Origin of the sequence: Roseivivax halodurans JCM 10272 (assembly GCF_000521785.1) — a bacterium.
GTDB classification, from domain to species: Bacteria; Pseudomonadota; Alphaproteobacteria; order Rhodobacterales; family Rhodobacteraceae; genus Roseivivax; species Roseivivax halodurans.
Window position 1 is genome coordinate 1 of record NZ_JALZ01000015.1, and the last position, 56,617, is coordinate 56,617.

The 56,617-nt window shown below is 68.7% G+C and carries 49 protein-coding genes and 1 tRNA gene (1 of these 50 cut by a window edge); 18 read left to right on the top strand and 32 right to left on the bottom strand.

Annotation, left to right across the window (positions count from 1 at the left end; genetic code table 11):
* Positions 1–131: 131 nt before the first annotated feature.
* Positions 132–776, bottom strand: a complete 645-nt coding sequence (locus tag OCH239_RS13620) for a hypothetical protein (protein WP_051489474.1) — start codon at positions 774–776, stop codon at positions 132–134.
* A gap of 131 nt (positions 777–907) precedes the next feature.
* Between OCH239_RS13620 and OCH239_RS13625 the strand changes: the two genes are divergently transcribed.
* Positions 908–2,269, top strand: a complete 1,362-nt coding sequence (locus OCH239_RS13625; RefSeq protein WP_051489483.1) for a cytochrome P450 — start codon at positions 908–910, stop codon at positions 2,267–2,269.
* On the opposite strand, the gene OCH239_RS13630 is transcribed toward OCH239_RS13625, so the two are convergent.
* The 4 genes from OCH239_RS13630 to OCH239_RS22705 form a co-directional block, all read right to left on the bottom strand.
* Positions 2,266–2,838: a cob(I)yrinic acid a,c-diamide adenosyltransferase gene (locus tag OCH239_RS13630; protein ID WP_037263724.1), complete on the bottom strand. Its 573-nt coding sequence runs from the start codon at positions 2,836–2,838 to the stop codon at positions 2,266–2,268. The two genes, OCH239_RS13625 and OCH239_RS13630, sit on opposite strands and share 4 nt — an antisense overlap.
* 4 nt (positions 2,839–2,842) lie before the next feature.
* Positions 2,843–3,046 (bottom strand): twin transmembrane helix small protein, encoded by a 204-nt coding sequence (locus tag OCH239_RS13635; protein WP_037263727.1) that lies wholly within the window; start codon positions 3,044–3,046, stop codon positions 2,843–2,845.
* A 70-nt stretch (positions 3,047–3,116) separates the two neighbouring features.
* The gene (locus tag OCH239_RS13640) at positions 3,117–3,941 is read right to left on the bottom strand and encodes an SDR family NAD(P)-dependent oxidoreductase (protein WP_037263730.1); all 825 of its coding nucleotides are present in this window, start codon (positions 3,939–3,941) and stop codon (positions 3,117–3,119) included.
* 37 nt (positions 3,942–3,978) lie between these two features.
* Complete coding sequence (locus OCH239_RS22705; RefSeq protein WP_037263733.1) at positions 3,979–4,578, bottom strand: SH3 domain-containing protein; 600 nt, start codon at positions 4,576–4,578, stop codon at positions 3,979–3,981.
* 159 nt (positions 4,579–4,737) lie between these two features.
* Between OCH239_RS22705 and OCH239_RS13650 the strand changes: the two genes are divergently transcribed.
* The 3 genes from OCH239_RS13650 to OCH239_RS13660 all read left to right on the top strand — a co-directional run bounded on the left by OCH239_RS13650 (position 4,738) and on the right by OCH239_RS13660 (position 8,985).
* Positions 4,738–7,056, top strand: coding sequence for a DNA topoisomerase IV subunit A (locus OCH239_RS13650; protein WP_037263736.1), 2,319 nt, complete (start codon positions 4,738–4,740; stop codon positions 7,054–7,056).
* A 244-nt stretch (positions 7,057–7,300) separates the two neighbouring features.
* Positions 7,301–8,059, top strand: a complete 759-nt coding sequence (locus tag OCH239_RS13655; RefSeq protein WP_037263739.1) for an electron transfer flavoprotein subunit beta/FixA family protein — start codon at positions 7,301–7,303, stop codon at positions 8,057–8,059.
* Complete coding sequence (locus OCH239_RS13660; RefSeq protein ID WP_037263742.1) at positions 8,059–8,985, top strand: electron transfer flavoprotein subunit alpha/FixB family protein; 927 nt, start codon at positions 8,059–8,061, stop codon at positions 8,983–8,985. Before OCH239_RS13655 ends, OCH239_RS13660 begins: the two co-directional genes overlap by 1 nt.
* A gap of 16 nt (positions 8,986–9,001) precedes the next feature.
* On the opposite strand, the gene OCH239_RS13665 is transcribed toward OCH239_RS13660, so the two are convergent.
* The gene (locus OCH239_RS13665) at positions 9,002–9,892 is read right to left on the bottom strand and encodes a DUF6473 family protein (protein WP_051489475.1); all 891 of its coding nucleotides are present in this window, start codon (positions 9,890–9,892) and stop codon (positions 9,002–9,004) included.
* 162 nt (positions 9,893–10,054) lie between these two features.
* On the opposite strand from OCH239_RS13665, the gene OCH239_RS13670 reads away from it, so the two are divergent.
* Positions 10,055–10,930 carry a 3-hydroxybutyryl-CoA dehydrogenase gene (locus tag OCH239_RS13670; protein ID WP_037263745.1) on the top strand — a complete coding sequence of 292 codons (876 nt, stop codon included), beginning with the start codon at positions 10,055–10,057 and terminating at the stop codon, positions 10,928–10,930.
* Positions 10,931–10,933: 3 nt separating this feature from the next.
* Here the strand turns inward: OCH239_RS13670 and OCH239_RS13675 are convergent, their stop codons facing one another.
* The 7 genes from OCH239_RS13675 to OCH239_RS13705 are packed head-to-tail and all read right to left on the bottom strand — an operon-like array spanning position 10,934 to position 16,401.
* Positions 10,934–11,854 (bottom strand): lysophospholipid acyltransferase family protein, encoded by a 921-nt coding sequence (locus OCH239_RS13675; protein ID WP_084782460.1) that lies wholly within the window; start codon positions 11,852–11,854, stop codon positions 10,934–10,936.
* Positions 11,848–12,126 (bottom strand): HPr family phosphocarrier protein, encoded by a 279-nt coding sequence (locus tag OCH239_RS13680; RefSeq protein WP_037263748.1) that lies wholly within the window; start codon positions 12,124–12,126, stop codon positions 11,848–11,850. The genes OCH239_RS13675 and OCH239_RS13680 overlap by 7 nt, the downstream gene beginning before the upstream one ends.
* A gap of 54 nt (positions 12,127–12,180) precedes the next feature.
* Positions 12,181–12,606 carry a PTS sugar transporter subunit IIA gene (locus tag OCH239_RS13685; RefSeq protein WP_037263750.1) on the bottom strand — a complete coding sequence of 142 codons (426 nt, stop codon included), beginning with the start codon at positions 12,604–12,606 and terminating at the stop codon, positions 12,181–12,183.
* Entirely contained in the window at positions 12,603–13,532 is a 930-nt protein-coding gene (rapZ, locus tag OCH239_RS23290) for an RNase adapter RapZ (protein ID WP_037263755.1), read from the bottom strand. The genes OCH239_RS13685 and rapZ overlap by 4 nt, the downstream gene beginning before the upstream one ends.
* 7 nt (positions 13,533–13,539) lie before the next feature.
* Complete coding sequence (locus tag OCH239_RS23295) at positions 13,540–13,962, bottom strand: HPr kinase/phosphorylase (RefSeq protein WP_037263758.1); 423 nt, start codon at positions 13,960–13,962, stop codon at positions 13,540–13,542.
* A 4-nt stretch (positions 13,963–13,966) separates the two neighbouring features.
* Positions 13,967–15,697, bottom strand: coding sequence for an ATP-binding protein (locus tag OCH239_RS13700; RefSeq protein WP_037263761.1), 1,731 nt, complete (start codon positions 15,695–15,697; stop codon positions 13,967–13,969).
* A gap of 2 nt (positions 15,698–15,699) precedes the next feature.
* Positions 15,700–16,401: a response regulator transcription factor gene (locus tag OCH239_RS13705; RefSeq protein ID WP_037263764.1), complete on the bottom strand. Its 702-nt coding sequence runs from the start codon at positions 16,399–16,401 to the stop codon at positions 15,700–15,702.
* A gap of 359 nt (positions 16,402–16,760) precedes the next feature.
* Here OCH239_RS13705 and OCH239_RS13710 point away from each other — a divergent pair, with 359 nt between their 5' ends.
* Positions 16,761–18,359 (top strand): phosphoenolpyruvate carboxykinase, encoded by a 1,599-nt coding sequence (locus OCH239_RS13710; RefSeq protein WP_037263767.1) that lies wholly within the window; start codon positions 16,761–16,763, stop codon positions 18,357–18,359.
* 105 nt (positions 18,360–18,464) lie between these two features.
* The gene (locus OCH239_RS13715; RefSeq protein WP_051489476.1) at positions 18,465–18,992 is read left to right on the top strand and encodes a DUF3859 domain-containing protein; all 528 of its coding nucleotides are present in this window, start codon (positions 18,465–18,467) and stop codon (positions 18,990–18,992) included.
* 108 nt (positions 18,993–19,100) lie between these two features.
* Here OCH239_RS13715 and OCH239_RS13720 read toward each other — a convergent pair whose 3' ends face one another.
* Complete coding sequence (locus tag OCH239_RS13720) at positions 19,101–19,871, bottom strand: sulfite exporter TauE/SafE family protein (protein ID WP_037263770.1); 771 nt, start codon at positions 19,869–19,871, stop codon at positions 19,101–19,103.
* Between the two features lie 148 nt (positions 19,872–20,019).
* On the opposite strand from OCH239_RS13720, the gene OCH239_RS13725 reads away from it, so the two are divergent.
* Positions 20,020–21,708, top strand: coding sequence for an acyl-CoA dehydrogenase family protein (locus OCH239_RS13725; protein WP_037263772.1), 1,689 nt, complete (start codon positions 20,020–20,022; stop codon positions 21,706–21,708).
* A gap of 358 nt (positions 21,709–22,066) precedes the next feature.
* Here the strand turns inward: OCH239_RS13725 and OCH239_RS13730 are convergent, their stop codons facing one another.
* The 4 genes from OCH239_RS13730 to OCH239_RS21710 form a co-directional block, all read right to left on the bottom strand.
* Positions 22,067–22,660 (bottom strand): hypothetical protein, encoded by a 594-nt coding sequence (locus tag OCH239_RS13730; RefSeq protein WP_037263774.1) that lies wholly within the window; start codon positions 22,658–22,660, stop codon positions 22,067–22,069.
* Complete coding sequence (locus tag OCH239_RS13735) at positions 22,661–24,817, bottom strand: xanthine dehydrogenase family protein molybdopterin-binding subunit (RefSeq protein ID WP_037263776.1); 2,157 nt, start codon at positions 24,815–24,817, stop codon at positions 22,661–22,663. It abuts the gene before it with no gap.
* A gap of 4 nt (positions 24,818–24,821) precedes the next feature.
* Positions 24,822–25,280: a (2Fe-2S)-binding protein gene (locus OCH239_RS13740; RefSeq protein WP_037263778.1), complete on the bottom strand. Its 459-nt coding sequence runs from the start codon at positions 25,278–25,280 to the stop codon at positions 24,822–24,824.
* Between the two features lie 171 nt (positions 25,281–25,451).
* Positions 25,452–26,108 carry a TetR/AcrR family transcriptional regulator gene (locus tag OCH239_RS21710; RefSeq protein WP_051489477.1) on the bottom strand — a complete coding sequence of 219 codons (657 nt, stop codon included), beginning with the start codon at positions 26,106–26,108 and terminating at the stop codon, positions 25,452–25,454.
* A 346-nt stretch (positions 26,109–26,454) separates the two neighbouring features.
* Here OCH239_RS21710 and OCH239_RS13750 point away from each other — a divergent pair, with 346 nt between their 5' ends.
* A complete protein-coding gene (locus tag OCH239_RS13750) occupies positions 26,455–28,266 on the top strand; it encodes an autotransporter assembly complex protein TamA (RefSeq protein WP_037263780.1) in 1,812 nt (603 codons plus the stop codon).
* Positions 28,263–33,584, top strand: a complete 5,322-nt coding sequence (locus OCH239_RS21715) for a translocation/assembly module TamB domain-containing protein (RefSeq protein ID WP_051489478.1) — start codon at positions 28,263–28,265, stop codon at positions 33,582–33,584. The genes OCH239_RS13750 and OCH239_RS21715 overlap by 4 nt, the downstream gene beginning before the upstream one ends.
* Positions 33,585–33,661: 77 nt before the next feature.
* Here the strand turns inward: OCH239_RS21715 and OCH239_RS13760 are convergent, their stop codons facing one another.
* Positions 33,662–34,213, bottom strand: a complete 552-nt coding sequence (locus OCH239_RS13760) for a MarR family winged helix-turn-helix transcriptional regulator (RefSeq protein ID WP_084782463.1) — start codon at positions 34,211–34,213, stop codon at positions 33,662–33,664.
* 356 nt (positions 34,214–34,569) lie between these two features.
* On the opposite strand from OCH239_RS13760, the gene ectA reads away from it, so the two are divergent.
* The 4 genes from ectA to OCH239_RS13780 are packed head-to-tail and all read left to right on the top strand — an operon-like array spanning position 34,570 to position 38,283.
* Positions 34,570–35,100: a diaminobutyrate acetyltransferase gene (gene ectA, locus OCH239_RS13765; protein WP_084782465.1), complete on the top strand. Its 531-nt coding sequence runs from the start codon at positions 34,570–34,572 to the stop codon at positions 35,098–35,100.
* 56 nt (positions 35,101–35,156) lie between these two features.
* Complete coding sequence (gene ectB / locus OCH239_RS13770; protein ID WP_037263782.1) at positions 35,157–36,440, top strand: diaminobutyrate--2-oxoglutarate transaminase; 1,284 nt, start codon at positions 35,157–35,159, stop codon at positions 36,438–36,440.
* 6 nt (positions 36,441–36,446) lie between these two features.
* A complete protein-coding gene (locus OCH239_RS13775) occupies positions 36,447–36,839 on the top strand; it encodes an ectoine synthase (protein ID WP_037263784.1) in 393 nt (130 codons plus the stop codon).
* Between the two features lie 13 nt (positions 36,840–36,852).
* The gene (locus tag OCH239_RS13780; RefSeq protein WP_037263786.1) at positions 36,853–38,283 is read left to right on the top strand and encodes an aspartate kinase; all 1,431 of its coding nucleotides are present in this window, start codon (positions 36,853–36,855) and stop codon (positions 38,281–38,283) included.
* A gap of 111 nt (positions 38,284–38,394) precedes the next feature.
* On the opposite strand, the gene OCH239_RS13785 is transcribed toward OCH239_RS13780, so the two are convergent.
* Positions 38,395–39,207, bottom strand: a complete 813-nt coding sequence (locus OCH239_RS13785) for a GH25 family lysozyme (protein ID WP_037263891.1) — start codon at positions 39,205–39,207, stop codon at positions 38,395–38,397.
* Positions 39,208–39,458: 251 nt separating this feature from the next.
* Between OCH239_RS13785 and OCH239_RS13790 the strand changes: the two genes are divergently transcribed.
* Positions 39,459–39,977, top strand: coding sequence for a hypothetical protein (locus OCH239_RS13790; RefSeq protein WP_037263788.1), 519 nt, complete (start codon positions 39,459–39,461; stop codon positions 39,975–39,977).
* A 61-nt stretch (positions 39,978–40,038) separates the two neighbouring features.
* Here the strand turns inward: OCH239_RS13790 and OCH239_RS13795 are convergent, their stop codons facing one another.
* From OCH239_RS13795 to OCH239_RS13805, 3 genes are read right to left on the bottom strand one after another with little or no spacing between them, the layout of a single operon-like run.
* A complete protein-coding gene (locus OCH239_RS13795; protein WP_037263790.1) occupies positions 40,039–40,497 on the bottom strand; it encodes a GNAT family N-acetyltransferase in 459 nt (152 codons plus the stop codon).
* A gap of 60 nt (positions 40,498–40,557) precedes the next feature.
* The gene (locus OCH239_RS13800) at positions 40,558–42,039 is read right to left on the bottom strand and encodes a UdgX family uracil-DNA binding protein (protein ID WP_037263792.1); all 1,482 of its coding nucleotides are present in this window, start codon (positions 42,037–42,039) and stop codon (positions 40,558–40,560) included.
* Positions 42,039–43,271, bottom strand: a complete 1,233-nt coding sequence (locus OCH239_RS13805; protein WP_037263794.1) for a putative DNA modification/repair radical SAM protein — start codon at positions 43,269–43,271, stop codon at positions 42,039–42,041. Before OCH239_RS13805 ends, OCH239_RS13800 begins: the two co-directional genes overlap by 1 nt.
* Before the next feature lie 163 nt (positions 43,272–43,434).
* Between OCH239_RS13805 and OCH239_RS13810 the strand changes: the two genes are divergently transcribed.
* Positions 43,435–45,879: a mechanosensitive ion channel domain-containing protein gene (locus OCH239_RS13810; RefSeq protein ID WP_084782467.1), complete on the top strand. Its 2,445-nt coding sequence runs from the start codon at positions 43,435–43,437 to the stop codon at positions 45,877–45,879.
* An 83-nt stretch (positions 45,880–45,962) separates the two neighbouring features.
* On the top strand, positions 45,963–46,493 hold the full coding sequence (locus OCH239_RS13815; RefSeq protein ID WP_037263796.1) for a dihydrofolate reductase family protein: 531 nt from the start codon (positions 45,963–45,965) through the stop codon (positions 46,491–46,493).
* 15 nt (positions 46,494–46,508) lie between these two features.
* Here the strand turns inward: OCH239_RS13815 and OCH239_RS13820 are convergent, their stop codons facing one another.
* From OCH239_RS13820 to OCH239_RS13845, 6 genes are all read right to left on the bottom strand, one after another.
* On the bottom strand, positions 46,509–47,210 hold the full coding sequence (locus tag OCH239_RS13820) for an ABC transporter ATP-binding protein (RefSeq protein WP_037263897.1): 702 nt from the start codon (positions 47,208–47,210) through the stop codon (positions 46,509–46,511).
* A 4-nt stretch (positions 47,211–47,214) separates the two neighbouring features.
* Entirely contained in the window at positions 47,215–47,988 is a 774-nt protein-coding gene (locus OCH239_RS13825; RefSeq protein ID WP_037263798.1) for an ABC transporter ATP-binding protein, read from the bottom strand.
* Positions 47,989–48,082: 94 nt separating this feature from the next.
* A complete protein-coding gene (locus OCH239_RS13830; protein ID WP_037263800.1) occupies positions 48,083–49,930 on the bottom strand; it encodes an ABC transporter permease in 1,848 nt (615 codons plus the stop codon).
* 52 nt (positions 49,931–49,982) lie between these two features.
* Entirely contained in the window at positions 49,983–51,182 is a 1,200-nt protein-coding gene (locus OCH239_RS13835) for an ABC transporter substrate-binding protein (protein WP_037263802.1), read from the bottom strand.
* An 81-nt stretch (positions 51,183–51,263) separates the two neighbouring features.
* Positions 51,264–53,063: an ABC transporter transmembrane domain-containing protein gene (locus tag OCH239_RS13840; RefSeq protein WP_037263804.1), complete on the bottom strand. Its 1,800-nt coding sequence runs from the start codon at positions 53,061–53,063 to the stop codon at positions 51,264–51,266.
* A 105-nt stretch (positions 53,064–53,168) separates the two neighbouring features.
* Positions 53,169–53,242, bottom strand: a tRNA-Gly gene (locus OCH239_RS13845).
* A 143-nt stretch (positions 53,243–53,385) separates the two neighbouring features.
* On the opposite strand from OCH239_RS13845, the gene OCH239_RS13850 reads away from it, so the two are divergent.
* Complete coding sequence (locus OCH239_RS13850; RefSeq protein ID WP_051489479.1) at positions 53,386–53,739, top strand: hypothetical protein; 354 nt, start codon at positions 53,386–53,388, stop codon at positions 53,737–53,739.
* A 9-nt stretch (positions 53,740–53,748) separates the two neighbouring features.
* Here the strand turns inward: OCH239_RS13850 and OCH239_RS13855 are convergent, their stop codons facing one another.
* From OCH239_RS13855 to OCH239_RS13865, 3 genes are all read right to left on the bottom strand, one after another.
* Positions 53,749–54,366: an SOS response-associated peptidase gene (locus OCH239_RS13855; RefSeq protein ID WP_037263806.1), complete on the bottom strand. Its 618-nt coding sequence runs from the start codon at positions 54,364–54,366 to the stop codon at positions 53,749–53,751.
* Positions 54,367–54,381: 15 nt separating this feature from the next.
* Positions 54,382–55,578 carry a class I SAM-dependent methyltransferase gene (locus tag OCH239_RS13860; RefSeq protein ID WP_037263808.1) on the bottom strand — a complete coding sequence of 399 codons (1,197 nt, stop codon included), beginning with the start codon at positions 55,576–55,578 and terminating at the stop codon, positions 54,382–54,384.
* Between the two features lie 88 nt (positions 55,579–55,666).
* On the bottom strand, positions 55,667–56,617 hold the 3' portion of the coding sequence (locus tag OCH239_RS13865; RefSeq protein WP_037263809.1) for a bifunctional metallophosphatase/5'-nucleotidase. 612 nt of this gene lie beyond the right edge of the window; 951 of the gene's 1,563 nt are visible here — the last part of the coding sequence; its start codon lies beyond the right edge, outside the window; the stop codon is at positions 55,667–55,669.

Consider the following 56,617-nt stretch of genomic DNA (forward strand, 5'->3'; position numbering starts at 1 on the left):
GTTCGAACTTTTCCTTTGCCATCTCTCACAGACGCCTTTGTTGAGGGTTCTTGGACCGATGAGGCCCGGCTTACATCGCGGGGCACATATTGGGATCAGGGGGGAAAATCAAGCGGGGTTTCGGGGCCGCGTCACCCCTCCCGCGCCGCCCTCCGCGGGATGGCCGGATCTTCCGCAACGTCACCTTCCGCGTCGCCCGTCGCCTCGGCCGCAACCGCGTCCGCACCGCCGAACCAGCCGTCCTCGTGGGCGCGGCGGCGCATCCACTTCTCGATCTGAAGCGCGGCGTTGCGGCTGAGATTGTCCATCTGCTCGCGTTTCGTCTGGGTCACGCCCGATCCGACGAGCGTGTCCGCCGAGGGCGCCTCGAGCGTGGTGATCTCCTCGGCCTCGGGATGGAGGCGCGCCTCGGCCGCGGTCTCGTATTCCCCGTCGCGCAGCACGGAGACCCGCACGATCAGCACCGAGTTAGGGTTGAAGACCAGCGGAATGCCGGGGCGGGCGAGCACGTAGCCCTCGACGCTCACCCCGAGATGGTAGAGCTGGTCGCCCTCGTAGCGGCGGAAGCGCTCCTCGAGCGCGGCGTCCATCGCGGCGATCCACTCCTCCTCGCTCGCCTTCCGCGACGCCGGGCCCTGCACGAGGTTCGGCGCCACGACCACCGCGTGACCGAGCCGGAAATCGCCCATCGGCTCCAGCGGCTGCCTGAGCTCGCGCGCGCCGTCGGCGCAGGCGGCAATAAGGAGGACGGCTAGGAGCGAGGCGAGGCGGCGCATGGTAAGGGGGTCTCCCGCAGGAAGCTTCGGGTCCGGCCGGGATAGACCAGCCGACGGTAGCGCGCAATCGCGGGTTTCCCGCCACAATCCCGCCCGGTTATACTCGGATGACGCCATCGGGAGACATGGACATGCCCCTCGACCGCCCAGCGCCGCCCGTCTCGGTGCCGCTCCTCACGCGCGAGATCGGCATCCTCGAGACGCTGTCACTCGCGCGGAGGAACGCGCTGTCGATCGTGCCCGAGGCCGCCCTCACCGAACCCGCGCTTTCGGGCAAGGCCGGGCGCCGCTGGCACATGCTGATGGATCCCGAGGCGCTGAAGCTCGTGCTGAAGGACCGGCTCGACAATTACCCCAAGTCGGTGGTGACCAAGCAGCTCCTGCGCCCGGGGCTCGGCGAGTCGCTCTTCATCTCCGAGGGCAGCCACTGGCGCTGGCAGCGGCGGACGGCCGCCCCCGCCTTCGCGCCGCGCCCCGTGGAGGCGATGGGCGAGGTCATGACAGAAGGCGCCGAGCGCGTCTGCGATCGCCTCGACGCGCGTATAGGCGCCCCCGCGAACCTCTACGACGAGATGGTGACGGTGACGCTCGAGGTGATCACGGCGGTGACCTTCTCGGGCGATGCGGGCTTCGACCGCGACCGCATGCACCGGGCGATCAACGCCTATCTCGACCAGGTCGGGCGGATCAGCCTTCTCGACGTGCTTGGCGCGCCCGACTGGGTGCCGCGCCCGGGCCGCCTCCTGCGCGGCGGGCAGCTGCGCGAGATGAAGGCGCAGGCGGACGAGGCGGTGGAGCTGCGGCGCGCGCGCGGCGCAAAGGACGGCGCGCCGGACCTGCTGGACCTCCTGCTCGCCGCGGAGGATCCCGAGACCGAACGGCGCATGACCACCAGGGAGCTGCGCGACAACCTCATCACCTTCGTGGTGGCAGGCCACGAGACGACGGCTCTGGCGCTTTCCTGGGCCCTCTACCTCATCGGCCGGGACCCCGAGCGTCAGGCCAGGGCGCGCGAGGAGGCGCGGGACGTGCTTGGCGCGCGCGCGGCGACGGCCGGGGACCTAGACCGGCTGCCCTATATCCATGCCGTGATCGACGAGGCGATGCGGCTCTATCCGTCCGCGAGCCTCGTGTCGCGCAACGCGGTCGAGGCCGACCGGCTGCCGAACGCCGACGTGGCCGCGGGCGACATCGTCATGATGCCGATCTACGCGCTTCACCGGCACCACGACCTCTGGTCCGACCCGCACGAGTTCCGCCCCGAGCGCTGGCTCGACTGGCCGCGTCCCGACCGCTACGCCTACCTGCCCTTCATCGACGGCCCCCGGATCTGCATCGGCGCGCGCTTCGCCATGCAGGAGGCGATGATCGTGCTCGCGACCCTGCTCGCCCGCTACCGCTTCACGCCCGTCCCGGGGCGGGAGCCCGATCCGGTCATGGTGATCACCCTGCGGCCCCAGGGCGGGGTCTGGCTGGTGCCCGAGCGGATCTAGCGGTTCGCGCCCGGCACCCAGAGAACGTCGGCCCGCCCGTCGTCGTTGGCGATGCGGGCCGCGACGAAGAACCAGTCCGAGAGGCGGTTGAGATACTTGATCGCCGCCTCGTTCACGCCTTCCATGGTGGAGAGCTCGATCGTGTTGCGCTCGGCCCGCCGCGACACCGTGCGGCAATGATGCAGATGTGCGGCGAGCGCCGAGCCCCCGGGCAGGATGAAGCTGCGCAGCGGCTCGAGCCGCTTGTTCATGGCGTCGATCTCGCGCTCGAGCCGGTCGGTCTGCGACGGCACCATGCGCAGCGGCTCGTATTCCGCCTCGCCGTCACGATGCATGTCGGGCCGGCAGAGATCCGCGCCGAGGTCGAAGAGGTCGTTCTGGATGCGCGAGAGCTGCTCGTCGAGCTCGGGCCCCGCATGCAGACGCGCTATGCCGACGACGGAATTGAGCTCGTCCGTCGTGCCGTAGGCGCGCACCCGCAGCGAGTGCTTGGCGACCCGCGTGCCGTCGCCGAGCGCGGTCTCCCCGGCATCGCCGGTCCGCGTGTAGATCTTGTTCAGAACGACCATGTGTTCAGCCTCCCCGGCGTACCCATACGAACAGAAGGATCAGCAAGACCGCCACGAATTGCGCCGCGATGCGCCAGCGCATCAGCTTGTTGGCGTATTTGCGGTTGAACTCGCCGCCCTTCGCAAAGCCGCCGATGCCGGTCATCAGGATCAGCACCACGACGATCATCACGCCGGCCATCACGAGAAAGAGCGGATCACTGGCCATCTCGGGGCTCCCTTACCTGTCTCATCTGCGGAGTCTGCGACCTAGACCGCCCCAAACGCAAGGCGAACGCTCAGGCCTTCGCCAAAAGGCGGTCGAGCGCTCGTGTCGGCAGGATCCGCGCCGCGAGCGCGCCGAGATGGGCGGGCCGCGTCACCGTGTAGCGCGCCTTCGGCCGTTTCGCCTCGAGCGCCCGGATGACGACCCTGGTGGCCTCCCCGACCGGCCAGTTCCGACCCGAGCCGTGGTAGAGCTGATCGAGCAGCGAGGCGCGGTATTCGTCCGCCCGCGCGCTCTTTTCCCAGTCGATCCAGCGCTCGAACTCGGCCACCGCGTTCTGGCGGAACTTCGTCGCGATCGGGCCCGGCTCGATCAGAACGATCTCGATCCCGGTGCCCTCCATCTCCATCCGCAGCGTGTCCGACCAGCCCTCGACCGCGAACTTCGTGGCGACATAGGCCCCGCGCCATTTTGCCGCGACGAGACCGAGGATCGAGGAGTTGTTGAGGATGCGCCCTCCCCCGTTCGCCCGCATCAGCGGAATCACCCGGATGGTGAGGTCGTGCCATCCGAAGAAGTTCCCCTCGAAGGCCGCGCGCATCGCGTCGGTCGACACGTCCTCGAGCGGTCCGGGGATCGCCGCCGCGCCGTTGTTGAAGAGCGCGTCCAGCGTTCCGCCGGTCGCCTCCGCCACATCCGCGACCGCCGTGGCGATGCTGGCGGGGTCCGCCAGGTCGAGCTGCAGCGCCTCCAGCCCCTCGGCCTCTAGGCGCGCGCGATCTTCTTCGCGGCGGGCGGATGCGAAAACGCGCCAGCCGCGGACGGCCAGCGCGTGGGCGGTGTCGTGGCCGATCCCGGAGGAACAGCCGGTGATGAGAATGGTCCGGGGCGATGTCATGGCGCGAGTTACACGCGGGCCCGCCCCGAGCGCAACGTCACTCCGCGGACGCCGTCACGAGGTAGTTCGCCATCCAGCCGATCTTCTGGGTGTCGCTGACCCGCAGCTTGAGCCAGTCGCCCTCCGAACGGAGCACCTCGACCTCGTCGCCGCGGCTGAGCTGGTCGACCACCGAATACTTCGTTCCCGGCCCGGTGCGCATGTTGACGACGCTGCCGTCGACCCGGCGCAGATCCAGCGTCGGCTCGGACTTCATGTCGTCCGTGCGGATCACCTTGGCCGAGGTGAGCGCGCGGGCCGCAGGGGTCTCGGTGTCGCGCTTCGTCAGCAGGATCTCGTTCACCCGCGCGGTCAGCTCCTCGGTCGGCATCGGTGCCTCGACTGCGGGCTCAACGTCCTCGGGCGCCACCGTGTCGGCCGCTGCGGGCGAGCCGACGACCTGCGAGAGCAACCCGCCGGTATCGGCGCGGGCGACCTGTTCCTCCTCGGCCGCGTCCGCCTCCGGCGCCGCGGCGTCGGCCTCGGCCCGCTCGGCGCGGGCTTCCATCACGGCGCCCGGCTCGAAGTCGGAACCGCCCGACATTTCGTAGAACCCCCAGAACAGGAAGGCGAACGTGCAAACGATGAACTTTTTCATGGTCGTTACCCCTTTGGCGCGACCGCCGGACACAACACACCGGCGAGATCTTGCTTACAGCCTTCCAACGACGCCGTGGGGTAAATTGTTTCGAAATCGTTGAACTTCGCACTTGGCCCGTGCTTTACGAGGGTTCGCCCCAAAGGTATCACACGATCTATGGACGACCTCTCCGACGACCCCAACATGAACCCCCGCAATCTCGCCGAGCCGCTGCGCCGCGCGATCGGGGAGCGCTACCTGACCTACGCGCTCTCGACGATCATGAACCGCGCGCTGCCCGATGCGCGGGACGGGCTGAAGCCGGTGCACCGCCGAATCCTCTTCGCGATGCGAGAACTCAGGCTGGCCTCGAACGGCGGTTTCCGGAAGTCGGCCAAGATCTCGGGCGACGTGATGGGCAACTACCACCCGCACGGCGACGCCGCGATCTACGACGCGATGGCCCGCCTCGCGCAGGATTTCGTGATCCGCTACCCGCTGGTCGACGGTCAGGGCAACTTCGGAAACATCGACGGCGACAACCCGGCGGCCTCCCGCTACACCGAGGCGCGCATGTCCTCGGCCGCCGAGGCGCTGCTCGAGGGGCTGAACGAGAACGCGGTCGATTTCCGCGCCAATTACGACGGCACGCTCGAGGAACCGGTGGTGCTGCCGGCCTCCTTCCCGAACCTTCTCGCGAACGGGTCGAGCGGCATCGCCGTCGGCATGGCGACGAATATCCCGCCGCACAATATCGGCGAGCTGATCGATGCGTGCCTCCAGATGATCAAGCGCCCGGGAATCGAGGACGACACGCTCGTCAACTACATCCCCGGCCCCGACTTCCCCACGGGCGGCGTGCTCGTCGAGGGGCGCGACCAGATCCTGCAGGCCTACCGCACGGGCCGCGGCGCGTTCCGGCTGCGCTGCAAGTGGCACATCGAAGAGCTCGGCCGCGGCACCTGGCAGATCGTCGTGACCGAGATCCCCTACCAGGTGCAGAAGTCCAAGCTGGTCGAACGGCTCGCCGAGCTGATCCAGACCAAGAAGGTGCCGATCCTCGCCGACATCCGCGACGAGAGCGCCGAGGACGTCCGCATGATCCTCGAGCCGCGCTCGAAGAACATCGATCCCGACGTCATGATGCAGACGCTGTTCCGGAACTCGGACCTCGAGATCCGCTTCTCGCTCAACATGAACGTGCTGATCGACGGCGTGACGCCCAAGGTCTGCTCGCTGAAGGAGGTGCTGCGCGCCTTCCTCGACTTCCGCCGCGAGGTGCTGGTCCGCCGCTCGCGTCACCGGATGGAGAAGATCGACCACCGGCTCGAGGTGCTCGAGGGCCTGATCGTCGCCTTCCTCAACCTCGACCGGGTGATCGACATCATCCGCTACGACGAGAATCCCAAGGCCGCGCTGATGCGCGAGGATTGGGGAAAGGACCACGTCCGCGCCACGAACGAGCGCGACTACGTCTCCCCGCCACGGGTGGCCGAGGACGCGATGAGCCTGACGGAAGTGCAGGCCGATGCCATCCTCAACATGCGCCTGCGCAGTCTGCGGCGGCTCGAGGAGATGGAGCTCGTCGCCGAGCGCGACCGCCTGATGGAGGAACGCGCTGGCATCGAGGACCTGCTCGCCAGCGAAGAGCTGCAATGGTCCGGCATCTCGGACGAGCTCAAGGCGACCAAGAAGGCCTTCACCAAGGACCATCCCCGCGGCCAGCGCCTGACGCTGATCGACGAGGCGGGCGAGGTCGAGGAGGTCCCGCTCGAGGCGATGATCGAACGCGAGCCGGTCACCGTCGTCTGCTCCGAACGCGGCTGGATCCGCGCCATGACCGGCCATATCGATCTCGGCCGCGAGCTGAAGTTCAAGGACGGCGACGGCCCGCGTTTCACCTTCCATGCCGAGACCACCGACAAGCTGCTGGTCTTCGCCTCGAACGGCCGCTTCTACACCGTCTCGGCCTCGAACCTGCCCGGCGGGCGCGGCATGGGCGAGCCGCTGCGGCTCATGGTCGACCTGCCCAACGAGGCCGAGATCGTCGACATCCTCGTGCACAAGCCCGGCCGCAAGCTGCTGCTCGCCTCGAGCGCCGGTGACGGCTTCATCGTCACCGAGGACGAGGTCGTCGCCCAGACACGCGCCGGCAAGCAGGTGCTGACCGTGCGCGGCGACGTGCGAGCGGCCCTCGTCAAACCGACCTCGGGCGATTCCGTCGCCGTCGTCGGCCAGAACCGCAAGCTTCTGGTCTTCGACCTCGACGAGCTGCCCGAGATGGCCAAGGGCAAGGGCGTGCGCCTCCAGCGCTACAAGGACGGCGGGATGTCGGACGCCACAACCTTCCTGCGCGAGGCGGGCCTGACCTGGAAGGACCCCGCCGGCCGCGTCCGCACCGTACAGAGCCCCGAGCTCGACGAATGGGTCGCAAAGCGCGCCACCGCCGGCCGCATGGCCCCGCGCGGCTTCCCGCGGGACAACACGTTCACCTGATCCCGCGCCGTTCGGCGTATCTCCCGGGGCCCGGCTCGCGGCCCCGGGACTGTTCCGCTCTGCGGTCTACATCTCTGGTAACGCGCCGTCTCCGGCGAAAAACGCGACGTTGCCGAGCGCTAACAGGCCGGTTTTGCCCTGTTGTCCCCACCTGCGGGCCGTTATCACCCTCGGGACGCGACTTGTCCGAGACGCGGGTGCCGCGCGCCGTCGCCCGCCGAACCTGAAGAGGAGGCTGAACAGGATGAAGGTTCTCGTACCCGTCAAACGGGTCATCGACTACAACGTGAAGGTCCGCGTGAAGGCGGACGGCAGCGGTGTCGACCTCGCGAACGTCAAGATGTCGATGAATCCCTTCGACGAGATCGCCGTCGAGGAGGCCATCCGCCTGAAGGAAGCCGGCAAGGCCGAAGAGGTCATCGCCGTCTCCATCGGCGTGAAGCAGGCGCAGGAGACGCTGCGCACCGCCCTCGCCATGGGCGCCGACCGCGCGATCCTCATCGTCGCCGCCGACGACGTCCACCAGGACATCGAGCCGCTGGCCGTCGCCAAGCTGCTGAAGGCCGTGATCGACGAGGAGCAGCCGGGTCTGGTGATCGCCGGCAAGCAGGCGATCGACAACGACCTCAACGCCACCGGCCAGATGCTGGCGGCGCTCACCGGCTGGTCCCAGGCGACCAATGCCAACACGCTCGACATCGACGGCGATCACGCCACCGTCGCGCGCGAGGTGGACGGCGGCCTTCAGACCATCAAGGTCAAGATGCCGGCCATCGTCACCACCGACCTGCGCCTCAACGAGCCGCGCTACGCCTCGCTGCCGAACATCATGAAGGCGAAGAAGAAGCCGCTCGAGGAGAAGACGCCCTCGGATTACGGCGTCGACGTGAGCCCGCGCCTCGAGGTCGTGAAGACCACCGAGCCGCCGGAGCGCGAAGCGGGCGAGATCGTGCCCGACGTCGACACGCTTGTCGCCAAGCTCAAAGAGAAGGGGGTGGTGTGATGGCCGTTCTTCTGATGGCGGAAATCAACGACGGGCACCTGTCGATGGACGCGACGGCCAAGGCCGTCACCGCGGTGAAATCGCTCGGCGACGTGACGATCCTCGCGGCTGGCGCCTCGGCGACCGAGGCCGCCAACGAGGCCGCCACGATCGACGGCGTCGCCAAGGTCATCGTGGCCGAGGACGCGCGCTACGGGCACCGTCTCGCCGAGCCCACCGCCGCGCTGGTCGCCAAGCTCGCCGAGGGGTACGACCACATCTGCGCGCCGGCGACCACGGATGCCAAGAACATCCTGCCGCGCGTCGCGGCGATGCTCGACGTGATGATCCTTACGGACGTCACCAACGTGGTCGACGAAGGCACCTTCGAGCGCCCGATCTACGCCGGCAACGCCGTGCAGACGGTGAAGTCGAAGGACGCCAAGAAGGTGTTCACGATCCGCACCTCGACCTTCGACGCGGCCGGCACCGGCGGCAGCGCCTCGGTCGAGAGCGTGGACGCGGCCGACGATCCGGCCCTGTCGGAATGGGTCGAGGACAAGCTCGCCGCGAGCGACCGCCCCGAGCTCACCTCCGCGGGAATCGTCGTCTCGGGCGGCCGCGGCATCGGCTCCGAAGAGAACTTCGCGATCGTCGAAAAGCTCGCCGACAAGCTCGGCGCGGCGGTCGGCGCGTCCCGCGCGGCGGTCGATTCGGGCTTCGCCCCGAACGACTGGCAGGTCGGCCAGACCGGCAAGGTCGTGGCGCCGGACCTCTACATCGCCGTCGGCATCTCGGGCGCGATCCAGCACCTTGCGGGCATGAAGGACAGCAAGGTCATCGTCGCGATCAACAAGGACGAGGAGGCGCCGATCTTCCAGGTGGCCGATTACGGCCTCGTCGGCGACCTCTTCGAGCTGGTGCCGGAGCTAACCGAAAAGCTCTGAAGGCACGCTCTTTGGATCAGGGGGAAAGGCCGGTGCCCGCGCGCCGGCCTTTTTCCATGCTGCCTCCCGCGGCCAAGTCCTGCGCGACCCTCTCCGCCAGAAGCTCCGCGATCTCCGCATGGGCGGGCGCCCCGAGAAGCTGCTCCGCCGCGCCCTCGTCATGGTCCGAGAAGACCATGCCCTCCATCGCCGTGAAGGCCGCCATGTTCGAGCGCACATAGGTCACGACCTGCCCGACCCGCGCTTCGAGCGCCTCGAGCATCGCTCTCGTCACGAAGAGAGGATCGCTCCCGAGCGTGGCTCCCTCCTCGTAGGACACTCGCTCGGGCGGCGTGAAGGAGGCCGCCCAGAGCAGGATCGGCGTGCCGCCGAGATCGCTCAGCAGCGACCTCATCCGTGCCAGCCATGCGGCCTGCAGTTCCTCCACGACCAGCGGAAACCGGTCCGGCCCGGCCTCGAGCAGCGCCTGGAGCATGCCGCGCGTGAAGGCGTGCTCGGTGAAATCGATCTCGGGATAGAGCGCGGCGAGCGCGTCCGAGGCGCGCAGGAACCGGTCGTTGCGCCGCGGATGCACCGTGTAGAACCGGTTCGACATATTCTGCGCGCCCATCACCTGCAGCACGCAGGCCTCGGCCCCCGCCGCCAGGGCGAGGATCGTGCTGTCGCAGAGAAACGCGTCGAGGCCGGCGTTAACCACTCCGAAATTCACGCAAGGTATGCCGATCGCTGTCTCGAGCTGCGCGCAATAGGGCTCGGGAACGAAGCGCCCGTAGGTCTCCGTCCCGCCGAGGCAGGCGACATAGCGCCCCTCGCAGGATTGCCGCGGCCCGCGGAACGCGATGCGCGAATTGCCATATCGGCAGGGGAAATACTCCAGCCTGCCCCGATCGCCGGAAGCCCACGTCATCTCACACCCATGTCGTTCTCACCCACGGGCCAGATGACCAGATTCGAATTGCCAAAAGCCTAACGGGCAAAAAGCGGCGGCGGCGGGCCGGCCCTGCCCTTGTGCCCGGCTTTTCCCCGTGCCTATGTTCCGCCCGGATCACGCAAGGCAACGAGGCAGGACATGGACATCAGGACCGTCGGGGTTGTCGGCGCCGGGCAGATGGGCAACGGCATCGCGCATGTGATGGCGCTCGCAGGCTACGAGGTTCTGCTCAACGACGTCGATGCCGATGCGCTCGAGAACGCCGTCGCGCTGATCGAGAAGAACCTCGACCGTCAGGTCTCGCGCGGCAAGGTCGAGGCGGCCGACCGCGACGCAGCACTCGCGCGCATCAGCACGACGATGGAGCTGACCGATCTCGGCCAGTCCGACCTCGTGGTCGAGGCCGCGACCGAGCGCGAGGAGGTCAAGACCAAGATCTTCGAGACGCTCGTGCCCGCCTGCAAGCCCGAAACGATCCTGACGACCAACACCTCGTCGATCTCGATCACCCGCCTCGCCTCGCGCACCGACCGTCCCGAGAAGTTCATGGGCTTCCACTTCATGAACCCGGTGCCTGTCATGAGCCTCGTCGAGCTCATCCGCGGCATCGCCACCGATCAGGAGACCTACGAGGCCTGCCTCGCGGTGGTGGAAAATCTCGGCAAGGTCGCCGCCTCGGCCGAGGATTTCCCGGCTTTCATCGTCAACCGCATCCTCATGCCGATGATCAACGAGGCCTGCTACACCCTGCTCGAGGGCGTCGGCAACGTGCGCTCGATCGACGAGGCGATGAAGCGCGGCGCGAACCACCCGATGGGCCCGCTCGAGCTGGCCGACTTCATCGGCCTCGACACCTGCCTTGCGATCATGAACGTGCTGCATGACGGGCTCGGCGACACCAAGTACCGCCCCTGCCCGCTCCTGTCGAAATATGTCGAGGCGGGCTGGCTCGGCCGCAAGACGAACCGCGGCTTCTACGATTACCGCGGCGAGACCCCGGTGCCGACCCGCTGACGCTCAGGCCCGGTCGAGCCCGCAGGTCCGCCGGCGCAGCCAGTTCACCAGATCGCGGCCCGATCCGTCGAAGGCGGCGATCTCCTCGGGGGTGATCGGCCTCCCGATCACCGGCGCCTGCGGCCGGCGGCACGAATGGACCACCTCGTGCAGCAGAAGCCCCTGGCGCAGCGTCGCCGAGAGCTTGTTGGCGATCTGGTAGGCGCGGCTGTTCTGCCCCGGAAAGCGGATCGGCACCACCGTCGCGCCCGAGCGCTGGATGAGGTTCGCGGTGAAGGGGTTCCACGGGGCCTCGAGTGCGGGCCCGAACCAGCGCTCCGACGCCGCCACCACCCCCGACGGGAACAGCGCGACCACACCCCCGTCCGACAGATGCGCCATCGCGCGGCGGCGCATCTCGAGCCCCTGCGCCTTGGCGTCCTCCTCGTGCGGGAACGGCACAGGGATCATGAAGCGCTCGACCTCGCGCACGCCCGTCAGCAGCGAGCGGGTCAGGATCCGGTAGTCGCGGCGCACGCGCCCGATGAGTTCGGCCATCACCATCCCGTCGACCAGCCCGTGCGGATGATTGGCGACGATCACAACGGGGCCCTCGCGCGGGATCCGCGCGATCTCGTCCTCTGGCGTCTCGAGGGTGATGCCCATGATCGACAGCGCCTGCGCCCAGAACGCCTGCCCCTCGGCGGGACCGATGCGCTCGAACCGGCGCACCATGCGCAGGAGCGTCAGCTTGCCGGTCGCCCATTCCATCGTCCGGATCGTGCCGCGCTTCCACGGGCTCTCGAACGTGCCGGCATAGCTGAGCTTGCGCTTGTCGTAGGGCGCTTGCTCCGGTGGCTGGACCGTGAAGCGCTGCGGCACCTCGCGGCGCGGCGCCAGTCGCCGCTGCGGCTCGCCGCGCGGCGCGGGATCCGGCGTCAGCATGACTCGCCGAACCGGTTGGCGATGAGCGCATCGATGGCGTCCGCAAGCGCCTCGGCGTCGGGCCCGGTCACCTCGACGTCGATGGTCGATCCCTTCGAGGCGGCGAGCATCAAGAGCCCCATGATGCTGTCGCCGGACGCGCTCATGCCGTCGCGGCTGACCTCGGCCGAGGCGTCGAACCCTTCGACCACCTCGACCAGCTTGGCCGAGGCGCGGGCGTGCAGCCCCTTCTCGTTCACGATCTCAAATTGTCGGCGGACGGTGGTGCTCATTCGGGCCTTGAAGTTGTCTCGGATCGTCGGGCGAAGCGGGCGCGACGGGCCCTGTCAGGACGCCGTCTTGACGGGTCCATCCGCACCTAGATCCGGCTTAATGTTCTGGCTGTCAATGTATTTCCGCCCGGCCTCGAGCGCGCCGCGCACCGCGTCGGCCACGGTTTTCTGGCGCGATTTCGCGAGCTTGATCAGCATCGGAAGGTTGGCGCCGTAGAGGATGCGGCGGTTGTCGGGCTGACACGCCCGCAGGCTGAGATTGGAGGGCGAGCCGCCGAACATGTCCACCACGATCACCACGCCCTGCCCGGTATCGACCGCATCGGCCGCGGTGCAGATCTCGGTCTGTTTCGAGGCGCGGTTGCATTCGGGATGGATCGAGATGGCGCGGATGCCGGACTGGACGCCCACGACATGCTCCACCGCCGCGAGGTATTCCCGCGCCAGTCCGCCGTGAGCCACGATGACGATCCCGATCACGCGCTGCTGTCTCCCGTCTCCAGAACCCCTGCCGGGGCCGGATGGCGCGTCGCCCCTGCCAACCCCTGACGTTCCAGTTCGCGGTGCCGTATAGACACGCGCCAGCCCTCCTGTGCAAGGGCGTCGGAGGCGCGTTCCGCCGCCGTGACCGAGCGATGACGCCCCCCGGTACACCCGAAGGCGATCGAGAAATGCGACTTTCCCTCGTCGCGGTAAGCGGGCAGCAGGAACCGCATCAGGTCCAGCACGCGGTCCTCGAACCCGCCCCAGCGCGCGTCCTGCGTCACGTGCGCAACGACGGCCGGATCGAGGCCCGTCATCGGGCGCAGCTCCGGCTCCCAGTGCGGATTGTCGAGAAAGCGGCAGTCGAACACGGTGTCCGCCCCCTGAGGCAACCCGCGCTTGTACGAGAACGAGCTGATCGTCACCGACAGCGCCCGCGTCTCGTCGAGCCCGAACTGCCGCGACAGCACCGCCCGCAGATCGTGCGGGCTGAACTCCGTCGTGTCGATCAGCGTGTCCGAGACGTGCCTCACCGGCTCGAGCAGCGCGCGCTCCTGCTCGATGCCCTCGGTGGGCGACGCGTCCGGGGCGAGCGGATGGCGGCGGCGCGTCTCGGAATAGCGCCGCACGAGCACGCCGATGCTGCAATCGAGGTAGAGAAGCTCCATCTCCACCCCGGCCTTGCCTGCGAAACGCGTGGTGAGGTCCACCACACCCTCGACCGTGAAGTCGCGGTTCCGCACGTCGAGGCCGAGCGCCATTGGCCGATCGGGCCCCGGCCCGTCGAGCAGCCTCGGGATCAGGGTCAGAGGCATGTTGTCGATCGCCTCGTAACCGAAATCCTCGAGCGCGTTGATCGCGGTCGTCCGGCCGGCACCCGACGGGCCGGTGACGAGGATCACGCGTTGCGCACTCTGGACCATGGTTACCCTACTCCTTCCGTCCGCCCTTCAGATATTGAACAAGCGCAGCTGCGAAATGGGGTTGCGCCATTTTGTGAATGAGCGGGACCTGCCGTGACAAGACACAAACCTCCTTCGGATCCGGAAGCCGCGCGGTTTCCTCCCGCGATAGGTCAACCACGACACACAGAAGGGCCTTGTCGGTCACGTCTGCGTGAAGAATCCCCATTCCCCGCGCCTCGATCAGGCCCCTGATCGCGCCGGGCGCGGTCAGCGCGATTCCGTCCGGGCCGTCCTCGAGGATCACCCGGTCGTCCGAAACGAGCGCCGCACCCGCCGCCATCATCTCGAGGGCCAGAGCGGACTTTCCGCTGCCCGACGGGCCGCGGATCAGCGCGCCTCTCGTGCCGATGGCGACGGCGGTGGCGTGGAGGATCAGCGGACCGGCCACGCCGTCAGAGCGGCAGGCCCACGACGAAGCGGGCGCCCAGCGGTTCGGAGGTGACGTCGGCCTCGGTCGGGCGGATGTTCTCGACCCAGATGACGCCGCCATGGGCCTCCACGATCTGCTTGGAGATGGCGAGGCCAAGCCCCGAATTGTTGCCGAAATCGCTCTCCGGCCGTTGCGAGTAGAACCGCTTGAAGATCTTGGTCAGCGCCTCGTTGGGAATGCCGGGGCCGGTATCCTCGACCACCACCAGCACGCGGTTGTCGCGGCGCCGGGCCCAGACCCGGATCGCGTCGCCGTCCTCGCAGAACGAGATCGCGTTGGTGATGAGATTGACGAAGACCTGCGCGAGCCGCGCCTCGAGTCCCTGGATGCGGATCGGCTGCGGCGGCAGGTCGGTGATGAATTCGACACCCTTCTTCTTGGCGTCCTCGCCGAGGAACTGGGCGAGATTGTCGATCATCCCGAGCAGGTCGAACTCCTGTTCCTCCTCCTTGACGAGCTCGCTGTCGAGCCGGGAGGCGTTCGAGATGTCCGACACGAGGCGGTCGAGCCGGCGCACGTCGTGCTCGATCACGTCGAGCAATTTCTGCCGGTGGTCCTCCTTGCGGACCATGCGCAGGCTGCCCACCGCCGAGCGCAGGGAAGCCAGCGGATTCTTGATCTCGTGGGCGACATCGGCCGCGAACTGCTCGTTGCCGTCGATCCTGTCGTAGAGCGCCGCCACCATGCCACGGATCGCGCCCGAGAGACGCCCGATCTCGTCCGGCCGCGCGGTCAGGTCGGGGATCCGGATCCGGCCCTTGTGCGCCCGTGAGCGGTTGCGGTCGCGCCCGATCTCCGCCGCCTCGGCCAGGTCCGAGATCGGATGCGCGATGGTCGAGGCCAGAACGAGGCTGAAGCCGATCGAGGCCAGCGTCGCGATCATGAACATCTGCAGCACCCGCTCGCGCTCGAGCCGGACGGCGGCGTCGACCTCGGCGGCGGACGCGACCGACGCGACGATGCCGAGGACCCGGCCCTCCTGCATGATCGGGCTCAGAGCGGTGAAGGCGGTCTCGCCCTCCCGCGTGGCCGACCGGACCACCCGGGTCTCGGCCGGATCGCCCTCCTCGATCAGGCGAAGCACGCGCTCTTCGCGGGTCGGCGGCGCGCCCCGCGAGAGGATATCGAGGCTCCCCGACACCGCGTGCCAAGCCCCGGAGACGAGGTCCGAGATCACCGTCGGCTGCGCCTCTTCCCCGGCACCGGGCCCTTCCGCCGGATGCATCTGGCCGGTCTTCTCTCCGACAAGCGCGCTTCTTGCATCGAAGACGAAGAGCTCGGTGCCGTCGCGCAGGTTGATCCCCCCGAGTATCGCGTCGAGGTCGAGCCCCTCGCCCGGCGCGAGACCCACCTCGGCCCCTGGCGGGATCCGCGCCTCGATCACGTCCGCGACGAGTTCGATTTCGGCCTGGGCGGCATTGATGCGCTCGACCTCCAGCATCCCGCGGGAGCCGTTGAGGAACAGGATCCCCACGACCATGATGTTGAGCGCGATCAGGTTGAAGGTGATGATCTTGCGGGTCAGCGGCGAGCGGTTGAGCGAAAAGAGCCCGCGACGCTCGCGGCTGTCGCGCAGCTCCTGCTCGACATTCGCGTGGGGCGCGATCCAGTCGTCGCCGAGCACCACGTCGCTCTCGCGGCGGCCGTCCTCGTCCTGATCCCGAGACTCGTCGATGCGCGCGGCCAGAGCCATGCTCACTCTTCGTTGTAGCGGTAGCCGATGCCGTACAGGGTCTCGATCGCGGAGAATTCCTCGTCCACGGAGCGCATCTTCTTGCGCAGACGCTTGATGTGGCTGTCGATGGTCCGGTCGTCGACATAGACCTGATCGTCGTAGGCGACGTCCATGAGCTGATCGCGCGACTTGACGAAGCCCGGCCGCTGCGCGAGCGCCTGCAGCAGCAGGAACTCGGTCACGGTGAGCGAGACGTCCATGTTCTTCCAGGACACCGAATGGCGCAGCGGATCCATCGAGAGCGATCCGCGCACGATCATCTTGGTGTCCTCGGTGTCGCCCACGGCACCGGTCTCGACCGCCTCCTGCCGGCGCAGCAGCGCCCGGATGCGCTCGACCAGGAGCCGCTGCGAGAACGGCTTCTTCACGTAGTCGTCGGCACCCATGCGCAGCCCGAGGACCTCGTCGATCTCGTCGTCCTTCGAGGTCAGGAAGATGACCGGCATCTTCGATTTCTGGCGCACCCTCTGGAGCAGGTCCATGCCGTCCATGCGGGGCATCTTGATGTCGAAGACCGCCATGTCCGGCATGCGCTTGTTGAAGGCGTCGAGCGCCTGCTGGCCGTCATGGTAGGTCTCGACCTCGAACCCTTCGGCCTCGAGCGTCATGGCGACCGACGTCAGGATGTTCCGGTCGTCATCGACGAGAGCGATCTTGGACATTGGCGAGATCCTCGTTTCTGTACTGGGCCATCTTAACCCAAGCATATGAGCGGTTTTGCGTTTACCATCAAACGGTATTTGCGAATCACTGCCGCCCCGCGACGGCATGAGATACCACGACCACTGACCAATGACTTAACCGCACACTTTCGCATCGCGAGGCGTCGCGCGCGGCAGATCCGCCGGAACCCGCGAAACATGATTGCGCTAAACTGGGCCTGGTTGCGCTAAACTGTCCCGGCCACCCTATCGACCCCGGAAAACGACATGCTAGAGGAAACCTGTCGCCGGTGTGTCGCCGGCGGTGACGAGTGACAGGACCGCCTTCGGGGGCGGGGCGACGAGGAGCGCAAGGACCGATGACGACCGGACGGGTGAACCCGCAGTTCAAGCTCGAGGATCAGGGCATCGATGGGCTCGGCGATGTCCATTACAATCTCATGGAACCGGCGCTCATCGAGCATGCCCTGAAGCGCGGCGAAGGCCGGCTCGGCCGCGGAGGCGCCTTTCTCGTGACGACCGGCGCCTTCACCGGGCGCTCGCCGAAGGACAAGCACGTCGTCCGGACCCCGGCGGTCGAGGACACGATCTGGTGGGAGAACAACGCCGAGATGTCGCCCGAGGGCTTCGATGCGCTCTATGCCGACATGACCGAGCACATGAAGGGCAACGACTACTTCGTCGAGGACCTCGTCGGCGGCGCCGATCCCGCCCATGCCATCAACGTCCGCGTCGTCACCGAGCTCGCCTGGCACGGCCTCTTCATCCGCCACATGCTGCGCCGCCCCGACCGCGAGGATCTCGACAGCTTCGAGGCCGACTTCACGATCATCAACTGCCCGAGCTTCAAGGCCGACCCCGAAAAGCACGGCTGCCGCTCCGAGACGGTCATCGCGCTCAACTTCGACCGCAAGCTGATCCTGATCGCCAACACCGAGTACGCGGGCGAGAACAAGAAGTCGGTCTTCACCCTCCTCAACTACCTGCTGCCCGCGAAGGGCGTGATGCCGATGCACTGCTCGGCCAACCACGCCGTCGGCAACCCGATCGACACCGCGATCTTCTTCGGCCTCTCGGGCACCGGCAAGACCACCCTCTCGGCCGATCCCGGGCGCGTCCTCATCGGCGACGACGAGCACGGCTGGTCCGACCGCGGAACCTTCAACTTCGAGGGCGGCTGCTACGCCAAGACGATCAACCTCTCCCGCGAGGCCGAGCCCGAGATCTACGACACCACGCAGAAGTTCGGCACGGTCATCGAGAACATGGTATTCGACCCCGACACGTTCGAGCTCGATTTCGACGACGATTCGCTCACCGCGAACATGCGCTGCGCTTACCCGCTCGACTACATCTCGAACGCGTCGAAGACCGCGCTCGGCGGCCACCCCAAGAACATCATCATGCTGACCTGCGACGCTTTCGGCGTGCTGCCCCCGATCGCGCGGCTGACCCCGGCGCAGGCGATGTACCACTTCCTGTCGGGCTTCACCGCCAAGGTCGCCGGGACCGAGCGCGGCGTGACGGAACCGCAGCCGACCTTCTCGACCTGCTTCGGCGCGCCCTTCATGCCGCGCCGCCCCGAGGTCTACGGGAACCTCCTGCGCGACAAGATCGCCAAGCACGGCGCGACCTGCTGGCTCGTGAACACCGGCTGGACCGGCGGCGCCTACGGCCAGGGCTCGCGCATGCCGATCCGCGCCACCCGCTCGCTCCTGACCGCGGCGCTCGACGGCAGCCTCGCTGGCGCGCAGTTCCGCAAGGACCCGAACTTCGGCTTCGAGGTGCCGGTCAAGGTCGAGGGTGTCGCCGAGCTGCTGCTCGATCCGCGCCGCACCTGGGACGACAAGGCCGCCTACGACCGGCAGGCCGCGAAGCTGGTGCAGATGTTCGCCGACAACTTCGCCCAGTACGCGCCCTATATCGACGAGGACGTGAAGGCCGCAGCGATCGGCTGATCCGCGCCTGCCTCATGGCGATGCGGCGCGTCCGGCCCCGGGCGCGCCGCTTTTCGTGACGCGCCCCCGCTTGTACGCGCCCCCGCGCGCCGCCATGGTCCCCCCATGTTGCGCAGCGTTCTCGCCCTCCTCCTCGTCTCCGGCCCGGCCCTCGCCGAGACGGCGCAGTACGATCCGGACCGCTTCGAGGTCACGCAGGGCGTCTTCTGCGAGGTGCCGTCCTCGGGCCGGATCGAGGCCCCGGGCACCGTCGCGGGCCATATCGAGCTCTTCGCCGAATCCCCCGAATTCGAGTGGCTGACCAACGTCGTGCCCGCCGTGAACGGTCTCAGCTTCGGGGTGAAGACCGAGGCGCTCGACGGCATGGTCTACGACGGCGTCGTGCTGACCCTCACCCACCCGCAATTCGCCGAATCGGGTGCAACGGCCCAGAGCTACGTGACGATGCTCGGCGGCGCCTCGAGTTCGATCAACGCCTATACGTTCGACACGAAAGAGGAACTCGCGACCGGCACCTGGTCCTTCACCGCGACCCGCAACGGTGACATTCTCTACTCGGCGCTCTTCGAAGTTGTCCCACCCGAAGCCGCGCCCGAGATCGCCTCCGCCTGCGGCGGCCTGCCGATCAGCTGACGCAGGCCCTCGCCGCATCGCGAGCCCCCTTCTTCTTGGCGAAAATATCCCGGGAGCGCGAGGGCAGCGCCCTCGCTCCTGCCCGCGGAACCCGAGACCCGGAAAAGATCAGCCGAGCAGCGCCCGCCGCACGAGGTTCAGCCCCGCGATCAGCAGCACCGCGAGCGTCGCCCGCCGGAACGCCTGCTGGTCGATCCGGTCCTGCGCCAGCCCGCCGAGCCACATGCCGAAGACCGCCGTCGGCACCAGCGCCAGCGACAGCCAGACGGTGTTGCCGTTCAGCACCCCCGAGCCCACATGCGCCGCCGTCAGCAGCACCGCGCCGAGCCCGTAGATCACCCCCTGCACCCGCATCTGCTCGCGCTTCTCGGTGCCGATCATCGTGAGGTACGCGACCGTAGGCGGACCCCAGACCCCCGACATGCCGCCGATGAACCCGGCAAAGGCCGCGATCGCGACCTCGACGGCGCGCCCGCCGCCGCCCGGCAGATCGCCCTTCCAACCGAGCAGCTGCGCCGCCGCGAAAAGCGTGATCGGCACCCCGATCGCGAGGTAGAGCACCTGCGCCGGCAGCACCGAGACCAGCTGCGCCGAGAGAAGCAGCACCGCGCCCCCGACGATCAGGAACACCCGGAACCGCTTGACCGAGCCCCAGGCCGCGCGCGGTCCCTGCCGCAGCGCCTGCATCCCGTTGGAGAAGAGCGTCGGCAGGATCAGCCCCGCGAGCGCCAGTTCCGGAGACAGGATCGAGCTCATGCCCGAGATCATGATCATCGGCATGGCGAAGCCCACCATGCCCTTCACCACGCCCGAAACGAGCGCGATCCAGAGGCAGAGTGCCAGCCCCGCGGGGCCGATCAGGGAGAAAAGTGCATCCATGCGCGCCTCTTAGCAGGCTCCCCGGAGAGGCACAGCCACAAACGAGCGAGAAACATAAGAACGGATCGCGACGCCGCTTGGTATTTTTGTTGCGCTGCACCTGCGAAAGACCTATTTCGTGCTCGACACGGGATAGAGGACATCTGCAATGGCTCACGACGGTCAGGACCTGACGCTTGGCGGCAGCGCGCTGCTGCCGGACCTTCTCGCCCTCACCGGCGCGGCGATCGCGCCCGCAGAGGAAGTGCTCGAGATCGCGAAGGCCCGCGTGCGCGGCCTCGTCGAGGAGGACGGCCGCGTCTCGGGCCGGCGCGTCGAAGAGCACCAGACCGCCGCCCACGGCCTTGCCTGGCTCGCGACGTATGTCGAAGCGCTGCGCCAGATGCACGCCTGGGCGGAAAAGCTCGAGGCGACCGGCGACTTCACCGAGGTCGAGCAGCTGATCCTGCAGATCGCCTTCGGCGAATACCTCGCCCAGATCCGCGGCGGCATCCAGATGAACCAGGGCGAGGTGGTGCGCCTTCAGGATCTCGGCCTCACCGCCGGGGACGAGGACAGGCTCGCGGCGGATCCGGTCAGAACGCTCCTTGGATCCGGCAACAGCCAGGCCGCGCGCCTGCGCCTCGTCGCGCTCATGCAGGAGCGCTCCGCCGAGATCACCGTCGGCAAGTCCGGCCTCGAGGACGAGCTCGAGATGATCCGCGAGCAGTTCCGCCGCTACTCGGTCGAGAAGGTCCTGCCCCACGCCCACGACTGGCACCTCAAGGACGAGCTGATCCCGATGGAGGTCATCGAGGAGCTCGCGGAGATGGGCGTCTTCGGCCTCACCATCCCCGAGGAGCATGGCGGCCTCGGCCTCTCCAAGGCCTCGATGTGCGTCGTCTCCGAGGAGCTCTCCCGCGGCTATATCGGCGTCGGCTCGCTCGGCACCCGGTCCGAGATCGCCGCCGAGCTGATCCTCGCCGGCGGCACCGAGGCGCAGAAGGAAAAGTGGCTGCCGCGCCTCGCCAGCGGCGAGACGCTGCCGACCGCGGTCTTCACCGAGCCCAACACCGGCTCCGATCTCGGGTCCCTGCGTACGAAAGCGCGCAAGGACGAGAGCGGCGACTGGATCCTCACCGGCAACAAGACCTGGATCACCCACGCCGCCCGCACGCATGTCATGACCGTGCTCGCCCGCACCGCTCCCGGCACCGAGGATTACAAGGGCCTGTCGATGTTTCTCGCCGAGAAGACCCCCGGCACGGACGAGGCGCCCTTCCCCGACGACGGGCTCTCGGGCGGCGAGATCGAGGTGCTCGGCTACCGCGGCATGAAGGAATACACGGTCAATTTCGACGACTTCAGGGTCGACGGAGAGAACCTCCTCGGCGGCGAGGAAGGCCGCGGCTTCAAGCAGCTCATGGAGACCTTCGAGAGCGCCCGCATCCAGACCGCGGCCCGAGCGGTGGGCGTCGCGGCCTCGGCGCTCGACGTCGGCATGGCGTACGCGCAGGACCGCAAGCAGTTCGGCAAGCCGCTCATCGCCTTCCCCCGCGTCGCCTCCAAGCTCGCGATGATGGCCGTCGAGATCATGGTGGCGCGCCAGCTCACCTATTTCTCTGCGCTCGAGAAGGATCGCGGCCACCGCTGCGACCTCGAGGCGGGCATGGCCAAGCTCCTCGGCGCGCGGATCGCGTGGTCGGCGGCCGACAACGCCCTCCAGATCCACGGCGGCAACGGCTTCGCCCTCGAATACGCAGTCAGCCGCATCCTCTGCGACGCCCGCATCCTCAACATCTTCGAGGGTGCCGCCGAGATCCAGGCGCAGGTCATCGCGAGGCGCCTGCTCGCCTGAAGATGTCAGCGGGCCTCCGGGGGAGGCCCGCGGAGGCGGTACGCCGAGATCCAGGTTCAGGTCATAGCGCGGCGCCTGCTGGCCTGACGCTAGCGATCGCCCTTCCGGGCGATGCGAGAGGCTCTGCCTCTCGCGCTCTCCGGAGTATTTTTGCCAAGAAGAAGCAGGACGACGATCTCCGCGCAGGGCATCGAATGGCCCCTCGCAGGTGAAGGACGGCCCGGTCCAAAGGGCCTCTCGACAGCCGGCTGGTCTGAGAAGGCGGTACACCCTCGCCGAAAAGCACCCCGCCACGCGAGGCGCGACGGGGTGGGTGGGCGGGCGGCGCGCCTCGCGTGGCGGCGCGCAGCGGGCGCGGTCAGCCCGCGGGGCAGGCCGCGCCGGTGTCGATCCAGGCCTTCACCAGCTCGCCGAAGACCTCCTGCGTTCCGGGCACCGGCTCGCGCCCCTCGCCCGGATGCCAGCCCCAGCCGACGAGCCCGTCCTCGGCCATGTGCTCGTGGATCTCGGCGAGATCGCGGTCGCCGTTGCGCTCGGGGTCCTTGAGCTGGGCGCAGATCTCCGCCCCCGAAAGCCCGACCCAGGCCATCGATTCGGGCGCGAGCTGCCACGGCTCGTGCCCCGGGATCGATCCGTCACCGGTGACGAAGGCGACGTTCTCGGCGCCGTGGCAGGTGGTACAGTTCATGCCCGGGGCGCCGAAATCGGCCGCGCCGCGCACCACCGGGGGCTGGTGCACCTCCATCGCGTCGCCCTGAAGCGGCGAGTCGCCCTTCGGGTGGCAATTGAGGCAGCGCGGATGTTCCACCACCTTCAGCACCTCCTCGAAGAGCGCCACGGAGCGGTCCTCGCCCTCCATCCCGTCGAATTCCTCGACGGTCCGAAGGCCGTTCACGGTCTCGGCCGAGAGCGGCGCCGCGAGAAGCGCGAGGATCAGTGTCAGTCGTCTCATTCATGCACCTGCCTGGGCGAAGGGAAGCTTGCGCGGGGCGGTGCCGGTCAGGGCCCGCCACGCATTGGCGACCGCCGGGGCGATCGGCGGCGTGCCGGGCTCGCCGATCCCCGTCGGATCCGCCTCGCTCTCGATGATCGCGACCTCGACCTCCGGCATCTCGCTGATGCGAAGCATGCGGTAGGTGTCGAAGTTCTTCTGCAGCACCTCGCCGCCCGGCCCGAGCACCAGCTCGTTGAAGAGCGCGGTGCCGAGACCGTAGCCGACCCCGCCCTCGATCTGGGCGGCGATGACATTGGGGTTGATCGCGATGCCGCAATCGACCGCGACCCACACCTTGTGGACGCGCGGCATGCCGCCCTGGTCCGACACCTCGACGATCTGCGCCACGTAGGTCTCGAAGCTCTCGTGGACCGCAACGCCGTAGGCGCGGTCGCCCTTCACCTTGGTGCCGTCCCAGCCCGCCATCTCGGCGACCCGCTCGAGCACCGCGCGGTCGCGCCCCGCATCGTCGCGCATGAGGTCGAGCCGCCCCTGCACCGGGTCCTTGCCGGCCTTCTCGAGCAGCTCGTCGAGGAACACCTCGGTCGCGTAGCCGGTATGGGTGTGCCCGACCGAGCGCCACCAGAGCACCGGCACCGGGGAGGTCGCCTTGATCCAGTCGATCGTCCGGTTCGGCAGATCGTAGGGCATCTTGGTCGAGCCCTCGAACGAGGTCGGGTCCGCTCCGCCCTGGTCGAACGGAGTTCCCTCCATGATCGACTGGTTCACCACCCGGTCTTCCCAGGCGGTGATGTTGCCGTCCGCGTCGATCCCGCCCCGCATCCGGTGTACGGTGAGCGGACGGTAATAGGCGCCCGTAAGGTCGTCCTCGCGGGTCCAGACCAGCTTCCACGCGCCGTCGCCGCCCGTGGCCTTGGCGATCGCCGCGACCTCGGCGCCGATATGGGCCGAGGGCTGTGCCCGGCGGCCGAAACTGCCCCCCGCGAGCATCACGTTCATCGTGACGTTCTCGGGCGCGAGCCCCAGCACCTGCGCCACCGCGCCCTTGTCGGCGGTGGGGAATTGCGCGCCCATCCAGATCTCGGCCTTGTCGCCCGTAACCTCGAGCACCGCGTCGAGCGGCTCCATCGGCGCGTGCGCGAGGTAGGGAAAGAGAAACTCGGCCTCGTGCACGGTCTCCGCACTTTCGAGCGCCGCGGCGCTGTCGCCCTCTTCCTCGACGACCACGCCGGGGCTCTCTGCCATCCGCGAGAACTCGGCGAAGATCTCCTCCGAGGACCGCGTCTCGGCCTCTGACATGTCCCATTCGACGCGCAGCGCCTCGCGGCCCTTGAGCGCCGCGGCGGTGTTCTCGGCATAGACCGCGACACCTTGAGGGATCTGCCGCACCGCGACGACGCCCGGCACTTCGAGCGCCGCGCTGTCGTCAAAGGAGGCGACCTTGGCCCCGATCACCGACGGGCGGCGGGTCACGACCGTCTGCATGCCGTCGCGATAGACGTCGAGGGTGAACTCCGCGGTGCCGGTCGACTTGGCGCGGCTGTCCACCTTGGGCACCTCGGTGCCGATCAGCGTGAATTCCGAGCGGTTCTTGACCGCGGGCTCCACCGGCACGGACTGGCGCGCCGCCGCCTCGGCAAGCTCGCCGAAGCTCGCCCGGTTCGTGCCGTCCGTCACCTCGCCCGCGCTGACCGAGATCGTGCTCGCATCGACGCCCCATTCCTCGGCTGCCGCCGCGACCAGCATCGCGCGTGCCGCCGCGCCCGCCTGCCGCATCTGCATCCAGCTGTTGGCCATGGCGGTCGACCCGCCCGTGCCCTGAAGTCCGAAGGCAAGGTTCTTGTAGAGCTCGTCGTTCGCCGGGGCGCTCTCGACGCGGATCTGGTCCCAGCTTGCATCCATCTCGTCGGCGACGAGCGTGGCGAGGCCGGTATAGGGCCCCTGCCCGAATTCGATGTGCTTCGACAGCACCGTCACCGTGTTGTCGGGCGCGATGCGGATGAAGGCGTTCGGCGCGAAGGCGCCTTCGGAGAGCGTGCCGTCGCCCAGCGCGGCGGCGGCGCCCGATTGCGCGTGGCCCTTCAGCGGCAGCGCGACCCCGATCACGAGACCGGCGGAGGAGGCAAGGAACTGCCTGCGGGATTGCTTCGTCATCGGATCATCCCTCCAGCGTCTCGGCCGCGTCGTGGATCGCGGCGCGGATGCGGACATAGGTGGCGCAGCGGCAGATGTTGCCGGCCATGGCGTTGTCGATGTCCTCGTCGGAGGGCGCCGGGTTCATGCGCAGGAGCGCCGTCGCGCTCATCACCTGTCCCGACTGGCACCAGCCGCATTGCGGCACGTCGATCCTGGTCCAGGCATCCTGCACGGCCTTGGCCTCGGGGCCCTCGACCTTCTCGATCGTCTCGACGCTCGCGCCCTCGAGCGTGCCCACCGGCGTCACGCAGGACCGCCGCGGCATGCCGTCGACCATGACGGTGCAGGCGCCGCATTGCGCGATGCCGCAGCCGAATTTCGTGCCGGTGAGGCGCAGCTCGTCGCGCAGCGCCCAGAGAAGGGGGGTATCCTCGGGGAGGTCCAGCGAGACCTCCTCGCCGTTGACGGTCAGCAATGTCATGACGTCTCTCCCAGTTGGATGGCAGGCCGGCTCGCGCGGCCTTGGCTGTCGGGACAGGGACCGGGGCGCGGCGATGCGCGTCGCCTCGGGCCGGAAAACCGAACTACGCTTCGGATATTAGACGAACCCCAAATCCGGTCAACGGGAAGTTGAGGGGGACCGCCGGTCCGCTCAGCGCCGCTTGAGGTCGAGGTAGCAATAGACCGCGCGCAGGGCTTCCTCGACATAGGCCTCGTCGGGCATGCCGGACGTCTCGCGCGGCCAGACCACGTGGTGCGACCGCCATTTGGTGATCGCCGCCATGTAATCGACGGCGAAGGCGATGGCGCGCTCCGGGTCGGGATGCCCGATCTCGCCGCTGCGCGCCCGCAGCAGCGCGGCAAGGCCGGCGTTGAATTCGGCCTTCTGCTCGAGGATGCGCGTCAGGAGATCCGGCATCCCCCGCAGGTCGGGCGAATCGAGCAGCTGCATCACCGGCGAGCCGATCAGTTCCTCGATCACGAAGCAGATGTAGCCGCGCAGGATGTCCTTGATGCTGGCGCCCTCGTGGCGGGCAGGATCGAGCGCCGCGGCATTCGTCGCCGCCATTTCCTCGCGGATCCGGTCGATGACCGCGTGATAGAGCGCGCACTTGTCCCGGAAGTGGTGATAGAGCGCGCCGACCGACACCTCCGCCTCGGCCGCGATCTCGGTCACCGATGTCTCGTCGAGGCCCTGCTTGGCAAAGAGCCGCTCGGCGGCGTCGAGAAGCGCCCCTTGCGTCTTGCGGCTGCGGTTCTGCTGGACGGTGCGCATCCATCGCAGTTCGGAGAATGACGTGTCGCTCATGTCGGTTCGGTCTCCGCTCCGTCCGGCCTCGCTGCGCACCCCTTCCGTGCCTAACGGGCTGCATCCTTGTGTCAAGGAAACCCTGCCAGGACCGCTCCGTTCCGGACGTGCCGGCGCGTCGCCTCGTTCGCCGGGAGCGCGATGTCTCCGCCAGACCCGCCTGCGACACGCCCGGCGATGCTCCTGCCACTCCCGCGCGAGCGGCTGTGGCTGACCTCGCCGCCACACCTGCGCCCACGAACTGCCTTGTGATCGCCGCGAGGCTAGAACGGTGGACGCATGCCCGTTAGGCTTTCCGTGTGGGGGCTCGCGACAACAGAAAAGAGCGACGAGGGCGGTAAGCAACGTGAATTCATATAGACTTAGCCTCGGCCTGGCCGGGCTCGGCGCATTACTCTGCGCCGACGCAGCTTCGGCACTCGACGACGTCTCCTACTCCGTGACCGCCCCCTCCGAGCAGCAGCGCGAGGAGATGCGCGACTTCCTGCGCGACATCTCGCTCATCAGCCAGGCCGAGAACGACGGGCGCACCGATCCGCAGGGTCTCGTCTCGACCGCGCTCGCCGATTACACCCAGCTTCTCGAGGGGCTCTACTCGAAGGGCTATTATTCCGGCGTGATCAACATCACCGTCGACGGGCGCGAGGCCTCCGAGATCGCGCTTCTCGACCTGCCGGACACTGTCAGCCGCATCCTCGTGCGGGTCGAGACCGGTCCGCAATTCCGCTTCGACCGGGCCGACATCGGTCCCCTGCCCTCCCGCCGGACGCCGATTCCCGAAGGCTACGCCCCCGGCCAGGTCGCCGAGAGCGGCGTCATCCAGGACGCGGTCGACGTCGCCATCGAGGCCTGGCGCGAGAACAGCAACGCCAAGGCGACCATCGCCAGCGAAGAGGTCATCGCCAAGCACAACGAGGCGCGGCTCTCGGCGATGATCGGGATCCGCCCGGGCCCGCGGGTGACCTTCGGCGACATGATCGTGACCACGCCCTCCTACGTGCGACAGAGCGCGATCCGCCGCATCGCCGGCTTCCCCGAGGGCGAGCCCTTCGCCCCCTCCGAGGTCGAGAAGGTGGTCGAGCGCCTGCGCGACACCGGCGCTTTCTCCTCGGTGACCCTGCAGGAGCGCGAGGTCCTCGGCCCCGGCAACACGCTCGACATGGATCTCGCGGTCTCCGACCAGAAGCCCCGCCGCATCGGCTTTGGCGCCGAGATCTCGACCCTCGAAGGCGCGGCCGTCAACGCGTTCTGGCTGCACCGCAACCTCTTCGGCGGCGCCGAGCGGTTCCGCGTCGAGGGGTCGGTCTCGAATATCGGCTCGTCCGAAAGCGGCATGGATTACAGCCTCTCGAGCCGCCTCGACGTTCCGGCCATCTACGGCCCCGACACCGACGGGTTCCTGTCGGGCTCCCTCGCCTATGCGGACGAACCCACCTACGAATCGACCAGCGCCGTCGCGACCTTCGGCGTGAGCCGCCAGCTCACCGACGATCTCGAAGTCGAGCTCGGCCTCGGCCTCGCCTATTTCGACGTGATCGACGACATCGGAGAGCGCGACTTCCTGACGGTGATCTTTCCCGCCGAGCTGACCTGGGACAAGCGCTCGGACGAGCTCAACCCCAAGCAGGGCTTCTACGTCAACGCCGAGGCGACGCCCTATGTCGGTCTCGGGGACACCCAGTCGGGCGCCCGCCTCTATGGCGACGCGCGTTACTATCTCGGCTTCGGCGACGGCGATCCGAACGTCGTCGCGGCGCGGCTGCAGGTCGGCTCCGTCGTCGGCTCGGACCTGACCGAAACCCCGCCCGACTACCTCTTCTTCTCGGGCGGCGGCGGCACCGTGCGCGGCCAGCCCTACCAGTCGCTCAACGTCGATCTCGGCGACGGCGACGAAACCGGCGGGCGCAGCTTCGTCGGCGTCTCGGCCGAGTTCCGCCGCGAGATCACCGACAATATCGGCGCCGTAGCCTTCTACGACGGCGGCTACATCGATTCGGACAGCTTCGTCAGCGCCGACAGCGACTTCCATTCGGGCGCGGGCCTCGGCCTGCGCTACCAGACCGGCATCGGACCCATCCGCTTCGACGTCGCCAGCCCTGTCAGCGGCGACACCGGCGAAGGCATCCAGTACTACATCGGGATCGGACAGGCATTTTGAGACGCACGCTCACGCTCCTTTCGCTCGGCACCGCCCTCGCCCTTCCGGGTGCCGTCTCCTCGCAGGACGACGACCGCGGCCGGCTGGAACGCCTGATCGAGGACAACCTCTCGGCCGAGGGCATGCAGATCGACATCACGGGCTTTCAGGGCGCGCTCTCGTCCGAGGCCCAGCTCGAGAGCCTGACCATCGCGGACGCGAACGGCGTCTATTTCGAATTGCGCGGCGTCGTACTCGACTGGAACCGTCTCGCGCTGCTGCGCGGCCGGGTCTCCGTCAACGCCTTGACCGCCGACGAGATCATCTTCTCGCGCCTGCCCGGCCGTCCCGCAGACCCGACGGTCGAGGTGCCCGACGCGGCCGCGCAGCCCTTCACCCTTCCCGAGCTGCCCGTCGCCGTGCAGATCGGCGAGATCTCGGCGGACCGCGTCGAACTCGGCGAGAGCATCATCGGCCAGCCGGTCGAATTCTCCCTCGAAGGCTCCGCCAGCCTCGCCGGCGGCGAGGGTGACGTCACGCTCGACGTGAACCGCACCGACGGCAAGACCGGCGAGATCACCGCCGATGTCAGCTTCTCGAACCAATCCGAAGAGCTCTCCATCTCGCTCGAGGTGGACGAAGGCCCCGAAGGCCTCGTCGCCTCGCTCGCGGGCATCCCGGGCGAGCCGCCGCTGAACCTCACCGTCGAGGGCGACGGCTCGCTCTCGGACTTCACCGCGGACCTCTCCTTCGCCACCGACGGCGAGGACCGCCTCGCCGGCCAGGTCGAGGTGAGCGAAACCGAAAGCGGCGCGCGCGGCTTCGACGTCGCCATCGACGGCGACATCCGCCCGCTCCTGACGCCCGAGAACCGCGAATTCTTCGGCCCGAACCTCTCGCTCGACGTCGCCGGCCGACGCTTCGAGTCCGGCGCGCTCGAGATCGACACGCTCGACCTCTCCTCCGACGCCATCAATCTCTCCGGCAACCTCGCGCTCTCCGAACAGCAATGGCCCGTCCGCTTCTCGCTTCAGGGCGAGATGGCCGGACCCGACGGCGGCCGCGTCGCCTTGCCGATCCCCGGCCAGGAAACGCTGCTCGACCGCGCGGTCATCGACATCACCTACGATTCAGAAGAGGGCGACGGCTGGCAGGCGGACATCTCCGTCGACAACCTCGAACGCCCGGACCTCACCGCCCAGAGCTTCAGCCTCGACGGCAGCGGCACGATCACGCGCGGCGACGGCGCCGAGCAGCAGGGCGGCGCCTCGGGCGACATCGAGATCGCCGCCGAGGGCCTGTCCTTCGAGGATGCCGACCTCGCCCGCGCGGTGGGCGACGCGCTCACCGGCGTTCTCAGCTTCGACTGGACCGAGGACGAGCCGCTTCGGATCAGCGGCATCGACCTCTCCGGCGCGGGCGTCTCGGCGGAAGGCGCCGTCGCGGTCAGCGGCATCGCCAACGACCTCAACATCGTCGTCGCGCCCGACCTGCGCATCGCGGCCGACGACATCGCCCGCTTCTCGGGCCTCGCCGGGCGCGAGCTCGCAGGTTCGGTCGACGTGCAGACCTCCGGCACCTTCGAGCCCGTCTCGGGCGCCTTCGACATGGAGGTCAGCGGCACCGGGGCCGGCCTCGAGACCGGCATCCCCGAGGTCGACGGCCTCGTCGCCGGCCAGATCGACCTCGCCATCGACGCCGCCCGCACCGAGGCCGGCGTCATCCTGCGCGCGCTCGACGTGACCTCCGAGACGCTCACCATCGATGCCGAGGGGCGGATCGGCGCCAGCGACAGCGATGCCCGCTTCGACCTCGCCATCGACGACATCTCGCGCGTGCGGCCCGAGCTCTCGGGCCCCGTCGCGCTGAGCGGCACGGTGCAGCAGTCGGGCGAGGAATACACGCTGGACGTCCGCGGCAACGGCCCCGGCGGCGCGCGCATCGACGCGAACGTGACCGCCCGCGTGATCGAGAACGTGCTCCGCGCGATCTCGGGCGACGGCGAGGTGGCCATCGACACGCTCGGCACCTATTCCGAAATCGCAGGCCGCGATCTCGGCGGCTCGGTCCAGCTCTCGGGCTCGGGCAGCTACGAGTTCGAGACCGGCTTCGCCAGCGCCGACGTCACCGGCCGAGGCAACACCATCGCCGTCGGCATCCCCGAGGTGGACGCGCTTCTCGACGGCCAGACCACCTTCACCCTCGACGGCGACCGCGACGAGAACGGCATCACGCTGCAAACACTGGAGCTCGACGCCCCGCGCGCCGACATCACCGCGAACGGCCGCTACGCCGACGACGGCAGCAACGCGCGCTTCGACGTGCGCCTGTCGGATCTCGCCTCCGTCGTCCCGACCCTCTCGGGCGAGGCGACGCTTTCGGGCACGGCATCCCAGGACGGCGAGACCTGGTCCTACGACGTCACCGGCGACGCGCCGGGCGGTGTCGACATCGACGTGACGGGCTCCGCGCAGGTCGTGCAGAACGCGCTCCGCTCCATCGCGGCCGAGGGCGACATCGAAGCGGCGGACCTCGCCCCCTATTCCGGTCTCGCCGACCGCGAGCTCGGCGGCTCCATCGACCTCACCGGGTCGGGCAGCTTCGATCTCGACTCGCAGAACTTCACCGCGGACGTCTCGGGCGAGACCCAGGACATCCTCACCGGCATCGCCGAGGTGGACAACCTCATGCGCGGCACCACCACGCTCGACGTGGACGCCGCCCGCGACCAGACCGGCATCACCGTCAACGCGCTCGACGTCTCGAACCCGCAGGTCGAGATCACCGGCGAGGGCGTCTATGCCGAGGACGGCAGCCGCGCGACCTTCGATGCCACGATCGAGGAGCTCTCCGAGATCGTCGAGGGCATGTCCGGCCGCGCCCAGCTCAGCGGCCGCGCCGACCAGTCCGGCGATACGGTCAACTTCGACATCACCGGCGAAGGCCCCGGCGGCGCAGCGGCTGACATCACCGGCGCCGCGACCCTCGACGGCATGGACCCGGTCGCGGTCGAGGCGCAGGGAACGCTCGGGATCGACGATCTCGCCCCCTATTCGCAGCTTGCGCGTCGCGATCTCGCAGGCTCCGCGCAGTTCGAGGGTTCCGGCAGCTACACCTTCGAGACGATGTTCTTCGACGCGGACGTCTCCGGGCAGTCCACAGACGTCGTGACCGGCATCGATCAGGCCGACACGCTGCTCGCCGGCACCGTCACCTACGACATCGACGCCACGCGCAACGAGAACGGCATCGTCATCGACACCCTGCGTCTCGTCTCGCCGCGCGCGAGCGTCCGCGCCGAAGGCACCTACGCCGACGCGAACAGCGCGCTGACCTTCACCGCAGAGATAACCGACGTCGCCGACGTGGCCCCGGGCCTCAACGGCCCCGCCCGCATCGACGGTGAAGCGACCCAGACCGGTCCCGAGACATGGGACGTGAGCGTCGAGGGCTCCGGCCCCGGCGGCGCTCAGGCCGATCTCGACGCGACCGCACGCGTGGTCGACATGATGCTCGAGCGGATCGAGGGCGGCGGCACGGTGTCGGTGAACACCCTCGCCCCCTACGGCGCTCTCGCCGGGCAGAACCTCGGCGGCTCCGTGCAGATCGAGGGCACCGGCGCCTACACGCTCGATAGCGGCGCCTTCGAGGCCGACGTCGACGGCAGCGCCACCAACCTCACGACCGGCATCGCGCCCGTCGACCAGCTCGTCCGCGGCACCACGACCTTCGGCGCCACCGCCTCGCGCGGGTCGGACGGCGCGATCCGGATCGAGCGTCTGAACGTCGACGCGGCCGAGATCGACGCCACCGTCGACGGCACCTATGGCGGCAGCGGCGGCGATCTGCGCTATGACGTGCGCCTCGCCAACGTGGGCCTCTTCGTCCCCGAACTGACCGGCCCCGCCACGGCGAACGGCACCGCCACCCTCACCGGCAGCGGCTACCAGGTCGACGCGGCGCTGACCGGCCCCGGCGGCGCGACCGCGAATGTCGCGGGCTCCATCGCGCAGGATTTCGGTTCGGCGAACCTCTCGGCGAACGGCACCCTGCCGCTCGAGATCGCCAACCCGTTCCTCGAGCCGAACCTCGTCTCGGGCACCGCGCAGTTCGATCTCGGCCTGAACGGCCCCCTCGCGCTGCAATCGCTCTCGGGAAATGTCACCACCTCGGGCGCGGAGTTCTTCGTGCAGAGCCAGGCGCTCGCCATCGAGGGGATCTCGGCCAACGTGGCGCTCTCGGGCGGCCGCGCGCAGCTCGACGTCACCGGCGGGCTCTCGACCGGCGGCACGCTCTCCGTCACCGGCCCGGTGACGCTCGAGCCGCCCTTCAACGGCGATCTCTCCATCGCGCTGAACGAGCTCGTGGTGACCGATCCCGGCCTCTACGAGACGCTGGTGAACGGCCAGCTCTCGCTGACCGGCCCCCTCGCCTCGACTGCGACGCTCGCGGGCAACATCGATCTCGGCCGGACCGAGATCCGCGTGCCCTCGGGCGGCGCCAGCGCCTCGCGCCTCACCTTCGGGATCGAGCACGTCAATCCCTCCGCGCCCGTCCTGCGCACGCAGGAAAAGGCGGGGCTTCTCGGCGGCAACGAGGAAGCCGAGGCCGAAAATGCAGGCGGCGGCGGAGGCGGCGGTCTCAATTACGGCCTCGACATCACGATCAGGGCGCCGAGCCAGATCTTCATCCGCGGCCGCGGCCTCGATGCGGAGCTGGGCGGCGAGCTGACCATCGGCGGCACGATCCAGAACGTCGTCCCCGCCGGGCAGTTCGAGCTCATCCGCGGCCGACTCGACATCCTCGGCCAGCGGATCAACCTGACCGAGGCGACTGTGGTGCTTCAGGGCGACTTCAACCCCTACATCACCGTCCGGGCCGAGACCCAGCGCGACGACAACACCATCGCGGTGATCATCGAGGGCCCGGTCTCCGAGCCCGAGGTCACCTTCCGCTCGTCTCCGGACCGCCCGCAGGAAGAGGTGCTGGCGCTCCTCCTCTTCGGGCGCGACCTGTCGGAGATCTCGGGCCTGCAGGCGCTGCGCATCGCCAACGCGATCAACACGCTCGCGGGCCGCAGCGGCACCAGCCTCGTCGACCGGCTGCGCCAGTCGACCGGTCTCGACGACATCGACGTCCAGACCACCGCGGACGGGCAGACTGAGGTGCGCCTTGGCCGTTACATCAACGAGCGCACCTATACCGACGTGACCGTCAACAGCGAGGGCGACACCGAGGTGAACCTCAACCTCACCGTCACGCCGAGCATCACCGCGCGCGGCACGGTCGGCACCGACGGCAACACCGGCGTCGGGGTCTATTACGAACGCGACTACTGACCCGCCTGCCCCGCACGAAAAAACGCGCCGTCCGGAGGCTCCCGGGCGGCGCGTTCTCGTTGGACCTGGCGGCTGTCTTACTGCGCGGCGCGACGCGGCGCCGAGTGCGCGGCGGTCTGCACCTCGCCGTAATCGCGTGGGGCCTCGCCGGTCTGGTGCATGCGGGTGATGTCGCCCATCGCCAGCACCGGCGAGGCGTCGATCTTGCCCGCATCGAGCATGCCGGCGACGCGCTCGAGCACCGAGACGATCATCGCCTGCTCCCATTCGGGCAGCGTCTCGAACTGGCTCACATACCGCTGCTGCAGCGCATCGGGCGCGACCTCGACCTTCGCGAGCCCCGCGGGCGTGATCGTCAGGTCGATCTGGCGCCGGTCCGCTGCGGATTGCCGGCGCTCCATCAGCCCGTAGGACACGAGCTTCTTGATCAGGACCGAGATCGTCGCCTGGCTGACGCCCATCTGCTCGGCCACGTCCGAGGGATGGCACCTGCCCTTCTCGGCCACGATCTGCAGGACCCGAAGCTGCACGGCCGTCAGGCCCGCATCCCGCGCGAGGTCGCGTCCGTAAAGCTCCGTCGCGCGCAGGATACGGCGGAGGGCAATCAGGCTTTCGTCGGTCCGATCCATCGGGGTCTCACTCGTCTCGCACGGCGCATCACCACCTCCAAGGGCGGCCCGCGCTGCACATGTCGTACTCTGGCTGGCATCTAACATGCCCATATACTTAGGCTTGTAATGCAGTTCCGCAACGTGAGCAACGCGTTTCAATCGCACGCGACGGGTCGAATATATCTGTCAGGCAAAGCAGCGGAACTGCCGCCGACGCGCCTTAAGCCTCTGTTATGCTGAGTATTACTTGTAAAGGGGCTCCCCTCCCGAAGCCGGGGGAAGAAAATTGCTTTGCTTGTTGAAATACCGCTCGCAGCGACTATACTTAGGCTTACGAATGAAAAGTCGCTAATGACGATCAAAGGTTCAGACCCGTGCAGACACTGCAGAGCGTGAAACCCGAAGGCACAGTGACCTTCCGCAAACCCGTCCGCGAGGACGGTGCGCAAATCTTCGAGCTCATCCGCGAGTGCAAGCCGCTCGACGAGAACTCGATGTATTGCAACCTCCTCCAGTCCGACCACTTCCGCGACACCTGCGTCGTGGCGGAAAAGGACGGAGACATCGTCGGCTGGATCTCGGCCTATGTGACGCCGCACGATCCCGACACCGTCTTCGTCTGGCAGGTCGCCGTCTCCGCCGCCGCCCGTGGCCTCGGCCTCGGCACGCGGATGCTCTCCGCGCTCATGGCGCGCGAGGAAACGTCGGATTGCAAGCGGATGCAGACGACGATCACGCTCGACAACGACGCCTCCTGGGCGCTCTTCCGCAAGTTCGCAGACCGGTCGAACGCCGATCTGACCTCGGACGCGCATTTCACCCGCGACACGCATTTCGCAGGGGAGCACGCGACCGAGCACATGGTGACCATCACCTTCCGCGAGGCGGTCCAGAGCGCGGCCTGAAACCGCGCTCCCGCTTTTCGCGTTACCTCCAGTCAAACAGTCCAGAGGACTATATCATGTCGACAGACAAACAGATTTTTGCGCGCCGTGAATCCGAGGCGCGCAGCTACTGCCGCGATTTCGATACCGTGTTCACCAAGGCCGTCGGCTCCGAGATGACCGACGAGGCCGGCACCACCTATATCGACTTCCTCGCCGGCTGCTCCTCCCTCAACTACGGGCACAACGACCCGGACATGAAGGAGGCGCTGATCGGCCACCTGCAGGGCGACGGCATCGCCCACGGTCTCGACATGTACACCGCCGAGAAGGCCAAGTGGCTCGAGGCCTACGAGGACATCATCCTCAAGCCACGCGGCATGGACGACTACAAGATCATGATGACCGGCCCGACGGGCACCAACGCCGTCGAGGCGGCGATGAAGCTCGCGCGCAAGATCACCGGCCGCCGCAACATCGTGTCCTTCACCAACGCCTTCCACGGCATGACGATGGGCGCCCTGTCGCTGACCGGCAATGCCGGCAAGCGCGGCGGCGCGGGCTGCGGCTCGCTCTGCGGCGTGACCCACCTGCCCTATGACGGCGCCTTCGGCGACGATGTCGACACGCTCGGCATCATCGAGAAGATGCTCTCCAACACTTCCTCGGGCATCGACAAGCCCGCGGCCTTCATCTTCGAGCCGATCCAGGGCGAAGGCGGCCTCAACGCCGCGTCGCAGGAATGGATCGAGGGCATCGCCCACCTCGCCCGCGAGCATGGCGCGATGATCATCGTCGACGACATCCAGTCCGGCTGCGGCCGCTCGGGCACCTACTTCGCCTTCGAGGGCATGGACATCCAGCCCGACTTCGTCACGCAGGCGAAATCGCTCTCGGGCTTCGGCCTTCCCTTCGCGTGCCTCCTGATCAAGGGCGAGCACGACATCTGGAAGCCGGCCGAGCACAACGGTACCTTCCGCGGCAACACCCACGCCTTCGTCACCGGCCGCGTGACGCTCGAGAAGTTCTGGAAGGACGACACGTTCCAGACCAAGGTTCAGGAAAAGGCCGTCCAGCTCACCGCAGGCCTGCAGGCCGTCGCGGACGAGATCCCGGGCGCGAAGCTCAAGGGCCGCGGCATGATGCAGGGCGTCGATGTCGGCAGCGGCGAGCTGGCCGAGGACATCTGCCATCGCTGCTTCGAGAAGGGTCTCATCATCGAGACCTCGGGCGCCGACGATGAGGTCGTGAAAGTGCTCGTCGCCCTGACCGTCTCGCCGGAGAACCTGCGCAAGGGTCTCGACATCCTGCTCGAGGCGACGCGCGAGGCGACCAAGAACCACAAGATTGCAGCGGAGTGACCGACCATGATCGTACGTGACGAAAACAAGATGCACGGCACCGAGCGCTCGGTGTCCGCCGAGCAATGGACCAGCGTGCGCATGCTGCTCGCCGACGATGCAATGGGCTTCTCCTTCCACATCACCCACATCAAAGCGGGGTCGGTGCACACGTTCCACTACAAGAACCATTTCGAGAGCGTCTACTGCATCAAGGGCAAGGGCCGGATCGAGGACATCGCCACGGGCGAGGTCCACGAGATCGAGCCCGGCGTGATGTACGCGCTCGACAAGCACGACAAGCACACCCTGACCTGCGACGAGGATTTCGTCTTCGCCTGCTGCTTCAACCCGCCGGTCACCGGCAACGAGGTGCACCGCGAGGACGGCTCCTACGCGGCGCCCGACGAGGCGGCCTGAACGGGAGGTCCACATGACTGTCGACTTCAAGAACCACACCGTCGAGAAGATCGGGGGCACGTCCATGTCCCGTCTCGACGAGCTGCTCGACCCGCTCTTCAAGGCCTCCGAGCCCGATTACGGCCGCATCTTCGTCGTGTCGGCCTTCGGCGGCATTACCGACGCGCTGCTCGAGCACAAGAAGACCGGCGAGAAGGGCGTCTACGCCGAGTTTGCCAACGAGACCGAGGAGCACGGCTGGATGGCCGCGCTCTCCAAGGTCGACAAGGCGATGCGCGAGGCACATGAACGCCTGCTCGAGCACAAGGCCGACCGGCAGGACGCCGACGACTTCGTCCGCGACCGGATCGAGGGCGCGCGCAACTGCCTGATTGACCTGCACCGCCTCTGCTCCTACGGGCATTTCCGCCTTTCCTCCCACATGGCCGAGACGCGCGAGCTGCTCTCCGGCCTAGGCGAGGCGCATTCGGCCTTCGTCACCACCAAGCTCCTGAACCGCAACGGCGTGAACGCGCGCTTCGTGGATCTCTCGGGCTGGCGCGACGACCGGGTGATGTCGCTCGAGGAGCGCATCCTCGACGGTCTCGACGAGATCGACCTCGACAGCGAGATGCCGATCGTCACCGGCTACGCGCAATGCGCCGAAGGCCTGATGAACAAGTTCGACCGCGGCTATTCCGAGGTCACGTTCAGCCAGATCGCGGCGCTGACCAAGGCGCGCGAGGCGATCATCCACAAGGAGTTCCACCTCTCCTCGGCCGATCCCAAGCTCGTCGGCGCCGAGAATGTACGCAAGCTCGGCCACACCAATTACGACGTGGCGGACCAGCTCTCGAACATGGGGATGGAGGCGATCCACCCCACGGCGGCCAAGGCGCTGCGCCAGGCCCAGGTGCCGCTGCGCATCACCAATGCCTTCGAGCCCGAGGATCCCGGCACCCTCATCGACGAGGAGGAGGCCGAGAAGGGCGTCGCCGAGATCGTCTGCGGGGTCGACGTCTACGCGCTCGAACTCTTCGAGCAGGACATGGTCGGCGTGAAAGGCTACGACGCCAGCACGCTCGAGGTGCTGACCGATCACGGCCTGCGCATCGTGTCGAAGACCTCGAACGCCAACACGATCACCCATTACGTGGACGCGCCCCTCTCGGCGCTCCGCACGGTGGAGCAGGAGCTCAAGGAGATCTATCCGAGCTCCGAGATCAACATCCGCTCCTCGGCCATCGTGTCGGTGATCGGACGAGACCTGCGTGGCCTGCACGTTCTGGAGCGCGGCCTCGGCGCCCTGCGCGAGGACGGCGTCGACGTCATCTCGGCGCACCAGACGACGCGCACGGTCGATGCGCAGTTCGTCGTCGATCGCGACGACCGGGACCGCTGTATCAAGGCGCTCCATGACACGTTCATGGGCAAGGACGGCCAGGCGGCAAAACTCGTGGCCTGACCCCGTCCGACGATCTGAACCACCTCAGGCCCGCCCCCGCGCGGGCCTTTTTTTGCGAAGATGACCCAAGGGCACCGGCCGGCCCCGACGACGATCAGGTCAGCCCCAGTCTCAGCCGTGACGCCGGGCCGCAAGCCAGCGGCGCCAGAGGCTCGCATTGCCACCGAAGACGTTGAGGTCGCAGTCACCGGAGACGCCGGGCACCTGGCCGGTCGACGAATACTGCCAGAACGACCATGAGACGTCTGTGAAGGCCTCTTCGGGGTGCCGTGCCACGCTGCGCAACCAGTAATCGACCGGAAGACGGCGGACGTCGCGGTCGCGCCAGAACTCGATCGGCACGTAGACGATGGGACGTTGCTGGTAATGCTGCGAGACGATCGACAACCAGGTTTCCGCGACACGCCGCACCTCGGCCTGGGGCGGGCGCGTGACGCAGGTCGGCGAGAACGGGTTCCATTCGAGATCGAGGACGGGCGGCAGGGCGCCGCGGATCCGGGGCACGTTCCGGATGAACCAGCGGGCCTGATCCTCGGGGCTGCGACAGCAATAGTAGAAGTGATACCCTCCCGCCGGCACCCCTGCCGCGGCCGCGCCCGCGAAATGCTCGGCGAAACGCTCGTCGAGGCGGTCGCCACCCTCCGTCGCCTTCAGGAAGGCGAAATTCACGCCCGCCGCCCCCGCCGCGCTCCAGTCGATGGAGCCTTGGAACTTCGAGGCGTCGATGCCGTGAACGGCATAGGCCGACGGGGCGGGCCCGCCGCTCCAGGTCGCGACCGGGTCACTGTCGCCGAAGCGGGGCGGGCGCGCCGCCCCGGGCAGAGGCACGCGGCCCGGCAGGCTGTCCGGCGTGTCGCCCCCGCGGGGGCCGCAGGCGGCAAGCGAGGTCATGCCCAGGCAGGCGGCTCGGCGGGTCAGTCTCATCGAGCCTCGCAGGGTCGCGTTCATCGGAGGGTTCAGGATCGGGCAGCGGTCGGCCGCCCCGCAATCAACACGGCAGCGTCATCCCTGGCAAGCCTCATCTGGACTCCGCCATATGCTCGCTGTCCCGACCGGCCTCCACCGCGATTCCGCCGACCTCCGGTCTTTCTTGGAACATTTGCCCGGGGGGGTCGCATTTCTCAATCGAACCGCCCGGCAACGGGCCCGACACAACTGGAACAAGGAGACGCGACATGACCAAGCGCATCCTGACGACCACTGCCGCCCTCACCTTCGCCATCGCCGGCGCCGCATATGCGCAGGACGGTGACGAGACCAACGACATGAGCGTGACCAACCAGGCCGCACAGGTCGGCGAAGAAGTCGTCGATACCGGCCAGGCCGCAGCGCAGCAGACCGTCGATGCCGCACAGGGCGTCGCCAATGCCGCCGGCAACGCCGCCGGTGAAGCCTATGGCGCGGCCAGCAACGTCTCCGCCCAGCTCGACGCCGCACTCACCGAGGATGCCGTCGTGCGCTCCTCCGACGGCGAGATCATCGGCACGATCTACCGCACCGACCTCGACGGCGACCGCGTGCTGATCGACGTCGACGGCGAGCTCGAGAACACCATCGACCGCGACGGCATCGAGAATGCCGCGGTCAGCGTCTCCTCGCTGATGGTCGGTAACGAGAGCCTCATGCTCGACATGACCGCCGCGGAATTCGCGACCGCGCTCGAGACGGGCCCGATCGCCACCTCACGCCGGTAATCTCCCTCGCGAAGAGGCACGTATCGCGGCCGTCCCGACAGGGGCGGCCGTTTTCATGTCGTCAGCCCAGATCGCGCCGCATCGTCGCCATGCCGTTGCGCCGCGACAGCTCCTCGTATCCCGCCGAGAGATAGGCGTTGAGCGCCGGCTCGTTGTCGGTCTCCACCTTCAGCGTGATGGTCAGCGCCTCGAGCCCCCGCGCCGCCTCCTCGACGAGCCGCGCCATCTCGGCCCCCGCGCCGCCCCGCGCCTCCTCGGCGACGAAGACATAGGTGAGGTGCCGCACCTCCGGTCCGACCCCAACACGGAGCGCGAAGAACCCGACCTCACGGCCATCCGCATCGAGGATGTAGAACGACGCATCGTCCGGCTCGTTGAGCCATTTCTCCGACCATTCCTGCGGATCGAACGGATGCTTGGCGTTGGGATTGACCAGTTCGAGGTCAGCGGGATCGGTCAGCATCTCGCCGAGCGTCACCAGCTCAAACGGCGCGTTCTTGCGGATCGTGAGGTCAGGCATCGGGCATCTCCTGTCGCATCGGGCGTGCCCTTGCCACGGATCGCGCCGCGCCCGCAACCGTCAGGCCATGCCCTGCAGGAGCCGCGCCGCCGCGCCCAGATCCTCGCGGAACGCCGCCCGCTCCGCCTCGGCCCGGCCCGCATCGGGGATGCGCAACAGGTACGAGGGATGCATTGTCAGCAGCACGGGCGTTCCGTCCTCGGCCTCCTCGATCCGCCCCCGCCGCTTCAGGATCCCCTTCCCCGTCCCGGTCAGCGCCTCGGCGGCCGTCGCCCCCATCGACAGGATCAGCTTCGGCGCGACCAGCTCGCGTTCGAGGTCGAGCCACCAGCGGCAGCGCTCCACCTCGCCCGCATCGGGCTTCGAATGGATGCGCCGCTTGCCCCGCGGCGCGTACTTGAAGCCCTTGACCGCGTTGGTGACATAGGCCGCCCCGCGGTCGAGCCCCGCCGCCTCCGCGCTCTCGTCCAGAAGCCGCCCCGACGGTCCGACGAAGGGCCGCCCGGAGAGGTCCTCGTGATCCCCCGGCTGCTCGCCCACGATCATCAGCTCCGCCGAGACCGGCCCCTCCCCCGGCACCGGCGCCGTCGCCTTCGGGCAGATTCCGCAGCGGGCGCAGGCGCCGATCTCGCGATGAAGCCGCCCGAGCGCATCGTCGGGCTCCGCCTCGGCCAGGAGCGCCCGCGTCCGCTCGCGCACCTTCTCGGCCCGCCCGTGCGGTACCGCGGCAGGCGCCGTCTCCGCCATCTGCCGCACCCGCGCCTCCGCCCCCGCGACGAGCCCCGGGATCAGCTCCGCCTCGGGCAGGTTCTTCCAGTACTTCTTCGGCATCTCGGCGCACATCGCCTTCACCATCAGCCGCGCCGGGTTGAAGATCGACGCGTAATAGGTCCGCCACAGCTCCTCGGTCGCATCCTCCGGCGGCCGGGCCACGTCACCCGTCTCCTCGAAGCTGAGACGCCCCTCCACGAACCGCGCCGTCACCCCAGGCGTCGCGATCACCCAGTCCATGTCGCCGAAGCGCTTGGCAAAGAACGGCGTGCCCCGCTCGACGCAATTGTGCTCGGGCTCGAACCACGCCGCGAAGGCGCGCCGCGCGCCCGTCCCCTCGACCTCCCGGAACCGCACGAAGGCATGCATCTTGTGGATGTCGCGCCCGACCGCCTTGGCCTGCCGCAGCACGCATCCGACATCGGCATCCGCCCGGTCCCCCCAGACCGCCTCGCCCCGCGACAGCCGCAGCACCAGCCGGTAGCCCCGCGCGAAGCGCTCGCGGTCCGAATGGCACATCGCGCTCTCGATCGTGTCGACCGCCGCCTTCGGCAAGCGCAGCCGCGTCCCCGCTTCTTCTTGGCGAAAATACTCCGGGGTCCGGGGCAGCGCCCCGGTCCTGCCCTCGCCACCCGCGGCGAAGAGATCCCCCGACGCGCCCCCGACCGACCAGATCACCTCCTCCGCCGGCACGCCCGCCGCCGCCAGCGCCCGCGCCTCGCGCCGCCACGCCGCGACCGTCCCGACACGCGGCAGTACCACCTGCCGCATCAGAAAAGCGCCATCTGCTGCGGCTGCGGCGCGAACCGCGCCCGCAGCGCGTCGGCCTCGAGCATCCCCCGCGGGCTCCAGCCGCCCGCGACGATGAAGGCCTGCGCGTTCTTCATCACCGCCCCCATCGCCTTCAGGTGCTCGTAGCGCACGAGGCCGCGCCGCCGCGCCGCGAGGATCCGCCCGACCGTCTTGGTGCCGAAGCCCGGCACCCGCAGCAGCTCCTCCCGGCTCGCCCGGTTCACATCGACCGGGAACCGCTCGCGGTGCTCCAGCGCCCAGGCGGTCTTGGGATCGACCTCGAGATCGAGCATCCCCGAGCCGCCGCCGATCTCCTCGACCCCGAAGCCGTAGAACCGCAAGAGCCAGTCCGCCTGGTAGAGCCGGTGCTCGCGCACGAGCGGCGGCGGCTTCAGGGGCAGCGCCTTCGCCGGGTCCGGGATCGGCGAGAAGGCGGAATAATAGACCCGGCTGAGGCCATAGGAGGCGTAGAGCCCCGCGCTCTGCGTCAAGATCGTCCGGTCGCTCGCCCCGTCCGCCCCGACGATCACCTGCGTCGACTGCCCCGCGGGAGCGAACCGCGCCGGCCGCTTGCCGCGGAAGGACGGGCCCGAGCGCGATTCCTCGCGCCGCATCCGCACGCCCGCCATGGACTGGCGGATGTTCTTGGCGGATTTCTCCGGCGCGAACTCCGTCAGCGACTTCTCCGTGGGCATCTCGACGTTGATCGACAGCCGGTCCGCCCATTTCCCCGCCTCGTCGATCAGCTCCTGGCTCGCCGAGGGGATGGTCTTGAGATGGATGTAGCCGCGGAAATTCTCCTCCTGCCGCAGATTGCGGGCGATCCGCACCATGTCCGCCATCGTGTCGTCCGGCGAGCGGATGATCCCCGAGGACAGGAACAGCCCCTCGATGTAGTTGCGCCGGTAGAACTCCACCGTGAGCGAGACGACCTCCTCGACCGAGAACCGCGCCCGCTCGACCCGGGACGACGCCCGGTTGATGCAGTACGCGCAATCGTAGATGCAGAAATTCGTCATCAGGATCTTCAGGAGCGAGATGCAGCGCCCGTCCGGCGCATAGGCGTGGCAGATCCCCGATCCGCCCGAGGATCCCATGCCCTTGCCGTCCCGCGAGTCGCGCTTCTCACCACCCGACGAGGCGCAGGAGGCGTCGTATTTCGCCGCGTCCGACAGGATCGCCAGTTTGTCCGTGAGAGTGCGCTTCACCATAAGTTCTTATTAAGTTCTCTCAACGTTCCACTCAAGGGGCATGGGTGCGTCATGTCGCCCGCGATTTTCCGCGTCACGACAGAACCCGGCCGCCGCTTGCTTGCACTCACACCCTCACCGGCTACTTTCCGCGCGAGCCGAGAAAAATCTGAGAGTTTCATCCATGTGTCGTTCCCTGCGGTCTCTCGGGGCCATCCTCCTTGCCCTCACGATCGCCGCCTGCCTCGCGCTCCCGCTGGCGGTCTCCGCGCCCGCCCCGGCCTGGGCGCAGGGCCAGCCCGCCGCCGAGAGCTCCGGAGGCGGCGGTGAAGGCGGCGGTGACGCCGCCACCGAGACGCTCGCGCTGCAGAGCCTGCTGACGGTCCTGCAGGACGACGCCGCGCGCGAGGAACTCGTCACCCAGCTGCAATCTGTGCTCGATCAGGGCGAGGGCGGCGACGGCGACGGAGCTTCCGAGGGCGAGACCGGCGGCGCCGCCATCGACCCCGGCGAACGCCAGTCGCTCGGCGCGCAGGTGGCGGAGCTGACGCAGGGCATCGCCGAGACCGTGCTCGACGAGGTCAACGCGGTCGTCTCCAGCTTCTCGAGCGACCGCAACGTCTTCCGCGGTCTCAACGGCGGCGAGCTCTCGGTCCTCGTCGAGGCCTTCGGCAACCTCTTCCTGATCATCGCCATCACCGTCGCGGTCTATGTCGGCCTGCGCCTCGCGCTGGTGCCGTTCTTCCGCCGCATGGGCGCCCGCGCCGAAGAGGCGAGCTTCCTGCGGACGGTGCTGATCTATCTCGGCTCGGCCATCCTCGACGTCCTGATCGTGGTCCTCGCCTGGGCCATCGGCTACGCCATCACCCTCCTCGTCATCGGCGATGCGGGACAGGTCGGCTTCCGTCAGGCGCTCTATCTCAACGCCTTCCTGCTGGTCGAGCTCGTCAAGGTGGCGATCCGCATGATCATCGCGCCCGCCGCGGGCGGGCTTCGGCTGGTCAACCTCTCGGACGGCGGCGCCAAGCGTCTCTACCGCCTCCTCAACCTCGTGGTGAGCGTGCTCGGCTACGGCCAGCTCCTGATCGTGCCGATCGTGAACCGCACCGTCGGCTTCACCGCGGGGCTCGGCGTCTCGGCGCTCCTGTCGCTGCTGGTGCTGCTCTACCTCGTCGTCTCGGTCGTGCGCTTCCGCAATCCGGTTGCGGACTGGCTGGCGCGCCGCCTCGCCTCGGCGACCTTCCATGACGAGACCGAGGACAGCGCCACCTACGGCGTGCCCGACCGCAACAAGCCCGGCGGCATCGTCGGCTCCTTCATCCGGCTCTGGCACTGGTTCATGCTCGCCTATCTCGCCGTGATGTTCGTGATCATCATGACCCGTCCGGCTGACGTGGTCTTCGCGACCCTGGCGGCCTCGGGCAAGATCGCGCTCGCCATCCTCATCGGCTCGATGATCGTCGGCGCCTTCGGGCGCGCGGCCAAGAACGGCATCACCCTGCCCGACGAGATCCACGCCAAGCTGCCGCTCCTGCAGTCGCGCCTCAATTCGGTGGTCCCGAAGATCCTGATGATCCTGCGCATCGTCGTGGCGCTGGCCGTGGCGATCTACACGATCAACGTCATCGGCGTGCTCGGCATCGCGGACTGGCTCGCCTCGGACCGCGGCCTCATGTTCACCGGCGGGCTCGTCTCGGTCGCGTTCATCCTGATCATCGCCGCGGCGATCTGGCTCGCGCTCAACGCCTGGATCGACTACCGGCTCGACGCGACCGTGGGCAAGGCGCCCACCTCGCGCGAACAGACGCTGCTGTCGCTCTTCCGGAACGCCGCGGTAATCGCGCTCATCATCCTCACGCTGATGTTCGCGCTCTCCGAGATCGGCATCAATATCGGCCCGCTCCTCGCCTCCGCCGGTGTGCTCGGCCTCGCCATCGGTTTCGGCGCCCAGAAGATGGTGCAGGACATCATCACCGGCGTCTTCATCCAGCTCGAGAACGCGATGAACGTGGGCGACGTGGTGACAGTCGGCGGCACCACCGGCACGGTCGAGAAGCTGACCATCCGCTCGGTCAGCCTGCGCGCGCTCGACGGCACCTTCCACATCATCCCGTTCAGCTCGGTCGACATGGTGTCGAACTACATGCGCGAATTCGCCTACACCGTCACCGACATGGGCATCGCCTACCGCGAGGACATCGACGAGGCCAAGCAGGCCATGCATGACGGCTTCGACCAGCTGCGCCAGAGCGAGGCGGGCGAGGCCATCATCGGCGACATGGAATGGTTCGGCGTCAACTCGCTCGGCGACAGCGCGGTGGTGCTGCGGGCCCGGATCAAGACCCAGCCCGGCAGCCAGTGGGGAATCGGCCGCGCGTTCAACGAGATCCTCAAGAAGCTCTTCGACGAGCGCGGCATCGAGATCCCGTTCCCGCACCAGACGCTCTTCTTCGGCGAGAGCAAGGACGGCACCACCCAGACCCTGCGCCTGCGCGAGGTCGGTGCCGCCGAGGACGACGGGGGCGACACCGGCACCCCGCGCCCCCGCGGCGCGGACGAGGCCCGGACGCCCACCGGCGACGCCCCGCCCGACGCCGATCTCGGCCCCGATGCGGGCGGCGACCGCTAGCGCGCGGCTTGCCTCGGGGCCGGGCCCGTGCATAGCCTGAACCGGTGCGGCACTCCCGCCGCGCCGGTCCGGATGCACCTCTCATGGCCAAGCTCGTCTTCGGAATGAACCAGTCGCTCGACGGCTTCGTCGACCACACCGAGTTCGCGCCCGACCCTGATCTCTTCCGCCACTTCGTCGCCGAGGCCGAGGCGCAGACCGGCAGCCTCTACGGCCGCAAGATCTACGAGATCATGCGCTACTGGGACGACGACCGCCCCGAATGGAACGCCGACGAACGCGCCTTCGCGGCGGCCTGGCGGGCGCAGCGCAAATGGGTCGTCTCCCGCGCGACACCTGCCCTCGGCGCAAGCGCCGAGCTCGTCCGGGGCGATCTGGCAACCGCCATCCGCGCGCTGAAATCCGACATCGAAGGCGAGATCGAGGTGGCGGGACCCGACCTCGCGCACAGCCTGACCGGGCTCGGGCTGATCGACGAGTACCGCATCTACCTGCATCCCGTGGTGCTCGGGCACGGCACGCCCTATTTCGCGGGCCCGCGCCCGCCCCTGCGGCTCCTGAGCTGCGATCGCATCGGGCAGGATGTCATCCGTTTAAGCTACGCGCCGGTCTGACCCGCCCGCGCAGCGTCAGACCGACAGGTAGGCGTCCCGCACCTGCGGCTGCGCATCGAGCTCCGCGAGAGTGCCGTCGAAGCGCACGGCCCCGTGTTCGAGGATCACCGCACGGTCCGCGACCGCATGGGCGAAATGCAGGTTCTGCTCGGAGAGCAGCACCGTCAGCCCTTCGGACTTGAGCCGCAGGATCGCGGCGGCCATCTGCTCGACGATCACCGGCGCAATACCCTCGGACGGCTCGTCGAGGAGGACGAGGCTGGGGTTGCCCATCAGCGTCCGCGCGATGGTCAGCATCTGCTGCTCCCCGCCCGAGAGCGCCTTGCCGAGATTGCCGCGCCGCTCCGCGAGGTTCGGAAAGAGATCGAAGAGCGCCGCCTCGGTCCAGGGGGCCGCGCCCTCCCGCGGCCTCTGGCGCCCGACCTCGAGGTTCTCGGCAACCGTCAGCTGCGTGAAGATGCGCCGCTCCTCGGGCACGTAGCCGAGCCCCGCCTTGGCGACCCGGTGCGGCGGCCAGCGCGTGATGTCCTGCCCCCGGAACGTCACCCGCCCCCGCCGCGGCGGCACGAGCTGCATGACGGACTTGAGCGTCGTCGTCTTGCCCGCCCCGTTGCGCCCGAGGAGCGCCACGACCTCTCCGGCACGGGCGTCGAAGCTCACGCCGTGCAGCACCTGGGCGCGGCCGTAGAAGGTCTCGAGCCCCGAGACGGAGAGCATGGGATCAGCCATCCGCGCCCCTCCCCGCCGTGATCGCCCCGCCGCCGAGATAGACCTCCCGCACGCGGGCATCGCCGCGGATCGCCTGCGGGGTGCCATCCGCGATGATCTGCCCGCGGTTCATCACCATGATCCTCTGCGCATGGCCAAAGACGACGTCCATGTCGTGCTCGGTGAAGAGCACCGCCGTCCCCCGCTCCGCCACGATCCCGGCGACCAGCTCCATCAGCGCCGCGCGCTCGCCGGGCGCCATCCCCGCGGTCGGCTCGTCCATCAGGAGGAGCCTCGGTGCATGCGCCAGCGCCATCGCCAGCTCCAGCCGCTTGAGGTCCCCGTAGGCGAGGATCGCCGCGTGCCGCTCGGCCTGCGCCCCCATGCCGACGGTCTCGAGCAGCGCCATCGCCTCGTCGCGGTAGAGACGGTGGGCGCGAGGGATCAGCGAAAAGGTCCGCCGGTGATGCGAGAGGCACGCCATCTGCACGTTCTCGATCACCCGCATCGAGGCATAGGTCGCGGTGATCTGGAACGTCCGCCCGACGCCCGCCCGCCAGATCCGCCGCGCGGGCCATCCGGTGATGTCGCGCCCCTCGAGCAGCACCTGCCCCGAGCTTGGCGCAAGCTGCCCCATCGCCATGTTGAAACAGGTGGACTTGCCCGCCCCGTTCGGCCCGATCAGCGCCAGAAGCTCGCCCGGCGCCAGCGCAAAACTCACATCGTCGACGGCGCGGATCGCGCCGAAGTGGCGCGTCAGATGCCGGGCTTCGAGGACGGGGGTCATCGCGGGCCACCTTCCGCGGGATGGCGGCTTGCGGAGCGAGGGCTCTGCCCTCGCGCTCCCGGAGTATTTGTACCAAGAAGAAGGGGGGACGCGGTCATCTGTCCTCACCCCCCTGCCGGCGGGCGAGGCGCTTCAACGTGCCGACGATACCCTCGGGGGCGGCGATGACCACCGCGATGATCAGAAGGCCGAGTGCGAGGCGCCAGTAGTCGAAGCGGGTCAGCAGGTCCTCGGCGCTCTTGAAGACGCCGCCGCCGACCCAGCCGCCCGAGAGCGTCTTCACCCCGCCGAGGAACACGACGATGAGCGCATCGAAGCTGCGCGCGATCTCGAGCTCGTTGGGAAAGACCGAGCCCTTGGAGAAGGTGAAGAGCCCGCCCGCGAGCCCCGCCATTGCGCCGGCGAAGGCGAAGGCGACCAGACGGATGCGGCGCGTGTCGAGTCCCGTCGCCTCCGCGCGGAGCGGCGCGTCGCGCGAGGCGCGCAGCGCGTAGCCGAAGGGCGCGTGGGCGGCGTGGCGCAGCACAAGGATGCCGCCGACGCAGAGGACCAGCGTCAACCAGAAGAACGCCGCGCCGCCCGAGGCCCAGTCCGCGGGCCAGATCCCGACGATCCCGTCGTCTCCGCCCGTCACGTCGCCCCACTGGTAGACGAGCGACCACAGAAGCTGCGCGAAGGCGAGCGTCAGCATCGCGAAATAGACCCCGCTGGCGCGAAGCGCGACCCAGCCGACGATCAGCGCGCCGAGCCCCGCGCCGAGGGGCGCGAGGATCAGCGCCAGCTCCATCGGCGTGTCCGCGTGACGCACGAGCAGAGCCGCGACATAGGCGCCGCCGCCGTAGAACGCCGCATGTCCGAAGGAGACGAGCCCGCCCTGCCCGAGCAGGAAATGCAGCGAGGCGGCGAAGAGGCAGAAGATCAGGATGTCGGTCGCCAGCACCAGCGCGAAGCCGCCGCCCCAGGCGGGCAGCGTCGCCAGGAGGACGAGCGCCGCGGCGACGCCCGCCCGCACCGGCCAGCCCGCCGGACGGACCGGCTCCTCGGGCGCGCCGACCTGCCCGAGCTCGCCCGCGACCTCCGCGCGCCCGAGGAGCCCGAAGGGCCACCATATCAGCACCGCGACCATGACGACATAGGTGAGGACCAGCGTCGATTGGGGCAGGTACGCCACCCCGAAGACGTTGATCACCGAGATCAGCACGCTCGCGATCAGCGCCCCCGGCAGCGATCCCATGCCGCCGATCACCACCACGACGAAGACCTGCGCGAGAATGGTGAAATCCATCAGCAGGTCCGCGCCCCCTTTCGGCAGCTGCAGCGCGCCGCCGAGGCCGGCGAGCGCGCAGCCGAGGAAGAACGTGCCGGTGAAGAGCCAACTCTGGTTCACGCCCAGCGCGCCGACCATCTCGCGGTCCTGCGTCGCGGCGCGCACGAGGATGCCGACCCGCGTCTTCGCGATGAGGTACCAGAGCGCCAGCGCCACCCCGGGCGTGATCGCGATGAGGGCGAGGTCGTATTGCGGCACCGGCTCGCCCATCACCCGCACCACGCCCGTCAGCCCCGGCGCGCGCGGCCCGAGAAGGTCCGTCGGCCCCCAAATCATCAGCGCCAGATCCTGCACCACGAGGATCACGCCGAAGGTCGCGACCAGCTGGAAGAGCTCGGGCGCGGCGTAGACCCGGCGCAGGATCAGCATCTCGACCGCCGCGCCGACGAGCCCGACGATGACCCCCGCGACGAGGATCGCCCCCCAGAAGCCCAGCGCCCCCGGCAGGACCTGCATCGCGGACCAGCCCACATAGGCGCCGAGCATGTAGAACGAGCCATGCGCGAAGTTCACGATCCGCGTCACGCCGAAGATCAGCGACAGCCCGGACGCGACCATGAAGAGCGCCCCGGCATTGGCGAGGCCGGTCAGCAGCTGCGCAAGGATCAGGCCCATGAGCGTCTCCGCTTGGCGGCGAGGGCGGGGCCGCGGCACCGCCCTCGCGGCGTCAGTCGGCGGGGCGCAGCTCGCGCACGCGCTCGTCGGACGGCAGGCAATCGGCGCCGTCCTCGTAGGTCCAGTCCACCATGACGCCCCCGCCGTCCCTGAGCGCGGTCGTGCCGACCCAGGCCCCGTGCGTCGCCTGGTTGTCGATCTCGCGGTAGGTGATCTCGCCGGCGGGCACGGCGACGGTCAGCCCCTCGAAGGCCTCGCGGATCGCCGCGCTCTCGGTCGAGCCCGCCGTCTCGATCGCCGCGGCGACCGACAGCGCCGTCGCGTAGCCGACGTTCGAGCCGTTCTTCGGCGTCTCGTCCCAGCGCGCCTCGTAGGCCGACACGAACTCCGCGCCCGCGCCGTCCTCGAAATCGTACCAGGGATAGCCGGTGACCACCCAGCCCTCGGGCGCCTCGGCGCCGAGCGGCTCGAGATATTCGGGCTCGCCCGAGAGGAGCCCGTAGACCTGCCGGTCCTCGAAGAGGCCGCGGGTCTCGCCCTCGCGCACGAACTTCGCGAGATCCGTGCCGAAGGTGACGTTGTAGATCGCGTCGGGCTTGGCGCGCTCCAGCGCCTGCACCTCGGCGCCCGCGTCGATGTCGAAGAGCGGCGGCCATTGCTCGGCGACGAACTCCACGTCGGGCTTGAGCTCGGTCAGCACCTCCTTGAACGCCGCGACCGCATCCTTGCCGTAGGCGTAGTTGGGGGCGATCGTCGCGTAGGTCACGGCGTCCGTCCCGGCCGCGGCCTCGGCCAGCATCGCCGCCTGCATGTAGGTGGACGGCCGCAGCCGGAAGGTCCAGGCGTTGCCCTGGCCCCAGGTCAGCGCGTCGGCGAGCGGCTCCGAGGCGAGGTAGACGAATTCCCGCCGCGCCGCGAGCGAGGAGATCGCGAGGCCCACGTTCGACAGGATCGAGCCGGTGATCATCACCGTGCCCTCGCGCCGCATCAGCTCCTCGGCGATCTTGATGGCCTCGCCGGGCTCGCCCTGATCGTCGCGGAAGACAAACTCGAGCGGCCGCCCGAGCACGCCGCCCGCCTCGTTGATCTCCTCGACCGCCATCTCGATGCCCCGGCGGTAGGGTTCGGCGAAGGCCGGCATGCGCGTGAAGTGGTTGATCTCGCCGATCTTGATCGGCTCCCCCTCCTGCGCGGCGGCGGGCAGTGACGCCAGAACGGCGGCGGCGAGCGTCGGGAACAGGGCTCGGGGCATGTCGGTCCTCCTCAAGGGGATGCTGGGCCCGCTTGTCGTGTCTTGCGCGCCGTTTGCCAAGCCCGCCGTTGCGGCCGGCGGCTATTCCGCGGCGATGCCGTCGGTGAACTGCAGCCGCGCGAGCCGCGCATAGAGCCCGCCCTCGGCGACCAGCGCGTCGTGCCCGCCGGTCGCGACGATGCGCCCGTCCTCCATCACCACGATCCGGTCCGCCTTCTTCACGGTGGCGAGCCGATGCGCGACGATCAGCGTGGTGCGGCTGCGCGAGAGCTCGTCCACCGCCGCCTGCACCGCCCGCTCGCTCTCGGCATCGAGCGCCGAGGTCGCCTCGTCGAGGAGCAGCACCGGCGCGTCCCGCAGGATCGCCCGTGCGATCGCAATGCGCTGTTTCTGCCCGCCCGACAGCATCACGCCCCGCTCGCCGAGCCAGGTGTCGTAGCCCTCGGGCAGCCGCGCGATGAAGTCGTGCGCCGCCGCCGCGCGCGCCGCCGCCTCGATCTCGGCCTCGTCCGCATCGGGGCGCCCGAACCGGATGTTGTCCCGCGCCGAGGCGGCGAAGATCACCGGGTCCTGCGGCACGAGCGCGAGGTGGCGGCGGAACTCCCGCCGCGCGAGCCGGTCGAGCGGCACGCCGTCGAGCATCACCCGCCCCTCGTCCGGATCGTAGAAGCGCTGGAGGAGCTGGATGAGCGTCGACTTGCCCGCCCCCGAGGGCCCGACGATGGCGACGGTCTCTCCGGGCTTCACGTCGAGATCCACGTGGTCGAGCGCGGCGATCCCCGGCCGCGAGGGGTAGGAGAACGACACGTCCTCGAACCGCACCGCGCCGCGCACCGGCTCGGGGAGCGTCTCGGGGCTCTCGGGATCGGTGATCGCGTCCTCGGCGTCGAGCAGCTCGACCAGCCGCTCGGTAGCGCCGGCGGCGCGCTGAAGCTCGCCGAAGATCTCCGACAGGGCCGCGACCGCGCCCGCGACCATCACCGAGTAGATCAGGAACTGCACCAGCGCGCCCACGGTCATCTCTCCGGCGCGCACGTCCCACGCGCCCATCCAGAGCACGCCGACGATGCCGGTGAAGACGAGGAAGATCACGATCGCCGTCAGGATCGCCCGCGTGAAGATCCGCCGCCGCGTCGCATCGAAGCTCTTTTCCGTCACGCTCGCGAACCCGGCCTTCGAGATCGCCTCGTGGGTGTAGCTCTGCACCGTCTGCACCGCGAGCAGCGCCTCGGAGGCCGATCCCGAGGAGGCCGCGATCCAGTCCTGGCTCTCGCGGCTGAGACTGCGCAGCCGCCGCCCGAGCACGAGGATCGGCACCACCACCGCCGGCACGATCAGCAGCACCATCGCGGTCAGCTTCCACGAGGTCGCGATCATCAGGCCGATGCCGCCCACCAGCAGCAGCGCGTTGCGCAGCGCGATCGAGATCGACGAGCCGATGACCGACAGGATCAACGTGGTGTCGGTGGTGATCCGGCTCAGCACCTCGCCGGTCATGACCTTCTCATAGAACACTGGCGACAGGCCGATCACCCGGTCGAACACCGCCTTGCGGATATCCGCGACCACCCGCTCGCCCAGCCGCGTCACCAGCGCGTAGCGCAGCGCCGTGCCGAGCGCGAGCAGGCCCGCGATGCCGAGCGCGGCGAGGAAGTACTGGTCGAGCAGCGCTGCATCCGGCCCCTCGAAATTGTCCACCACGCGGCGCACCGCCAGCGGCAGCACCAGCGACACCGCGGCGGTCAGCACCAGCGAGGCGAGCGCGGCGGCGAGAAGCGCCCGATAGGGATCGAGAAACGGCCAGAGCCGCGCCAGCATGCCCAGCTTGCGCGACTTCGCCCGCTCGTCCTGCGCGCCCGCATGCGCGGTATCTCGAGCCATGCGCCCCTCCGTTCCAGATGCGAACCCGTTCTGCCATTCTGAGAGCCGGGGTCAAGCGGCGCGAGGCCGCAGGGGGATGCGAAGGCGTGTCAGGGGGGGAAGATCTGGAGCGGGCAGCGGGAATCGAACCCGCACCAAGAGCTTGGAAGGCTCGTGTGATACCATTTCACCATGCCCGCTCGGTAGGCCATGGCTTAGGCGATGCGGCGAGTAGGGTCAAGCGGGTGGCGTCCTTCGTCCGGCCTCAATTCGGCCCGAAACCGGCATTACCAGACAGGCCCCATAACGCCCGGGTTTTCGTGTCACCAGTGAGGCTCGCACCATGTCCCGTCTGATCAAGGCCGCCCCCCTTCTCGCCGCCGCGCTCGCCGCGCCGGCGTTCGCCGCCGAGCACGAGGTCATCATCGTGCGGGGCGGCTACTTCCCCGAAACCATCTATGCCGCGCCCGGAGACACCATCCGCTTCGTCAACGCGGGCGGCGCCACCGCCACGATCGCCGCGACCGACGGCAGCTGGGCGAGCGATCTCATCGATGTCGACGCCACCGCCACGATCCCGGTCGTCGAGGGCATGACCAAGGCCTATTCCCGCCCCGCGTCTCAATCCACGAGCGGCGAGGCCGCGGTCGGCTACATCGAATGGGAGGTCCCGGTCCCCTCGGGCGACGCCGGCTGACCCGCGCGCCTAACCCGGGGCGCGCGCCTCGAAGGAGAGCAATCCCTCCGGCGCGGACCGCATCAGCCGCGCCGCGCCCTTTCCCGCCTCGCCGAGCCAGAGCGCCCAGTCCTCCCGCTCCAGCACCACGGGCATCCGGCTGTGCAGCTCCGCCATCGCCCCCGCCGCCGCCGTCGTGACGATGGCACAGGTGCTGAGCCGCTCGCCCTCCCGCTCCCAGACCTGCCAGATCCCCGCCATCACCAGCGGTTCCGCATCCGCGCGGGTGATGAGGTAGGGCTGCTTGGCGCCGTCCTCGTAGGTTTTCCATTCGTAGAACCCCGAGGACGGGATCAGGCACCGCCGCGCCCGCGCCGCCTCGCGAAAGGCGGGCTTCTCGGCCACCGTCTCGGCCCGCGCGTTGATCAGCAGCGGCCAGTCCTTCGCGGTCTTGTACCAATGCGGCAGGAAGCCCCAGCGCATCCCCTCGAGCCGCCGCGTCCCGGTCTCGTCCGTCCGCACCGCAAAGACGGATTGCGTCGGCCGCACGTTCAGATTCGGCACCTCAGGCAGATCGTTCGCCGGCACCGCGGCGAAGAGCTGCGCCATCGCCTCGGGCGGCAGGGTCACCGAAAAGCGTCCGCACATGCGCGCGTCCCTCCCTCAGCGCCGGCGCAGCAGGCCCGAGAGCAGCATCAGCCCCCAGGGTGCCAGCGCCGCCTCGATCCGCCCCCAATGCGACGCGGCGGCGATCGGATCGAGGCGGACTGTGGCCGAGATCTCGGCGACGCTCCGACGCCCGTCGATGGCGCCGAGAAGCGGCGCGGCCCCCTTCGGCAGGCTCAGCTCCCGCGTCTCGGAGCCAAGCCGCAGCGGCAGCGGCTTGCCCGCCGCGACCGCCCGCGCCGCCGCATCCGCCTTCAGCCCCCGCAGATGCGGCACGAGCTTCGTGTCACGCACCGACGCCTTCGGCACCTCGGCCCCTTCCGGCACTGCGTAGGCGATATGGGTCTTGATCGTGCCCCGCAGCTTCTCCGCCGCCGCCATCCGCGCCCGCTCAGGCAGGTCCGCCCCGTGCGGCGTCAGCGCCCCGAGATCGTAGAGCCCCGGCATCGCGAACCGCGCCAGCTGCCAGCCCGTCGCATCGAACGTCTCGAGCAGCTCGGTCACGCTGTAAGGCCGGTCCTGCCCGTGCAGCAGAAGGTCGTAGAACCCGGCATCCGAGGCCGCATGATCGACGAGGTTCGGATTGCTCCGGAACGGATGGCCCTGCGGCACCCCTCCCATGATCCCCTTCGCTGCGTTCAGCCGCTCCTCGGGCGGCAGCCCGCCCAGTATCGCGCCGAACGCCTCCTGCAGCGGATAGACCCCCGAGCGCCCGTAAGGCGCGTAGACCATCATCCCCATCCCGCCACCTGGCGCGAGCGCGGCGCGCAGCGCGCGGAACCCCGCCTCGGGATCGTCCAGATGGTGCAGCACGCCGCAGCAATCGATGTAGTCGAAGGGCCCGTGCTCCCCGGCCTCGAGCAGCGATCCGGTGCGGAACGTGATGTCGAGCCCCCGCACCCGCGCCCGCTCCTCCGCGACCCTGCGGGCCGAGGCCGAGAGGTCGAGATAGGTGATCTCCGCCGGCGCCCCCGCGCTCTTCAGCACCTGCGCCAGCTGGATCAGCCCGTCCCCGGTGCCGCCCCCCGCGACGAGCGCGCGCAGCGGCCTCGACCAGTCGCGCGCGCCGCCCCAGAGCGCGTGGTCCATCTCCAGCGGATGCGAGGGAGAGCCGGTGATCAGACGCCTGCGCTCCTCGGAAGGGTCGCGCTCGGGATAGGGATAGGCGTCGTAATGCTCGGCGAGGGTGACCATCGAGGGGGGCTCCGGTTCGTTCGAGCCCCGTGATAGCCGCTTAGACCGTATAGGCAAAGGCGGGCGCTCTCGCGCCCGCCCGGCCCCGTCACTCGACGCTGATGCGGTCTTCGGTGAAGGGCTCGTAGGGGCTGTTCGCGGAGAGGTACTCCGCCGTCACATCCGCGAGATCCGGCCCGAAATCGTAGGCGTCCTCGGCATCCACGAACATCGCGTAACCGTCGCCGCCGTTGCGGACGTAGTTGTTCGACACGACGCCGTACATCTTCTCGGGATCGAGAGCCTCCTCGCCGATCATGATGTCCGACACGCGGCTGCCCACCTCGGCGGCGCTGTCGACCGCAAAGGACATGCCCGCCACCTGCGGGAAGCGGCCGCCGGCCTCCTCCATCTGGCTGACGCCGTTCTCGAGCGCCTCCTTGATCACGGACCCGGACACCCGGAAGGTCGAGAGCGTGTTCTGGAACGGCAGCACCGTCAGCACCTCGCCCATGGTGACCTCGCCCTCGTCGATCGAGGCGCGCAGGCCGCCGCCATTGGTGATGGCGACCTCGATGCCCTGATCCTTCACGCGGTCGAGCATCGCGTCGGTGACGAGGTTGCCCATCTCGCACTCGCCCGCCCGGCAGGTCTCTCGCGCGCCGTCGATGGGCGCCGAGGACTCGGCGATGACCGTCGACCGGAGCTCTTCAAGCGGTTCGGCGAGCTCGGCAACGCGGGCCTTCGCCTCCTCGTCCTCTTCCACCGAGGCATCGAGCAGGATCGGCGCGCCGCCCGCATCGGTCACGTTGCCCTCGTCGTCGAAGGTCAGGGTGATCTTCCCCAGATACTTGCCGTAGGCATAGGCGGTGTAGATCGGCACCTCGCCCACGGTGGCGGGATAGGAGTCCGCCGCACCCTCCATGTCGCCGAGCAGCGTGTGGCTGTGGCCGCCGATCACGACGTCCGCGCCGCTCACCTCCTCGGCGAGCCGCTGGTCCTGCTTGAAGCCCACATGGGTCAGGAGGACGATCTTGTCGACGCCCTGCTCGCTCAGGCT

Excerpts from the sequence above, each read along its gene's own strand:
- OCH239_RS13725 (WP_037263772.1), top strand. The coding sequence starts at position 20,020 with ATGGCTCACGACGGTCAGGACCTGACGCTTGGCGGCAGCGCGCTGCTG.
- OCH239_RS13620 (WP_051489474.1), bottom strand. The coding sequence starts at position 776 with ATGCGCCGCCTCGCCTCGCTCCTAGCCGTCCTCCTTATTGCCGCCTGC.
- OCH239_RS13655 (WP_037263739.1), top strand. The coding sequence starts at position 7,301 with ATGAAGGTTCTCGTACCCGTCAAACGGGTCATCGACTACAACGTGAAG.
- OCH239_RS13850 (WP_051489479.1), top strand. The coding sequence starts at position 53,386 with ATGTCCCGTCTGATCAAGGCCGCCCCCCTTCTCGCCGCCGCGCTCGCC.
- OCH239_RS13670 (WP_037263745.1), top strand. The coding sequence starts at position 10,055 with ATGGACATCAGGACCGTCGGGGTTGTCGGCGCCGGGCAGATGGGCAAC.
- OCH239_RS13815 (WP_037263796.1), top strand. The coding sequence starts at position 45,963 with ATGGCCAAGCTCGTCTTCGGAATGAACCAGTCGCTCGACGGCTTCGTC.
- OCH239_RS13785 (WP_037263891.1), bottom strand. The coding sequence starts at position 39,207 with ATGAGACTGACCCGCCGAGCCGCCTGCCTGGGCATGACCTCGCTTGCC.
- OCH239_RS13820 (WP_037263897.1), bottom strand. The coding sequence starts at position 47,210 with ATGCTCTCCGTCTCGGGGCTCGAGACCTTCTACGGCCGCGCCCAGGTG.
- OCH239_RS13640 (WP_037263730.1), bottom strand. The coding sequence starts at position 3,941 with ATGACATCGCCCCGGACCATTCTCATCACCGGCTGTTCCTCCGGGATC.
- OCH239_RS13790 (WP_037263788.1), top strand. The coding sequence starts at position 39,459 with ATGACCAAGCGCATCCTGACGACCACTGCCGCCCTCACCTTCGCCATC.
- OCH239_RS13720 (WP_037263770.1), bottom strand. The coding sequence starts at position 19,871 with ATGGATGCACTTTTCTCCCTGATCGGCCCCGCGGGGCTGGCACTCTGC.
- OCH239_RS13730 (WP_037263774.1), bottom strand. The coding sequence starts at position 22,660 with ATGAGACGACTGACACTGATCCTCGCGCTTCTCGCGGCGCCGCTCTCG.
- OCH239_RS13635 (WP_037263727.1), bottom strand. The coding sequence starts at position 3,046 with ATGGCCAGTGATCCGCTCTTTCTCGTGATGGCCGGCGTGATGATCGTC.
- OCH239_RS13715 (WP_051489476.1), top strand. The coding sequence starts at position 18,465 with ATGTTGCGCAGCGTTCTCGCCCTCCTCCTCGTCTCCGGCCCGGCCCTC.
- OCH239_RS13830 (WP_037263800.1), bottom strand. The coding sequence starts at position 49,930 with ATGGGCCTGATCCTTGCGCAGCTGCTGACCGGCCTCGCCAATGCCGGG.
- OCH239_RS13760 (WP_084782463.1), bottom strand. The coding sequence starts at position 34,213 with ATGGATCGGACCGACGAAAGCCTGATTGCCCTCCGCCGTATCCTGCGC.
- OCH239_RS13675 (WP_084782460.1), bottom strand. The coding sequence starts at position 11,854 with ATGCTGACGCCGGATCCCGCGCCGCGCGGCGAGCCGCAGCGGCGACTG.
- OCH239_RS13805 (WP_037263794.1), bottom strand. The coding sequence starts at position 43,271 with ATGGTGAAGCGCACTCTCACGGACAAACTGGCGATCCTGTCGGACGCG.
- OCH239_RS13650 (WP_037263736.1), top strand. The coding sequence starts at position 4,738 with ATGGACGACCTCTCCGACGACCCCAACATGAACCCCCGCAATCTCGCC.
- OCH239_RS13840 (WP_037263804.1), bottom strand. The coding sequence starts at position 53,063 with ATGGCTCGAGATACCGCGCATGCGGGCGCGCAGGACGAGCGGGCGAAG.
- OCH239_RS13835 (WP_037263802.1), bottom strand. The coding sequence starts at position 51,182 with ATGCCCCGAGCCCTGTTCCCGACGCTCGCCGCCGCCGTTCTGGCGTCA.
- OCH239_RS13855 (WP_037263806.1), bottom strand. The coding sequence starts at position 54,366 with ATGTGCGGACGCTTTTCGGTGACCCTGCCGCCCGAGGCGATGGCGCAG.
- OCH239_RS13705 (WP_037263764.1), bottom strand. The coding sequence starts at position 16,401 with ATGTCCAAGATCGCTCTCGTCGATGACGACCGGAACATCCTGACGTCG.
- OCH239_RS13710 (WP_037263767.1), top strand. The coding sequence starts at position 16,761 with ATGACGACCGGACGGGTGAACCCGCAGTTCAAGCTCGAGGATCAGGGC.
- OCH239_RS13825 (WP_037263798.1), bottom strand. The coding sequence starts at position 47,988 with ATGACCCCCGTCCTCGAAGCCCGGCATCTGACGCGCCACTTCGGCGCG.
- OCH239_RS13625 (WP_051489483.1), top strand. The coding sequence starts at position 908 with ATGCCCCTCGACCGCCCAGCGCCGCCCGTCTCGGTGCCGCTCCTCACG.
- OCH239_RS13680 (WP_037263748.1), bottom strand. The coding sequence starts at position 12,126 with ATGAGCACCACCGTCCGCCGACAATTTGAGATCGTGAACGAGAAGGGG.
- OCH239_RS13735 (WP_037263776.1), bottom strand. The coding sequence starts at position 24,817 with ATGACGAAGCAATCCCGCAGGCAGTTCCTTGCCTCCTCCGCCGGTCTC.
- OCH239_RS22705 (WP_037263733.1), bottom strand. The coding sequence starts at position 4,578 with ATGAAAAAGTTCATCGTTTGCACGTTCGCCTTCCTGTTCTGGGGGTTC.
- OCH239_RS13665 (WP_051489475.1), bottom strand. The coding sequence starts at position 9,892 with ATGACGTGGGCTTCCGGCGATCGGGGCAGGCTGGAGTATTTCCCCTGC.
- OCH239_RS21710 (WP_051489477.1), bottom strand. The coding sequence starts at position 26,108 with ATGAGCGACACGTCATTCTCCGAACTGCGATGGATGCGCACCGTCCAG.
- OCH239_RS13630 (WP_037263724.1), bottom strand. The coding sequence starts at position 2,838 with ATGGTCGTTCTGAACAAGATCTACACGCGGACCGGCGATGCCGGGGAG.
- OCH239_RS13700 (WP_037263761.1), bottom strand. The coding sequence starts at position 15,697 with ATGGCTCTGGCCGCGCGCATCGACGAGTCTCGGGATCAGGACGAGGAC.
- OCH239_RS13795 (WP_037263790.1), bottom strand. The coding sequence starts at position 40,497 with ATGCCTGACCTCACGATCCGCAAGAACGCGCCGTTTGAGCTGGTGACG.
- ectB (WP_037263782.1), top strand. The coding sequence starts at position 35,157 with ATGTCGACAGACAAACAGATTTTTGCGCGCCGTGAATCCGAGGCGCGC.
- OCH239_RS13740 (WP_037263778.1), bottom strand. The coding sequence starts at position 25,280 with ATGACATTGCTGACCGTCAACGGCGAGGAGGTCTCGCTGGACCTCCCC.
- OCH239_RS13775 (WP_037263784.1), top strand. The coding sequence starts at position 36,447 with ATGATCGTACGTGACGAAAACAAGATGCACGGCACCGAGCGCTCGGTG.
- OCH239_RS13860 (WP_037263808.1), bottom strand. The coding sequence starts at position 55,578 with ATGGTCACCCTCGCCGAGCATTACGACGCCTATCCCTATCCCGAGCGC.
- OCH239_RS13780 (WP_037263786.1), top strand. The coding sequence starts at position 36,853 with ATGACTGTCGACTTCAAGAACCACACCGTCGAGAAGATCGGGGGCACG.
- OCH239_RS13660 (WP_037263742.1), top strand. The coding sequence starts at position 8,059 with ATGGCCGTTCTTCTGATGGCGGAAATCAACGACGGGCACCTGTCGATG.
- rapZ (WP_037263755.1), bottom strand. The coding sequence starts at position 13,532 with ATGGTCCAGAGTGCGCAACGCGTGATCCTCGTCACCGGCCCGTCGGGT.
- OCH239_RS13810 (WP_084782467.1), top strand. The coding sequence starts at position 43,435 with ATGTGTCGTTCCCTGCGGTCTCTCGGGGCCATCCTCCTTGCCCTCACG.
- OCH239_RS13800 (WP_037263792.1), bottom strand. The coding sequence starts at position 42,039 with ATGCGGCAGGTGGTACTGCCGCGTGTCGGGACGGTCGCGGCGTGGCGG.